This is a genomic window from Azonexus hydrophilus DSM 23864, assembly GCF_000429605.1.
Taxonomy (GTDB): domain Bacteria; phylum Pseudomonadota; class Gammaproteobacteria; order Burkholderiales; family Rhodocyclaceae; genus Azonexus; species Azonexus hydrophilus.
In genome coordinates this window covers 280,366-334,125 of sequence record NZ_KE386925.1, presented here as the reverse complement: position 1 = coordinate 334,125, position 53,760 = coordinate 280,366, and the positions used below count along the sequence as shown (strand labels likewise).

The window sequence follows — 53,760 nt, the reverse complement described above, 5'->3', positions numbered from 1 at the left end:
GGTTCCCCCGCGTTCGCGGGGATAGGCCCTGCGCCGCGTGCATCACGAAATGGCGCAACTGGGTTCCCCCGCGTTCGCGGGGATAGGCCCTCACCAAAGCCGACCTTTACCAGGCCGTGCTCGGTTCCCCCGCGTTCGCGGGGATACGTTTGTCTTGCAGAATATTGATCTCCCCAAGAAAACTGCGCTACCGTTTCCCGCTGGAGCTTGGCACAGGAATCCCTGTATGCACACATTTAAAATCCGCAATCTACGCAAGCATGTTGGCAAGTTGATTCGCCGAGCCGAGAGCGGGAGATTTTCCTTGGTTACCAAGCGGGGTGTGCCGCTGTTTGTTGCTGTGCCTTGTGATGAGATGCTGATCAGCGATGGCTTGGGGACGGGGCTGGCGATCAAACTGTTTGTTGATGAGCGTATTTCTCTTGGGCGGGCAGCTAGATTGGTGGGGGTGTCGATCAGCGAAATGATCGACATTTTGGGAGTACTCGGTGTGGCGGTGATTCGCCCATCGGAAGAGGAGCTTGATCGCGAATTGGCTGATTTTGGCTAACTCGGCGGCATGTCCTCATTGGCTTTGCGCCATGCCGCGAGTTTGGCTCTCAGGCTTGCTAAAACTTCGTCGGCATCAACGGCTTCCATTTCACCGCGCTCGAATGCCTCACCTCGACGTTCAGCTTCTTCCAGCCAGGTATTGGCAACCTCGTCCGGATTATCAACGCTCACCCAGAGTAGCTCGGCTAAGTCGAGGCGTTCGCTTGGGCTGAGCGTCATTGCAACTTCTAGAATTTCCTCGTAGCTCATTGACATCGGAGAATCCTCACTGGTTGTGATTGCTGATGTTAGTTGAATTGCCCATGTCCAGTCTTCCTCCGATCCTGATCTTTGACAACGGCGATGGCGATGAGCCTGTGTCCAATCACAGCGGCAACCGGCATTTCAGCGATGTGCTGGCGGTCAATCTTGGGCGGCGGCAGGTGCTCAAGGGGGGCTTGGCAGCGTCGGTGGCTTCGCTGTTTGCGGGGGCGGGGCTGACGGCGTGTGCGACGAATTCGGCGGGTGTTGCGGGTGGCCGGCTGCTCGGGTTTTCGGCGGTGGCGATCAGCGATGCCGATACCGTGCGGGTGCCGCCGGGGTGTCGCGCGCAGCCGTTGTTGCCGTGGGGGACGCCGATCACCGGCAGGATGCCGGCTTTCGATCCGCTGAAGAACAGCGGCGCGGATCAGGCGAGCCAGATGGGTAGCCATCATGACGGCATGCATTTCTTCCCCATCGAGGGGCGCGATCCGTTCAACGGCAGTTCGGACGATGGCTTGCTGGTGATGAATCACGAGTATGTCGAGCCGCGTTTCATGCACGCCAGCGCGGTGGGCCAGAAGCTGGATCGCGACGCGGTGCCGGCGCTGGTCAATGGTAAGCGGGTGGCGGATGAATGCCTGAAGGAACTGAATGGCCACGGGGTTTCGGTGGTGCGTATTCGCCGGGGCGAGAATGGTCGCTGGGAGATGATGGCGGATGCGCGCAACCGTCGCATCACCGGGCTGACGCCGATGGAGATTGCCGGGCCGGTGCGCGGTAGCGATTATGTCCGGACGCGTTTCAGCCCGGATGGCCTGTGGTTCGACCGCAACGGCCGTTTGTGGATACAGACGGACATCAGCGAAAGCGCGATGAACAAGGGCGATTACGCGCAGTTCGGCAACAACCAGATGTTGTGCGCCGACCTGAGCCCGGTTTGCCCAATGCCGCTGATCAGAAGTAGCGGTATTGGGCGTTTCCTCAGCGCAGGTTGAGTTCCTGCAGGATGGTCGCCGAGATTTCCTCGATCGACTTGGTCGACGAATCCAGCCAGCGGATACCTTCGCGGCGCATCATTTTTTCGGCTTCGGCGATTTCGTAGCGGCAGTTCGGCAGCGAGGCGTACTTGCTGCCGGCGCGGCGTTCTTCGCGGATCTGGTGCAGGCGTTCGGGCTGGATGGTCAGGCCGAACAGCTTGCTGCGGTGCTTTTCCAGCGTGCCGGGCAGGCGACCCCGGTCGAAGTCTTCCGGGATCAGCGGGAAATTCGCCGCCTTCAGACCGAACTGCATGGCCAGGTAGAGCGAGGTCGGCGTCTTGCCGCAGCGCGAAACGGCAACCAGGATGACGTCGGATTCTTCGAGGTCGCGGTCGGTGATGCCGTCGTCGTGGGCCAGCGTGTAGTTGATGGCTTCGATCCGCTTCTTGTATTCCGAACTTTCAGCGGTGCCGTGCGAGCGGCCGACGGTGTGGCTGGACTTGCGGCCGAGTTCGGCCTCGAGCGGGGCGAGGAAGGTTTCGAAGTAGGACAGGCAGAAGGCGTCGGCCTGGTGCACCAGATCACCGAGTTCCTGGTTGACCAGGGTGGTGAACACGATGGGGCGCATGCCGTCGGCCTCGCCCTGGGCGTTGATCCGGGCGATGGCGTCCTGGGCCTTTTCCAGGCTGTCGAGGAAGGGGATGCGGACCTGCTTGAATTCGACGTCCTCGAACTGGGTCAGCAGGCTGTGGCCGAGGGCTTCGGCGGTCAGGCCGGTGCCGTCGGAGATGAAGAACACGGTGCGTTTGATCGGATTGGGCATGGTCTGGCGATTTTAACCGCTGTTGCGCAGTCCGGCAGCGATGCCGTTGATGGTGATGTGGATGCCGCGGGCGACGCGCTCGTCGGTGTCGCCGCCGCGATGGCGCTTGAGCAGCTCGACCTGGAGGTGGTTGAGCGGGTCCATGTAGGGCGCGCGCAGTTGCAGCGAGCGCTTGAGCATGGGGTTGTCCGCGAGGAAGTCGTCGCGTTCGAGGATGGCCAGCAGGTGGCGGCGGGTCAGCTGCCATTCGCCGACGATGCGGCTGAAGATGCGCTCGCGCAGTTCGCTGTCGGCGACCAGTTCGGCGTAGCGCGAGGCGATTGCCAGGTCGGTCTTGGCCAGCACCATGTCCATGTTCGACAACAGGCTCTGGAAGAAGGGCCAGGATTTGAGCATGCGGCGCAAGGTGGCGAGGCCGTCCGGGTTGGTGGCGAGGTAGCCGTCGACGGCGGAGCCGAAGCCGTACCAGCCGGGCAGCATCAGCCGGCATTGCGCCCACGAGAAGACCCAGGGAATCGCCCGCAGGTCCTCGATGCGCTCGGAGGCCTTGCGCGATGCAGGGCGGCTGCCGATGTTCAGCGAAGCGATTTCGGAAACCACCGTCGATTGGCGGAAGTAGGTGGTGAAGCCGGGCGTTTCATAGACCAGGCCGCGATAGGCATTGAAGGCGCGCAGCGAGAGGTCGTCCATCACGCCGTGGAATTGGCCGGCCGGCTCGACCTTGTTCTCGTGGTCGGTCAGGCTGGCTTCCAGCGTCGCCGCGAGCAGCACTTCGAGGTTGCGACGACCGGTATCGGGCGTGCCGTACTTGGTCGAGATGACTTCGCCCTGTTCGGTCAGGCGGATCTGGCCGGAAACGGCGCCGGCCGGCTGGGCCAGGATGGCGTGGTAGGACGGGCCACCGCCGCGCCCGACCGAGCCGCCGCGCCCGTGGAACAGGCGCAGGCGCACGCCGTGGCGGGCGAAGGTGTCGGCGAGCAGGATTTCCGCCTTGTACAGCTCCCAGCCCGAGGTCAGGAAACCGCCGTCCTTGTTGCTGTCCGAGTAGCCGAGCATGACTTCGTGCTCGTCGCCACGGCCGGCGACCAGCTGGCGGTAGCCGGGAATGGCGAAGAGCTGATCCATGATCGCGGCGCTCTTCTGCAAGTCCTCGATGGTCTCGAACAGCGGGATGATGTTGACGTCGAGGCGCGGCTCGGCGCCCGGGCGCAGCAGCCCGGCTTCCTTGAGCAGCAGCGCCAGTTCGAGCAGGTCGGAGACGCCGTCGGTTTTCGAGATGATGCAGTTGGGCAAGGCGGCCTCGCCGTACTTGGCGCGCAGTTCGCGGGCGGCGAAGAAGATCGCCAGTTCGCCACGGGTTTCTTCGTCGTAATCGAGCCACGGCGAGTAGAGCGGGCGCGGCGAGGCGATTTCGGCGGTCAGCAGCGCGATCCGCTCGTTTTCCGGCAGCGCTTCGTAATCCGGGCAACGGCCGGCGGCGGCGAGCAAGGCGGCGACGCTGCGGGCGTGCACTTCGGAGTTCTGGCGCAGGTCGATCGGCGCCAGGTGGAAGCCGAACACCTGCACCGCGCGCAGCAGCCGGCGCAGACGGCCACCAGCCAGGCGGGCGCTGCCGTTGAGCTTGAGCGAATTGGTCAGCACCTTGAGTTCGCCGCGCAGTTCGGCCGGCGTGGCGTAGGGTTCGGCGTGGCCGATCTCGTGACGCACCGGGTCGACGTGGTCGAGCGCCCGGGCGGTCGCCGCCAGTCGGGCGTAGATGCCCGACAGGGCGCGCCGGTAGGGTTCGTCGATGCGCTGCGGCGACTGGTCGGGCGACAGATCGGCGAGCAGCTTGAGTTCCGGCGTCACCTTGACCAGCAGGTCGGACAGCGGCAGTTCGGCGCCGAGCTCGTGGATTTCGTCGAGGTAGTGATTGAGCGTGGCTGCCGATTGCAGGCGCAGCGCTTCGTTGAGGATGTCGGCGGTGACGAAGGGATTGCCGTCACGGTCGCCGCCGATCCACGAACCGACACGGAAGAAGGGCGGCAGCGCCCAGACTTTCTCCGGGTAGCGCTTCTGCAATTGCTCGGTCGCCTGGATGTAGAGGCGCGGCAGTTCGCTGAAGAAGGTTTCCTTGAAGTAGCTGATGCCGTTCTTGACCTCGTCGATGACCTTGAGCCGGACCGGGCGCAGCATGCGCGACTGCCACAGCGTCAGGATCGCGTTGGCCAGCGCCAGTTCGTTGTCGGCGGCTTCCTCGGGCGTCAACTGCTGGCGTTCGCGGCGGTCGAGCAGGCGGGCGATCTCGCGGTGGTTGCGGATCAGGCTCTGACGCTGGACTTCGGTCGGGTGGGCGGTGAGCACCGGGGCGACCAGGGCGTGGGCGAAGAAATCGGCCAGCGCTTCGGGCGAAACCTTGGCGGCAGCCAGTGCGTCCAGCGCGAAAACCAGGCTGCCTTCACGCGGCGGCGAGCCGGCCAGGTCGTGGGCGCGGCGCCGGCGGATGTGGTGCTCGTCCTCGGCGATGTTGGCCAGTTGCAGGAAGTAGCTGAAGGCGCGGACGACGGCCTGGGTGGTGTCGCGCGGCAACGGGTCGAGCAGGGCAGCGAGTTCGTCACGGCTGGCCGGGTCGCCGTCGCGGGCAAAGCGCACGGCGGTCTGGCGGACCTGTTCGACGATGTCGAAAATCGCTGCGCCCTCCTGGTCGCGGACGGTGTCGCCGAGCAGCCGGCCGAGCAGGCGGATGTCGTTGCGCAGGGGTTCGTCCTTGTTGCTGTCGAGGGCGGAATCGGTCATGGCAGGTCCAGGCGGGTGAATATGCAGCGATTGTAACGAGTGGCGGGCCACGCGGTCAGCAAGGGATTTCCAGCGGTCGGCTGCATTTCTCGAGCAAATACGCGATCGAGCGGTAGTCGATGCCGGATTCGGCGGTGAGGCCGATTTCGCAGGTCCGGTTGGTCGATACGCCGCAGGCGCAGCCGGCCGGCAGCGCCGGCTTGAGGTGGCGCAGGGCGTGCTGATTGAGCTCGGGAACGGCGAAGCCGCGGTCGCCGGCAAAGCCGCAGCAGGTCACGGCAGCCGGCTCGATCACGGTTTCGGCGCAGGCCTTGAGCAGGGCGCGCAGCTTGGCGTCGCTGCCGGTCTTGCGAACGCTGCAGTTGATGTGCAGGGCGACCGGCTCGGCCTGGCGGACGATCATCAGCCGTGGCAGCAGCGCGTCGTGGGCAAATTCGTGGAAATCGAAGAGCTGCAGGCGGCCGGCCAGATGTTGCTGCATGCGGGCGGTGCAGGTGCTGGCGTCCATGATCACCGGGTGGCGACCATTGTCGGAGGCTTTCAGCAGCGCGGCTTCGAGTTGCGCCGACATCGCGTCGGCTTCGCTGGCCAGGCCCTTGCTGGCCAGCATCTGGCCGCAGCACAGTTGGTCGAAACCTTCCGGCAGGATCGGTGCGTAGCCGGCGCGGCGCAGCAGTTCGAGGACGATGTCGCCAAGTTGCGGTTCGCCGGCAGCGGTCGGCCCGAAAATGCGCCCGCCGCAGGTCGGGAAATAGACAACCGGGTCACCGCCGGTGTGGATGGCCGCCGGGGCGCGGCCGGCGCGCGGCATTGGCAGCTTCCAGGCGCCATTGCTGAGTTTTGCCAGCGTCTTCTGGCCGACCACCGCAGCCGCAGCGTGGCCGAGCGTCAGGCCGGCGCGGGCGGCACCGGCGAGGACGCCGAAATTGCGCCCGGTCCAGGCGTTGACCGCGCGCGCGCCGTCGTTCAGGCGGCGCCCGCGCAGGCGCCGGGTGAGGTCGCCGGTGTCGATGCCGACCGGGCAGGCGGTCGAGCACAGGCCGCAGCCGGCGCAGGTGTCGAGGCCCATGTAGGCGTAGTCTTCGGCGATCTTGCCGGCGGCTTCGCCGGCCGCCTCGCGGCGGGCCAGCTCGCGGACGCTGGTGATGCGCTGGCGCGGGCTCAGCGTCAGCCGGTGCGACGGGCACAGCGGCTCGCAGAAGCCGCATTCGATGCAGCGGTCGATGATGTCTTCGGCTGCCGGCATCGGCTTGAGGTGGGCAAGGTGGGCCTGCGGGTCGGCGTTGAGGATGACGCCCGGGTTGAGTAGGCCGGCCGGGTCGAACAGCGCCTTGATCCGGTGCATCAGCTCGGTCGCCTCGCGCCCCCATTCGAGTTCGACGAAAGGCGCCATGTTGCGGCCGGTGCCGTGCTCGGCCTTGAGCGAACCGTCGTACTTGTTGACCACCATGTCGCACAGTTCGTCCATGAAGCGCGCGTAGCGGTCGATTTCGCTCGGCGTGGCGAAGTCCTGGGTGATGACGAAGTGCAGGTTGCCCTCGAGCGCATGGCCGAAAATGATCGCCTCGTCGTAGGCGTGCTTCTTGAGCAGCGCCTGCAGGTCGAGGGTGGCGTCGGCGAGTGCGGCAATCGGGAAGGCGACGTCCTCGATCAGCACCGTGGTGCCGGTGCGGCGCATCGCGCCGACCGCCGGGAAAGTGCCTTTACGCACCTTCCAGTACATTTCGCAGGTCGCCGGGTCGGTCGAGAACTGGACCGGCTCGACCGTGGCGACGCCGGCCAGCGCGCCGTGCACGGCGGCGATCCTGTCGGCGACCGCGGCGGCATCGCCGGCCCGCACCTCGATCAGCAGCGCTGCCGCGTCGTCGCCCAGGCTGCGCATCACCGCCGGCAGGCCGGGCTTGTCCTGGACCGAGCGCAGCGCCGGCCGGTCGAGCAGTTCGACCGCCGCGACCGGTTGCGTCTTCAGCCGGATGACCGCTTCGCAGGCGCTGCGGATGTCGGGGAAGAAGACCAGCGCCGAGGCCTTGCACGGGTCCTCGACGACGGTCTGGTAGGTGATTCGCGAAATGAAGCCGAGTGTGCCTTCGGAACCGATCATCAGGTGCGCGAGGATGTCGAAGGGGTCTTCGAAATCGACCAGCGCGTTGAGGCTGTAGCCGGTGGTGTTCTTGATCTTGAACTTCTGGCGGATGCGTTCGGCCAGCCGCGGGTTGGCCCGCGTCGCCTGGCCCAGGCGTTCGAGTTCGCCGAGCAGGACGGCGTGCGACTTGGCGAAGGCGTCGCGACTGAGCGGATCTTCGGTATCGAGCAGGGTGCCGTCGGCGAGCATGACGCGCAGGCCGGCCAGTGTCCGGTAGCTGTTCTGGGCCGTGCCGCAGCACATCCCGGAAGCGTTGTTGGCGGCGATGCCGCCGATCTTGGCGGCACCGATCGAGGCCGGGTCGGGACCGATCTTGCGCCCGAGCGGCGCCAGCCGGCGATTGACCTCGCCGCCGACGATGCCCGGTCCGAGACGGACGCTGCCGCCGTCCGGCGCGATCTCGCAGGTGGCAAAACCCTCGCCGATCAGCGCCAGGATGCCGTCGGAAATCGCCTGTCCGGACAGACTGGTGCCGGCGGCACGGAAGGTGACCGGCACCTGCTGCGCGTGGGCGGTGGCCAGTACGTGGCGGGCCTGGGTTTCGTTCTCGATGATTGCGATGACCTGCGGGATCAGGCGGTAGAAGCTGGCGTCGGTCCCGTAGGCGAGGCGGCGCAGTTCGTCGGTGATGACCTGCGAGGTCGGCAGTTTTTCGCGCAGGGCGGCGGTCAGAAGCTGGCTCATGCTTTGTTGCGTTCCTTGAGTTGGTCGCGCAGGCGCTTCGGCGCCGGCCGCAGGGGTTCGCGGACGGTGGTCCAGGCGCCTTGGCGCGACGGCATCAGCCAGCCGAAACGGCTGCCCAGCCACGAAACGGCGCGGTACAGCGCGGGCGAACGGTAAACCAAGGCCCAGCCGCGCCAGATCGCCGAGATCAGCGACGAATGGCCGGCGCCCTGGCCGCGCATCGCCGGGTTGGCGTGCGGGGCGGAGAAGGCTTCGCTGCGCAGGCGGATGAGCAGGTCGGGAATCGGGATTTTCACCGGGCAGACTTCGCCGCAGGCGCCGCACAAGGACGACGCCGTGGTCAGGCCGGCGGTGGCGTCGAGGCCGAGCATGTGCGGCGAGACGATCTTGCCGATCGGGCCGGGGTAGGTGGTGCCGTAGGCGTGGCCGCCGATGCGCGTATACACCGGGCAGTGGTTCATGCAGGCGCCGCAACGGATGCACTGCAGCGTCTTCCTCAACTGCTCGTCGGCGTAGGCCTGGCTGCGACCGTTGTCGAGCAGCACCAGATGCACTTCCTCGGGGCCGTCCTTCTCGCCGGGTTTGCGCGGCGAGGAAATCATGTTGAAGTAGGTCGAGATGTTCTGACCGGTCGCCGAACGGGTCAGCAGCGAGAGCAGCGGCGGCACGTGTTCGAGCTTCTCGACGATCTTCTCGATGCCGGTGATGGCGATGTGCACGGCCGGTGCGGTGGTGCACATGCGGCCGTTGCCTTCGTTCTCGACCAGGCACAGGGTGCCGGTTTCGGCGACGGCGAAATTGACGCCGGAGAGGCCGATTTCGGCTTCCTGGAATTTCCGGCGCAGGACGTTGCGGCCGATCTGGATCAGCGCATCGACGTTGTCGGTGTAATCAACCCCCGGCACCTTTTCATGGAACAGGCGGGCGATTTCCTCCTTGGTCTTGTGGATCGCCGGCATGATGATGTGCGAGGGCTTTTCGTTGGCGAGCTGGACGATGTACTCGCCCATGTCCGATTCCAGCGCTTCGATGCCGGCCGCTTCGGCGGCGTGGTTGAGTTCGATTTCCTCGCTGACCATGGACTTGCCCTTGACCATCCTGGTCGCGCCGTGGCCCTGGATGATGCCGAGGATGATCGCGTTGGCTTCATCCGGCGTTTCCGCCCAGTGCACCTTGATGCCGTTGCGGGTCAGGTTGGCTTCGAGCCGTTCGAGCAGGTCGGGCAGCTTGGCCAGGTTGTACTGGCGAATCGCTTCGCCGAGGTTGCGCAGGCTTTCCAGTTCCTCGGGGTCGGGGAACTGGGCGGCGCGCTTGCTCATCAGGAAGTCCATCGCGCCACGGAAGCTCTGGCGCAGGAAGGGATTGTCGACGACCGCCTTGGAACGGGCGCGGAAGCCTTCGGCCGGTTTGAAGTGCAGGGTGTGCTCGCTCATGCTTTTTCTCCCAGCAGCAGGACGATCAATTCCTTCGGGCCGTGCGCGCCGTAGGCCAGGGTCTGCTGGATGTCGGCGGTTTTCGACGGGCCGGAAACGAGCAGTGCGTTGGTCGGCAGGCCGTTGTTCCAGGCTTCGGCAGTCATCGCCTCGAAGAAGGTGTTGTAGATGTTGGATGCGTCGAGCAGCACGATGTGTACCGGCGGCACCAGCGACATCAGCCGGGGTTCCTTCTCGTTCGGCCACAGAATCAGCGTGCCGGTTTCGGCGATGGCGGCGCGGGCGGCGGTCAGGCTGGCCGGCGTGGCGGTGAACATTTCCGATTTCCAGGCTTCGATGGCCATGTCGTAGACGCTGCACTCGATGCCGCGCGGCGGCAGTGCGTCGAGTGCGGTGTCGCCGTGCGGCGTACCTTCGGCGACCAGCAGCCGGTCGATGCCACGCGCCTTGAGCACCTGGTGCAGGGTGTCGGCCCAGTTGTTGCGGCTGACAGCATGCACTTCGGCATGGGCAAGTTCGATGTAGTGGCGGAAACGACGGGCCTTGTCGGCCGGGGTTTCGCTGCTGCGATGCGTGGCGTACCAGCTGCCGACGTCGGGCAGGGCGGGCGGCTGTTGGGGCGCGCTACGGTTCAGGCGGGCCAGGATGCGGTCGCGAGCGCTCATTTGGCACCTCCGGTACGGCGCAGCAGGAAAGTGGCGATGTGTTCGCCGGGCAGGGTGGGCGGACGGCCTTCCTGGGCGTCCTTCCAGGCGGCGTGGCCGAGGATGTTCATCAGGCAGCCGCAGTCGGCGCTGACCACGCGCTCGGCGCCGGTGGCCTTGAGCGACTTGACCTTGTCCTCGACCATGGCGCCGGAAATTTCCGGCTGCTTGACCGAGAAGGTGCCGCCGAAACCGCAGCACTCGGATTCGTGGTCCTGCTGGGCGACGGTGACCTGTGCCAGACCGCCGAGCAACTGGCGACCGCTGACATGGACGCCCATCTCGCGGCGCGCCGAGCAGGAAGTGTGGAGAACGACGGTGCAGTCGCTCCCGCAGTCCTGGGGTTTGAAATCGAGGACGTCGACCAGAAAGCGGGTGAATTCCCAGACCCGGGCCGACAGCTTTTCGGCCTGCGCCTTGCGCACCGGGTCGGCGGCAAACAGCGTCGGGTAGTGGTGCTTCATCATCCCGGCGCAGGAGCCGGAGGGAACGACAATCGGCCAGTCTTCCGGGAACAGCGTCAACTGGTGTGCCGCGACCTGGCGTGCCTCGTCATGAAAACCACTGGTGTAGGCCGGCTGGCCGCAGCAGGTCTGGTCTTCCGGGAAGTGCACACGGATGCCTTCGCGTTCGAGCAGGGTGATCGCATCCATGCCGGCGTCCGGGTAGAACTGGTCGACGACGCAGGTGGCGAAGAAATACACATCGGCCGGCTTGCCCGGCGGGGTTTGGGCGATTGTCATCCTCTCTCCGTTTTGTTTGATTGGTTCAATGGTAAGACCAATAATTCCTGAGGCAGAAATTTAAGATAAATCCGTGACTTGGTCAATGCCACTAGGGAAATCCCCATGCTTGCACTTTTGCAGATCGCTGGCTAGAATGTGGCGGTCTTACCAATCAAGGTGGTCTTACCAATGCCGAACAAGGTGCAGGTTCCGCGGATTTCCGATGCCGTCGCTTCGACGCTGGAGCGGCGCATCCTCGAAGGTTCGTTGAAGCCGGGCGACCGCCTGCCGGCCGAGCGCGAACTGGCGCTTGAACTCGGCGTGTCGCGGCCGAGCCTGCGTGAGGCAATCCAGAAGCTGGCGTCCAAGGGCATGCTGCAGAGCCGTCAGGGCGGCGGCACCTATGTGACGGCCGCACTGGAAAAGAGCTTCTTCGACCCCTGGCAGGAGATGATGGGTTCCTACCCGAACCTGCGCGAGGACATGCTCGAATTCCGCCGCATGATCGAAGGCCAGGCCGCCGAATGGGCTGCCGAGCGCGCCACCGACGCCGACCTGCTGCGTCTCGACCAGGCTTACGCAGCGCTGCAGGCCTCGTTCAACAACGACGACACCGAAAAGCGCTCGGCCGCCGACATCGCCTTTCACCAGGCCATCGGCGACGCCTCGCACAATGTCCTGATCGGCCACCTGTCGGCGGCGCTGCTGCGTCTGATGCATGACAACATCCGCCTCAACCTCGGCGAACTGAAGAGCGTGCCGGCCGCCGGCAAGCTCCTGATGAGCCAGCACACCGCGATCCACACCGCCATCGTCGACAAGAAGCCGCAGGCCGCGCGCGCCGCCGCCGAGACGCACATCGACTTCGTCCGCGAGACGCTGGCGCAGACGCTGCGCTCGGTCGCCCGCCGCGAAACCGCCGAGCGCCGCCTGAACACCGATTTCCTGAACTCCTGATTTTCCAATCTTCAATTCCCACCGAAAGGACCCACTGATGGAAGCCCTTGTCATCCCCTTCGAAAAACTGCGCATGACCGACGTCGACCAGGTCGGCGGCAAGAACTCGTCGCTTGGCGAAATGATCTCGCAGCTCGCCGACACCGGCGTCCGCGTCCCCGGCGGCTTCGCCACGACGGCGCACGCCTACCGCGAGTTCCTGGCCCAGTCCGGCCTCGACAAGAAGATCAACGACACGCTCGATACGCTCGATGTCGATGACGTCAACGCCCTGGTCAAGACCGGCGCCGAAATTCGCCAGTGGATCCTCGACACGCCGTTCCCGATGGACCTGACCATCGCCATCACCGAGCAGTACCAGCGCCTGGTCGCTGAATCCAACGCCGACATGTCCTTCGCCGTGCGCTCCTCGGCCACCGCCGAGGACCTGCCGGATGCGTCCTTCGCCGGCCAGCAGGAAACCTTCCTGAACATCGTCGGCCTGGAAAACATCATGCACGCGATCAAGGAAGTGTTCGCCTCGCTGTACAACGACCGCGCCATCTCCTATCGCGTGCACAAGGGCTTCGTGCACGCCGACGTCGCGCTGTCGGCCGGCATCCAGCGCATGGTCCGCTCGGACAAGGGCGCGGCCGGCGTGATGTTCACGCTCGACACCGAATCCGGTTTCCGCGATGCCGTTTTCGTCACCTCCAGCTACGGCCTGGGCGAAACGGTGGTGCAGGGCGCCGTCAATCCGGACGAGTTCTACGTGCATAAGCCGATGCTCGAACTGGGCAAGAAGGCCGTGATCCGCCGCAACCTCGGCTCGAAGATGATCAAGATGACCTTCGCCGCCGAGAAGGTCGCCGGCAAGTCGACGATCACCGAAGAAGTGGAAGAAAGCCTGCGCCACCAGTTCTCGATCAATGACGAAGAAGTCATGGAACTGGCCCGCTACGCCCAGATCATCGAAAAGCACTACGGTCGTCCGATGGATATCGAGTGGGGCAAGGACGGCGTCGATGGCAAGCTTTACATCCTGCAGGCCCGCCCGGAAACCGTGCAGTCGCAGGCGGCCGCCGGCAAGCAGGAAAAGTTCAAGCTGAAGTCCTTCTCCAAGGTGCTCGCCTCCGGCCGTGCCATCGGCCAGAAGATCGGCGTCGGCCCGGTGCGTATCGTCAAGGACCCGAAGGAGATGGACCAGGTCAAGCCGGGTGACGTGCTCGTCGCCGACATGACCGACCCGAACTGGGAACCGGTGATGAAGCGCGCTTCCGCGATCGTCACCAACCGTGGCGGCCGGACCTGCCACGCCGCGATCATCGCCCGCGAACTGGGCATCCCGGCCATCGTCGGTTGCGGTGACGCGACCGAGACGCTGACCGAAGGCGATACCGTGACGGTGAGCTGTACCGAAGGCGATACCGGCCATGTCTATCGCGGTCGCCTCGACTTCGAAATCACCACCCGCGACATCTCGGCCATGCCGGACGTCCCGGTCAAGGTCATGATGAACGTCGGCAACCCGGAACTGGCCTTCGAATTCGCCCAGCTGCCGAACGCCGGCGTCGGTCTGGCCCGCGTCGAGTTCATCATCAACAACGTGATCGGCATCCACCCCAAGGCCATCCTCGACGTCGAGCGCCTGCCGGCTTCGAAGCGCGAGGAAATCAAGCGCCGCGCCCGTGGCTACGCCAGCCCGAAGGACTTCTTCGTCGAGAAGCTGGTTGAAGGCGTGTCCACCATCGCCGCCGCCTTCTGGCCGAACCCGGTGATCGTCCGCCTGTCCGACTTCAAGTCCAACGAATACCGCAAGCTGCTCGGCGGCGAGCTGTACGAGCCGGAAGAAGAAAACCCGATGCTCGGCTTCCGTGGCGCCTCGCGTTACGTCGCCCAGTCCTTCCGCGACTGTTTCGAAATGGAATGCCGCGCCATGAAGCGCGTGCGTGAAGAAATGGGCCTGACCAACGTGCAGTTGATGGTCCCGTTCGTCCGCACCGTCGGCGAAGGCCAGGCGGTCGTCGACCTGCTGGCCGAACACGGTCTGAAGCAGGGCGAGCACGACCTGAAGCTGATCATGATGTGCGAAATCCCGTCGAACGCGCTGCTGGCCGACGACTTCCTCAAGATCTTCGACGGCTTCTCGATCGGCTCCAACGACCTTACCCAGCTCACCCTCGGCCTCGACCGCGACTCCGGCCTGGTGGCCAACCTGTTCGACGAACGTGACCCGGCCGTCAAGATGCTGCTGGCCATGGCCATCTCCGCCGCCAACAAGGCCGGTAAGTACATCGGCATCTGCGGCCAGGGCCCGTCGGACCACCCGGACCTCGCCGAGTGGCTGATGGATCAGGGCATCAGCTCGATCTCGCTGAACCCGGACACCGTCGTCGATACCTGGACGCGCCTGGCGACGCACAAGAAGGGCTGATTTTTGCGATCAATCGTGGTGTAAAAACCAGAAAGGCCGGGAGCGATCCCGGCCTTTTTTCATTAAATTAACTCAACTCAACTGGGCAACAGGTTCTTGACCAGGCGCTCTGAGAGCTGTTCGTGGGTGAATTGCGGTTCGTTCGGCGGGTAGAGCGAGTCTTCGTCGAATTCAAAACCATGCTCGCGGGCGAGGCTGCGCAGTTCCTTGAGTTTCTGGCAGGCCTTGAGTGCTTCGCCAAGGGCGGCATCGGCCCGGGCTTTTTCGGAAAATGCCTTGATGTTGGCAACGGACATCGGGATTTCTCCTGAGAATTTGCGTTGGTGGATGAACTGGTGCACATCCGAGGATGTGTCGGGTTCTCGACAAAAATGCGGGATTGAGCAACCAGGAGAACCCGGTAAGCAAATTCAGTGCCGCTTTAGCATAGGGAAAGCGGTGTGGCTGGCGTCAGGCTAATGCGCCGCCTGCCTGAGCGTCGCCAGCAGCGCGGCGGCAGCAGCGAACAGACCGCCGAAGATGCGGTTGAGCAGGCGTTGTTGTCCGGGTTCGCGCAACAGTCGCAGAACACGGGCGGCGAGGCCGGTGTAGCCGGCCATGACGATCAGGTCGACGCCGACCATGGTGATCGTCATGGTCAGGTATTGCGCCAGCAGCGGCCGGGTCGCATCAAGGAATTGCGGCAGGACGGCGAGGATGAAGACGATGGCCTTGGGGTTGCTGGCATTGACGATGAAGCCGCGCAGCACCAGCGCGCCGGGATGGCCGCGACGCTTGTCGACCGCCTCGGCATGCAGGTCGCCGGGCGGTGAGGTCCATTGTTTCCAGCCGAGATAGAGCAGGTATAACACGCCGAACCACTTGATCAGCGCAAAGGCCAGTTCGGAGCGGGCAAGGATGGCGCCGACACCGGCGGCAACGATGGCGATCTGCAGGATCAGCGCCAGTTGCAGGCCGATGGCGTTCCAGAAACCGCGCCGAAAACCGAAACTGAGCCCGGAGGACATCGAAGCAACGGCGCCGGCACCAGGCGACAGGCTGATGACCCAGCAGGCGATGAAGAAGGCGAACCAAGTATCAAGGGACATGAGTGAGGCTTTTGGAATTCCGGCGCGAGCTTATTGGTGGGCAAACTTGTTTACGGCGTATTTCAGGGTGGGTTCAGCGCTTGAGGTTACGGTAGAAATTTTCGTGCGTACCGACCAGCAACAGTAGGCGGGTTTCCGGGTCGTATTCGTAGGCGAGCAGAAACAACTGGCCGACACATGAGAACTTGTAAACAAAGATGCCGGCCAGATCACCTTTCTTGGCTTCGCCTAGTGAGGGATTGGCCACAATTGCACTGATCGCATCGTCAACATCGGCTTGTTGATTCCTGTGCAGTCGTTTGTAGGCGCGGCTGAAGGTATTGGCCTGAAGAATCTGGACGCCGCTCATGCGTCACGTTGGCCTTGCGGAACGAAAGGCGTTGCATTCTCCCGACCTTCGGCGCGCGCAATCAGCAAGTCGCGCACAAAATCGACGGGCAGATCGGGGTTGTCAAGAGCAGTCTTACCGACTTTGGCCCAAAACTCGATCTGCCCTGAGATAGTCCGGCATTCGGCCTTGGCGTGAGTTTTCGCGTTTTCGTAAAGTTCGTCCTCGATACGGACTGGCATTCCCATGATTGGCTCCTGCTACGTAATGCTACATTTGTAGTTTATGAGCCTCGGCGCTTATCTGCAAGGTTTGCCGAGATTCCTCTACTATCGAGAAATGTAGCGAAGAACCGGAATTTGTCGACTGAGAGGCGCTTCTGGGCGCAATAAAATCATGGACTGCCGTAGACGAAAAAAAAGCCAGAACCCTTGTGTTTGCTAGGTTTTCTGGCCTGCTTTGGTACTGTCTATGATACTTGGTCGGGTATCGAATCAATCCCGAAGATCGTTGTGTGCCGGTTATATTGTGAGTACGAAAAAAGCTGCGCTCCCATTTGTCCCACCGTTGGTCACCTGCGTGGGGTTTGGTCGAAACAAGGGGAGACTGCAGTCAGAAAGATGCGGATACGTGAATCACATCAATTAAAGCCATTCGCCGCGCTTGTTGATAAAGCCCCATTTTCCGTTGAGTTTGGCCGCTGCTCTACCATTCTGGAATTCTTTTGCGTCGTCAAATCTTGGGTGTATCACAATGTACTGCTTTTCGTTGATATAACCCCATTTGCCATTAGTTGTTTGTACAGGGGCTAAACCTTCACTGAACGAGCGAACATTTTGGTACTTCGGACCATTTGGGCCACAACCGCTCAGAGTGACTAGGGAGATGGCTAGCGCTGCGACAATAGATTTGCGAAACATATTAGTCCTTGGAAAAACGTGGTGCATGGCTCAGAAAGTGGTGCAAGAACGACTGTTATTCTACTTGCAAGTTGCTCAGTTGGCATACGATAGACATAATTTTTGAACTATTCACGCCGTTTGCCAAGCGTCTGCCGACAGCGCGGATAGTTCTGACAGCCCCAGAAATCGGCTTTTCCGTTTGTTCCTTGCCTGGCAACCATCTTGATGCCGCAACTCGGGCAGGTCGGGATTGCATAATCGCCATCCACTGCGAAGGCCAGCAGGCTTTCGCGCTCCGGCGCCGGGAGGCGCTGAATCATCATCAACAGCATGTTGCCGTCGATCAATGTGATGCGATTGGCTTGGGCAACGGCTTTGGCTTCGTCTGAGTAGGAACCGCTGGTCATGAAAAAGGCTTTGCCGATCTTCTCGTGAGTCATCACGCCCAGCAATTCACGAATGGGTTTCACGCCGACGTAACGCTCACCCCAGGCCTTGCATTGCACGATGGAAGTCGGACGACCGGAATCATCTTGATACAGGCGGATGTCGATGCCGCCATCCGGGCCAAGGTCGGTTGTGTCGCTACGAATGCCTTTCTTCTCGTAGAACTGCTGGCAAACGTCTTCGAAGCGTTTCCATTCCAGATCGCGGATGACGTCCAGGGTCCATTCGGCGGGTTTGGGCTTTGTCGTGCTGGGTGTTGTCTGGCTCTCGCTCAGGAGCTTGTCGAGAATGTCTGGGCGGATATTGTGATTGGCTATTTTTTCGCTGGCAGGCGCCGAATATGCCGGTTCCTGTCGAAGTTTTTGCCTGGGTGCGCTGGTTCTGGTCGCCGGCTCGGTCGCTGGTGATTTTCCCTTCGAGACTTTTCCCTTGATGAAGACAATCGCTGCGATCAGGAAAAAAGCGCCGGAGAACAGCCAAGCAAGACCGGAAGCGGCTGCAGCCATGGGCTGCATGAACATGTTGCCACCTGCAATCGCCGGAAAAACGCCCTTGAGGAACACTAGAACAGCAAAGCCAAGTCCGACGCTAAATTGCCAGGGGAGATCGAGCAAGTCCTCGATCACTGACGTTCTCCGATTTCCTCGTCTTCTACGCGCCATCCCCACCCCCTGTGTGTTTTGGAACTGATTGTACAAGACAGAGGAGGGGAAATGACTTGGTGATATGCTTCCGGGCTGATCTGTTTCGTTCGCTCTCGATATGACTACCCATCTTGATCGTCTACTGTTCGCCCAAGGCGGACAGTGCTTTTTTTGTCGCAAGCAGCTTCCCAAAGCGGAGGCGTCAGTAGAACACCTGGTGGCCAGCGCCAACGGTGGCACTAACGACGACGGCAACTGTGTTGCTTGTTGCAAGGCACTAAACCACCTGTTGGGTTCCAAGTCGATCAAGGAGAAGATGCAGATCGTCCTCAATCAGCGGGGTAACTTTCAGTGCCCAGGCAGTGGTGGCATTGAACCCGCCGTACCACCCAGTTTGCCCCCTGTCGCAACTTCAGTGGCAGCCAAGGCCATACCTGCGACGAGCAGCGGTAGTGCGGCGTCTCTTGATCTCGTAATTGCTGATCTGAAGAAGCGGGGGGCTGCGCGGCCTCGCAAAGTGTCGACGCTGACAAGCACCATCAAGGCGCTGCTGAAACAGCAGCACAAACCCAATTCTGACGTTGAAGTCGCAAACCTGATTGCAGAACTGCAAAAGCGGGGGAAGGTGGTTGTTACTGATGGCAAGGTTGGATACAAGCTGGGGTAGTGTGGGCGTATGGTTATCGGCCAAAGCAGTCCTTTGGATTTCCTTGGTCGCCGGAAGCAATAAGCCACTAAGCGGTCAATTTCTCCACTACTAACCAAATGTTCCTTGCCGATAATTTTGAATTGCAACGGGCAATGTCGTATGCTTTTAATAAGTTAAATAACATCACCAAATCTCTTGGTAAGAAAGGAATTCGATGAGACTGTTGCCTTGGGATCCTGATATCCAGACAGTAATTTCAAGGGTTGAAGCAGGTGTCCTCGATCTTCAGCCTGATTTTCAGCGTGGTGAGGTTTGGTCTAGAGCGAAGAAGCAACGGCTAGTCGATAGCATATTGCGCGACTGGCATGTTCCACCTATTCATGTAATCGAAAACACAAACACGAAGCGACAAGAGGTTCTTGACGGGCAGCAACGTCTTGTAGCAATACGTGACTTCGTTCGTGGCGAGTTTGCTGTAGATGGTTCCATTGAGCCACTAGATTCTGCAATCGAAGGTATCCATGGGCGCAAGTACCGTGAATTACCCAATGAAATGAAGTTGCTATTCGACAACTTCACACTTCGTATTTACCGAATTGTTGATTTCAAGAGTTCGGAGCCTGCCGAACTATTTTTCCGTCTAAATCAGCCTACAAATCTTACAGGCGCCGAGCAGCGCAATGCTTTCTTTGGTCCGGTGCGTGAGCAAATCAAAAGACTTGTTGAGGCTATGCCGTCATATGGACTTGGAAAGGAATTACTCGGTTTTTCGAACTCCCGAATGGCATACGACGATATTATTTGTCGTGTTGCTCTCACAATGGAGCGTGGTTCAATTTCGACCAAGATCGGAGCAAATGACCTAATTGAGCTTTATCGTAGCGAACAGCCAATTAAGCTCGAGATAGAAGAACGATTAGGGAAGGCTCTTCAACTATTTGGCGAAGCGGGAAAACTTACAACTTCTCGACCCAGGTTTAACAAGGCTACGGTATACAGTTGGCTAATTTTTCTAGTTCGTGGCCTTATCTCAACTCCTCCGGAATTCATGCAACCAAAGATTATTGCAGAGTTCATGGGTTACTTCGAGAGTGAACGCATTTTATCCAGCATTGGCTCTTCTAAAGGTACAACACAATCTATCGCACATCAAATGAACGCTGATTGGTTGTTTTCGACATATGAAGATCGGTCAACTTCTCGCGTAGCCGATGTTTCCTCGATTATTTTGCGTGACCTTGTCATATGGCTTGTGTTTATTCAATCGACAGCAATCCGATCGCCCGAAATAGTACGTCAGTTAGCAATTTATCAAATTGCAAATGAACTACAAAAAAATGCTTCGCTTGAGAATGATGTAATAACAAAGATTGCTATCGATTTTGGCTGGGGCTCTCTTATATGAGCATTCGTGCAGCGAAATTTGGAGATTATTGGCGGATTGCATTTGCAAGAAACTACACTTGCCGTTACTTGACTCTGGAATATTCCGGCCTTAAACCTCTTCTGGATGATAACATTACATTTTCGCCTGGAATAACAGCAATTGTTGGCGGCAACGGGGTTGGAAAATCGACTCTGGCGCATGCAATTGCGGATGTTTTAGCAGGAGCGTCTGGCGTATCGGCGCTACGTGACATCAACCATAGGCTTATTGGCTGCACGTTACGAGCAACCCTCCAAAATGGAAACAATGATCCATTACATCCGACTCTTTCAATTATTGAAAATGCTCGTAAAGGGAATACACAAAACCACCAAGCATCGTTTATTTGGCTCGACCCATCTTCGATGTCAACGCTCTGCCAGAAGCAAATTCTTCATGACCCAACATTCAGTGAAATATTGGATGGAGTAGCTCCTAGAGCGTTAACTACAGACGAATTGGCCTTTGCTTCGTATTTGGTTGGCAAGGAATATTCCGAGTGTATCATTTGGGAGGTCGAGGACTATGGGCCTTTTGAAGCTTGGCCTTACTTTCAAGCGACCTGCAATGGAATAACATACCGTTCCGAAAGTATGGGGCAAGGAGAGATATCTTTGCTCACTGCTCTATGGGCGATTGTTCAGGCACCCAAAGATAGCATTGTCGTGTTTGAGGAGCCTGAAACTCACGTATCAGCGCGTTCGCAAAGTGCTTTCATGGACACTCTTGCCTGGGCATGTGCAACGAAAGGTCTATGGGCTATTCTTACAACACATTCCCCCGTTATTCTTAAAAGACTACCTGCTAATCATATACGCCTTCTTGTCAATAACGGTGGTCGCTCGAGCCTTGTTGAAAATCCAAAACTACATAACGTGGCAGCGATTGTCGGTGGTGGTGCTGCTTTTAAGTGTTTATTGCTAGTTGAGGATGAATGCGCCAAATATTTTGCCCAATTCGTTCTCGAGGAACTTGACCCTGATCTGGGTCGCCAATGTTCCTTTACGGTTATGGATGGCGAGGCGAAAATTAGTCAAATACTAAATAACCTACCTTCGACCAGTGATTGGATTAGCCTGATTGGTTGCTTTGATGGGGATTTGCGGGGTAGTTTAAATTCAGACGGATTCTATTGGCCATTCGTATACCTACCAGGTAGTGTTGCGCCAGAATTGCTTCTTAAACAATGCATTCAAGCTAATTCGCCAAACGACCTAGCTGCCGAATTACGCATGGATGCATCAACTGTATCGGTTGCACTTGCAACAGTGACAGGGATTGATCACCACGACTGGTTAAATAACTTGGTTGGCGAGTTAGGTCGTACAGCAGGAGAAGTCGTACGTGCTATGGTGAGAATTTGGTTGCGTGCAGAACATGGGGCGGCCATACAATTCGTCGAAGACCTTAAGCGCTCCTTTGGCTAGCCTATTGGTGTTGAACGATCCTGGTTCTCCGTTCCCGAATTGACTGCTTTGCACTCGCAAGCAGCCAATTTGCGCTTAGTTCAATATGACCGCTTTGGCCGAGAAATCTTCGTTCGAGACGATTTCCGCCTCACGCTACTCAGGTGTACAAGCATGCTTTGGGCCGCTACAGACGAAAAAAAGGCCAGAACCCTTGTTTCGCTGGGTTTTCTGGCCTGATTCGTACTGCTTTAGAACTGTCTATGGTGCTCTGGGCGAGACTCGAACTCGCACACCTTGCGGCACTACCCCCTCAAGATAGCGTGTCTACCAATTTCACCACCAGAGCATTGGTCCGTTTGCGCGGACGCGGAGAAACGAGGCGATTCTCCGGTTTTTTCGTTGGTGCCCAGAAAGGGACTCGAACCCCCACGGTGTTACCCGCTAGTACCTGAAACTAGTGCGTCTACCAATTCCGCCACCTGGGCAGGCGTCGAAAGAAGGCGCGGATTCTAATGCCTGGCTCGTGACTTGCCAAGCCCTTTTTACGATTTCAACGCAGTGGCAGTGCCCGGGTTTCGCCCTGGCGGGGGAGCCAGAAACGGCTTTCCGGCAATTGTCGCCTTTCAAGCGCAGCGGCGACGTCGCGTGGGGGCTGGTCGAAGCTTTCCTGCGACAGCGCGAAACTGCCCCAATGGACGCCGATGGCGTGGCGTGCGTCGGTGTCTTCCATGATCTGGACGGCTTCGTCCGGATTGTTGTGCTGGGGGCGCATGAAGTCGCGCGGCTCGTAAGCGCCGATGGGTACGGCGAGCAGGTCGACCGGGCCGAGGCGTCGGCGGATTTCCTTGAAGTCGGCCGAATAGCCGGTGTCGCCGGTGTAGAGGAAGGCGCTGCGGCGGCCGTCGTGGTTGATGTCGAGGAAGAAGCCGCCCCACAGGGTGGCGTTGGTGTCGAACGGCGTGCGTTTGCTCCAGTGCTGGGCGGGCGTGAAATGGATGCGCAGGTCGCTCAGATCGATTTGCTGCCACCAGTCGAGTTCGCGGACGCGGGCCATGCCGAGCTTGTCGAACCAGGCCTTGACGCCGAGCGGGACGATGAATTCCGGCGTGTCGCCACGGGCCAGCAGGGCGGTCAGCGTGGCTTCGTCGAGGTGGTCGTAGTGGTTGTGCGAGATCAGCACCAGGTCGATGCGCGGCAGTTCCTTGACGGTCAGTGGCGGCGGCACCTGGCGCCGGGCCGACAGCCAGGAAAACGGGCCGGCATGGTCGGACAGGTTGGGATCGATCAGGATGTTGCGCCCACCCGCCTGCAGCAGCAGGCTGGCGTGACCGAGCCAGGTGATGCGCGGCGGGCCGGCGGGGTCGTCGAGCTGGGCGCGATCCGGGCTTGCCAGCCAGCGTTCGGCAAAGGCGGCGTAACCGCCTTCGGGTTCGGCCAGCGGGCGGAAGTCGCCGCGCCAGCGGCGCTGGATGACTTCATACCAAGGGGCGCCGCCGCGCACGCTCGGGTCGTTGTTCACGAAACCGTCGGGGCGGTGGTGAGCCTTGCCGGGGTCGTACCAGCTGTTGACCGTGGTGCAGCCACCCAGTGCAATGGTCAGCAATAGTGCCGGAAAAACCCCGCGCATCGGGCTCAGACGCCGCCGCCCCGGACCAGGTTCATGATCTGGGTGGCGTCCAGGCTTTGCGCGCGTTGCTGGATCTGCGGCAGATACTGGGTCTGCATCTGCTTGGCCGGGCCGAGCAGGCCCTGGAAGCTTTCCTGCAGCAGCTGCGTGCTCATCTGGCGGCCACCGGCGTAATAACGCTTGGCAACCTGGCCGAGGGCATAGGTGCTGGCAAACGAGAAGGCCATGCCGGTCGCGGCGCGGCCGATCTTGCCGGCGGTTTTGCCGGCCATCTTGCCGAGCAGGCCGCCGAGCAGCTTGCGGCCGAATTGTTCGAGGTACTGCGAGGTCAGGCCGACGCCGACGGTGGCCAGGAATTCGCGGATGTGGCCCTGGTCGAGTTCGACGCCGTAGGCCTTGCCGATGCGGTAGACCATCTTCACCTGCAGCGGAATGATCGCCACCGAGGCCCAGGATTGCGGCAGCAGTTCGAGGGCGCCGTTGAGGATGGAATAGTTGAGGATGGATTTGTCGAGTTCGGCTTCGTTGACCACCGGCTGCGCGCTGGCGGCGGCCGCGACGGCAACCGGTGCGGCGGCAGCGGCGGTGGCGGCGAGCGTGTCGGCCTGGCTGGCAAAGGCGGTGACTTCGGCGTCGCCTTCGAGGCCGAGACGGGTTTTCAGATTGGCCAGGAAGGCCTGCTCGGCCGCCGTCTGGACACCGTCGGCATCGCAGACGCAGACGGCCATTTCGTAGGCGAACTGGCGCTGGCCGAGTTCGCCCAGTGCCTGCACGGCGGCGTCCAGCGTGACCCGCTTGAACAGCACGTCCTGGTAGAGCTTCGGCAGTTCCGGCGCGTCGGCGCCCATCGATTCGGCGAAGCGACGGATGTGCTCGCGTTCGCGGTCGTCATTGCTGCCATCGGCGAAGGCGGCGAACAGGCTGATGGTCAGGACGGCGTTTTCCGGGGTCATGGCTTTTTTCTACGAGGTTGGGATGGCTGCATTGTGCCGATACCCCCCGTCTTTTTACAGGGGGTATCTGTAACGATGTGTTGCCGAGGTTCAGGCGGCGAAGCTGGGCGGCATCTGGGCGGCGACGATTTCACCGCGGGCGGTGGCGACGCCTTCGGCGTAGACCGTGGCTTCGACGATGACCTTGCGCCCGCGAATCTCCTTGATCCGGCCGCGGATTTCCAGTTCCGGGCCGAGCGGGGTCGGCTTCAGGTAATCGACGTGCAGCGAGGCGGTGACGAAACGGAAGGGCGGTTCGCTGTCCATCGGCCGGTTCTCAGCACGATACATCGCGGCGGCGGCCGAGCCGGTGCCGTGGCAGTCGATCAGCGAAGCCAGCAGGCCGCCATAGACGTAGCCGGGAATGGCCGTGTGTTCGGGGCGTGGAGTGAAGCGGGTCACGGTTTCGTCGCCGTCCCAATAGGTCTTGATCTGGTGGCCGTGCTCGTTCAGCCGGCCGCAGCCGTAGCAGTGCGCGACGTTCTCCGGGTAGAAATCCTGAAATGCTGACATCTGCTGTCTCCTTGTTGAATGAATATTGTCGAATGATGATAGAGCCTTGTCGGCGGCATGGCGATTGCAAGCGCGGACAGATTCCATGAAAAAGCCGCCAGGTGCCGAGGCTGACTCAGTCTGGCTTCTCGGGCAAAATGCCGGGGGAGGAGAGAAGCCGATGACGAACGATGGCCTGGTTGGAAAATTGCGTTCCCTGATTGCCCCGGATGCCCGGCCGGCGCCGCTGAATGCGCGTGGCATCGAACGCCTGCGGGCGCAGTTGCGCGAATGCGCGGCCGGGCAGGGCGGCGAGGTGTCGGCGCGGGCGCGGGCGGCGCGGCTGGCGGAAACCTATCTGGGGCTGGACGATGCCGGCCGGCAGCAGTTTTTGAAGCTGATCGCACTCGAATTCGGGCCGGATCCGGCCAAGGTGGCGGCGGCGCATGCGGCCTACCAGGCGGCGGTCGGCAGCGACGGCCAGTGGCGGGCCGAAGCCGCCTTGCGCATCGCCATGCGCTCCTCGCGCATCCGCATCATGACCCAGTTCAACGCCATTCCGCAGGGCGTCAAGTTCCTCGTCGATCTGCGCGCCGACCTCTTGCGTTATCTGGAAAACGACCGCGAGCTGGCGGTCCTTGACCGCGAACTGGAGTCGCGGCTGAACGCCTGGTTCGACGTCGGTTTTCTTGAGCTGCAGCGGCTGACCTGGAATACGCCGGCGTCGCTGCTGGAAAAGCTGATCGAATACGAGGCCGTGCACGAAATCCAGTCCTGGGCCGACCTGAAGAACCGTCTCGATTCCGACCGCCGCCTGTATGCCTTCTTCCATCCGCGCATGCCGGCCGAGCCGCTGATCTTCGTCGAGGTGGCGCTGACCGACCATCTGGCCGGCAATGTCCAGGAACTGCTCGACGAGCACGCACCGGTGTTCGACAACCGCAAGGCCGACACCGCCATTTTCTATTCCATTTCCAACACCCAGGTCGGCCTGCGCGGCGTGTCCTTCGGCAGTTTCCTGCTCAAGCGCGTGATCGACGACCTCAAGCGCGATTTCCCCAAGCTCGACAAGTTCGCCACGCTGTCGCCGATTCCGGCGCTGGCCAGCTGGCTGCGCCGGAACCCCGAGGCGCTGGCCGAGGCCGGCATTCCCTTGTCGCTGGACGCCTTGAGCGACGGCGCCTGGGCGGCGGACCGGGAGATGGTCCGCCGGCTGCGCGACCCGCTGACCCGCCTGACCGCGCGTTACCTGGCCAGTGCCAAACGCGGCGGGCAGGCCGAGGGGCCGCCCTACGATCCGGTGTCGCGCTTCCATCTGGGCAACGGTGCCCGGGTCGAGCGTCTGAATTTCCTCGCCGACAATTCGGCCAAGGGTTTTGCCCAGTCGTTCGGGATGATGGTCAATTACTGCTATGACCCCGAGGAAATCGAGAGCAATCTCGAAGCCTTTGCCAGCAGCGGACGGATCGCCATGTCGGCGGCCGTGCGTCGGCTGGCCCGCAACGTCGTCAGCGCATGAAGCCCGAGCAGGTTACCCGCCACAGTTTGTTCGAGGACGCCCAGGCCCTGCTGGTGGCGCCGATGTTCGTCGCCTTCGCCGTGATGCTGTTCCAGCATGCCGGTCTGCTCACCGGCGGTACCGTCGGCCTGGCCTTCCTGGTGCATTACCTCTACGACTGGCCGATGGCCTGGGTCGTGTTCCTGATCAACCTGCCGTTCTACGTCTTTGCCTGGCGGGCGATGGGAATGGTATTCACGCTGAAGACCTTTTTCTGTGTCGGCCTGCTGTCGATCTACACGGCGGTGTTGCCGCAGGTGATCGCGCTGGAGAGTGTCGACCGCCTGTTCGCCGCCGTCATGGGCGGTTTTCTGATCGGTGTCGGTCTGTTGATGATCATCCGCCACAAGGCCAGTCTTGGTGGCCTCGGCGTGCTCGCGCTCTACCTGCAGAACACGCGCGGCTGGCCGGCGGGCAAGGTGCAGATGGCGGCCGACGTGCTGATCCTGGTCGCCGGCCTGTACATCCGCGACCCGTTTACCGTGGCCCTGTCGATTGTCGGGGCGCTGGCGCTGAATCTGGTGCTGGCGGCCAACCACAAGGCTGGCCGCTATCTCGGGACCTGATTCGCTCAGGTCGTCAGGCGGCCGACCGCCATGGCTGCGGCGTGCCGCATTTTGTCGCCGATCTGGGTAATGGCGCGGACCAGGCGGACGCTGGCGCTGTGTTCGAAGCGGACCGCCGCGTCACCGCCGATGCTTTCGATGACGATGCGGCCGGCACCGCGCACGCGATAGCTTTCGCCGCTGGCCAGCACGATGTCGCCGGCGTCGCCGGTAATCGTCATCCACAGGACGCCACGCGTGCAGCGGACGATGATGCCCGATGCGTCCGAGAGGCGGAGCGGGCAGTGTTCCCGCAGCTGGAGTTCCCTTTCACCAAGATCGATCTTCATGTGCATCTCCTTTCTGTATGCACGCACAGTTTAGGGGCGAAAGAAATACTGATACAGTCACACAAAAACAAAATTGTGACCATTACAGTTTTCTTTGTTGCCAACTGTGCTGGTCTGTTTGAATGACAACTGTATTGGTGACCCATGGCCGTTGAACCCCTTCGTTACGAGAAACTGGCCGGCGAACTGGCCGGCATGATCAGCGGCGGCATCCTGTCGCACGGCGAACGCCTGCCATCGGTGCGCCGTCTGGCACAGGAGCGGCGGTTGTCGGTGTCCACCGTGGTGCAGGCGCTGCGCCAGCTCGAGGAGCGCGGGCTGGTCGAGGCCCGGCCGCAATCCGGTTATTTCGTCCGTCCGGCACCGGTCGTGCGCAGCGAACCGCAAACGCGGTCGACGCCGGATGCGCCGATGCCGGTCGATATCTCGCAACGCCTGGTGCATGTGCTGCAGGCCGGCGCCCGTCCGGACGTGGCGCCGCTGTCGGCGGCCTTGCCGGCCAATTCCCTGCTGCCGATTGCGGCGCTGCATCGCCTCTACGCCGGGGTCGCCCGGCGTCATCCGCATCTGCTGGAGGTGGACAGTCACGTCAATATGGATCAGCCGGCGCTGGTGCGCCAGCTGGTGCGCCGCTCGCTGGCCTGGGGCGGGCCGTTGGCGCCGGAGGAATTCATCATCACCAATTCCTGCACCGAGGCGCTCAATCTCTGTTTGCGGGCGGTGACCAAGCCAGGCGATACGGTCGCCGTCGAGTCGCCCGGCTATTACCTGATGCTGCAGTTGCTCGAGACCCTGGGTTTGAAGGCGCTGGAAATTCCCTGCGATCCGCGCACTGGCATGTCGGTCGAGGCGCTGGAACTGGCCTCGCGCAACGGCGGCATCGCCGCCTGTCTGCTGGTCGCCAACGGCAGCAACCCGCTGGGCAGCCTGATGCCCGACGACAAGAAGCGCCGCCTGGCGGTATTGACGGCGGCACGCGGCATCGCGGTGATCGAGGACGACATTTACGGCGACCTTCATTTTTCCGACGAGCGACCGTGGCCGTTGAAGGCCTTCGATACGGCTGGCAACGTGATGCTCTGCGCCTCGTTCTCAAAATGTTTGTCGCCGTCCTTGCGCATCGGTTTCGTCGCCAGCGGCCGTTACCGCCAGGCGGTGGCGCTGCAGAAGACGATCACCAGCGGCGGCACCAACCCGCTGACCCAGATGGTGCTGGCGGAGTATCTGGAATCCGGTGCCATGGAGCGCCACCTGCGCGGTTTGCGGCGCAGTTACCGGCACCAGGTGGAGGCCATGCAGGCGGCGGTGTCCCGCTATTTTCCGGCGAGCACGCGCATTGCCCAGCCGCAGGGCGGTTATGTGCTGTGGGTCGAATTGCCCGAGCACATCGACACCACGCAACTGCATGGGCGGGCGCTGCGCGAGAAGCTTTCCTATGTGCCGGGAGCGCTGTTCTCGGCCAGCGGCATGTACCGCAATTGCCTGCGCCTGAATTGCGGCAATCCGCACACCCCGGAAATCGACGATGCCGTTCGCCGTCTGGGGCTGCTGTTCGGGGGCGCCAAATGAGCAACTACGGTATCATTGCCCCTTTTTGGGCAAGCTTCGCCTTGCCGTTCTGAACGAATTCGAAGGATTTTCTGCTCATGTTCGACGCAGTCCGCAACAACAAGAAGATCGTCCAGGTGTTCCTGGTGCTGATCGCCCTCCCGTTTGCCTTCTTCGGTCTCGAATCCTACGTCAGTGATGGCGCTGGTGGTGCCGATGTTGCCACCGTTGGCGGTGTCGGGATTTCGCAACAGGAATTCCAGCAGGTCATGCGCGAGCAGCAGGAGCGCCTGCGCAACCAGCTCGGCCAGGTCGATCCGAAGATGCTCGACAACCCCGAGTTCCGCAAGGCCATCCTCGACGACGTCATCGATCGTCGCCTGCTGGCCCTGGAAGCGGCCCAGCGTCGCCTGTTCGTGACCGACGACGCGGTGCGTAACAGCATTGCCGGGATCGAGGCCTTCCAGCAGGACGGTCAGTTCTCCAATGAGCGCTACGAAGCCCTGTTGCGCGCCCAGGGCCTGAGCCCGGCCGGCTTCGAAGCCCAGGTCCGCCAGGATCTGACCCTGCAGCAACTGGCCGGCACCATCGGTCAGACCGGCATGCTGTCGACCACCGTCGGCGAACGCATCCTGGCCCTGCAGACCGAACAGCGCCAGATTCAGGAACTGATCCTGCCGGCCGGCAGCTACCTGGCCAAGGTCAAGCTGGCCGACGATGCCGCCCGCAAGTTCTACGACGAAAACAGCCAGCAGTTCCAGACGCCGGACCAGGCCCGCGCCGAATTCGTCGTCCTCAGCCAGGAAGGCATGGCGGTCGAAGTCAGTGATGCCGAGGTCCAGTCCTGGTACGACGGCCACAAGGCGCGCTACCAGCAGCCCGAGGAACGCCGTGCCAGCCACATCCTGATCGCTTCGGAAACCCTAGGCAAGGACAAGGCCCGGGCCAAGGCGGAAGAGGTCCTCAGGGAAGTGCAGAAGAAGCCGGCGGCCTTTGCCGAACTGGCCCGCCAGCATTCCGACGATCCGGGTTCGGCCGGCCAGGGCGGTGACCTGGGCTTCTTCGGTCGCGGCATGATGGTCAAGCCGTTCGAGGACGCCACCTTCGGCATGAAGGAAGGCGAAGTTTCCGGCATCGTTGAATCCGATTTCGGTTTCCACATCATCAAGCTGGCCGCCATCCGCGCCGCCAAGGAAAAGCCGCTGGCCGAAGTGCGCGGCGAGATCGTGGCCGAACTCAAGGCGGCCGCAGCCGGCCGCAAGTTTGCCGAAGCTGCCGAAGCCTTCAGCAATATCGTCTACGAGCAAGCCGACAGCCTGCAACCGGCCGCCGAACAGTTCAAGCTGAAAATCCAGCAGAGCGACTGGCTGGGTCGCCAGCCCAATCCGGCCAACGGCCCGCTGGCCAACGCCAAGCTGCTGGAAGCCCTGTTTTCCGACGACGCCGTCAAGAACAAGCGCAATACCGAAGCCGTCGAGGTTGCGCCGAACACGCTGGTCGCTGCCCGCATCGTCGAGTACAAGGCCGCTGCGCTGCAGCCCTTCGAGGAAATGAAGCCGGTGATCGAGCGCATGCTGACCGAGCGCGAAGCGATGAAGCTGGTCAAGGCCGACGGCGAAGCCCGCCTGGCTGCGCTGCAGTCCGGTGACGACAAGCAGGTCTGGGGCGCGTCGCGTCGCGTTTCGCGCATGGATGCCCGGCAGTTGCCGCCGCAGGCCGTGCAGCCGGTGTTCCGCATGCGCACCGACGCCTTGCCGTCCTACGTCGGTGTCGAACTGCCCGGCGCCGGTTACGCGCTGTATCGCCTGAACAAGGTCGAAGCCGGCGAGAAGCTCGACGACGTGCGTCGCCAGGGTCTGATCGGCCAGTTGCGTACGCTGGCTGCCCAGGACGACATCCAGATGTACCTGGATGCCCTGCGCAAGCGTTACAAGGTGGAAATCAACGAGAAGGCGCTGAGCACCAGCGAGCGCTGAGTTCAGTCCGCCCGGGGCGGGGTTCCGCTGGTCAGCGCCGTATAGGCGTCATTGACCGACAGGAAGACTCGTCCCGACAATTCCTGCCATAGCGGTGTGCCGATCAGCCGGTCCTGGACCGGCCCCTTGATTTCGGCGAAGTGCAGGGCGATGCCGCGACCGCAAAGGTCGCGGTTGAGGTCGCTGAGAACCTCCATCGCAGTCGTGTCGACGCGATTGACCGCATTCATGATCAGGACCACGTGCCGGGTGTCGCCGGCTTTTTCCAGTTCGCTCGCCAGGCGGCTTTCCAGCGCATGCAGATTGCCGAAGAACAGGCTTTCGTCGATGCGCAGGAAGAGCGTGCCGGGCAGGGTTTCGACTGCGTAGCGTTCGACATTGCGGAAATGCTCGCTGTCCGGAATCCGGCCGATGACCGCGATATGCGGCGTGCTGGCGCGATAGAGCAGGGTCGCCAGCGAGAACAGGATGCCCAGCCCGATGCCGGCTTCCAGGCCAAGCACGAAGACGCCGACTGCCGTGCCCAGGGCAGCGAGTCCGTCGGCCCGGTCGTAACGCCAGGCCTGGCGCAGGCTGCGCAGGTCGATCATGCTGACCGCAGCGACGATGATGCTGGCGGCCAGGACAGCCAGCGGCAGACGGGCGAGCAAGGGCGCCGCACCGGCAACGACCAGGAGCATGGCCAAGGCCGAGATGATGCTGGCCAGCGGTGTTTGTGCGCCGGCAGCGACATTGACGGCAGTCCGCGATACGCCGCCGCCGACCGGCATGCCGCCGGAAAAGGCGGCCACGATGTTGGCGCAGCCCAGGCCGCGCAACTCGGCATTGGCGTCGAGGCGTTCGCGGCGGCGGATGGCCAGTGCCTGGCCCATGGAAATGTTCTGGACCATGCCGATCAGCGCCACCAGCAGGATCGGCAGGGCCAGTTGCTGAAGTTCACCGGCCGCCGGCAGGAAGGGTGTGAGGCCAGGCAGGCCTTCGGCGATGCGGCCGACCACCGCGACACCATGCAGCCGGTCGAGATCGCCGGCGATCACCGCCGCCGTGGCGCCGAGCACGACCAGCAGCGGAAACAGGCGGACGACGAAGCCGCCGGCGGCAGGCGAAAGGCCGCAGCGTTCCAGCAGGCCGGCCAGCCAGAGGCGGGCAAAACCGAGGATGGCGACGGCCGTCAGGCCGATGGCGCTGGCCATGTCCAGCCGTCCGTCGGCGAGCAGCGCCCGGATGACCGTGGCCGCATCGCTGCCCTGAGGGGCCACGCCAAAGAAATGTTTCAACTGGCTGAAGACGATGAGCACGGCCGAACCGGAAATGAAACCGGCGATCACCGGCCGGCTCAGCAGATTGGCCAGGAAACCCAGGCGCAGGCTGCCGCAGAGCACCAGCAGGACACCCGAGCCGAGTGCGACGACTGCCGCCAGCCCGATGTAGGCCGGCGAACCCGGTGCTGCAATCGGCGCCAGCACCGAGTAGGTCATGATCGCGGTGATCGCCACCGGGCCGACCGCCTGCACCATGCTGCTGCCGAACAACGCGTAGGCGATCACCGGCAGGATGGAAACGTAGAGTCCGGCCTGCGGCGGCAGCCCGGCGAGCAGCGCGTAGGCGAGGCTCTGCGGAATGACCAGGATGGTGACGATGATGCCGGCCAGGACGTCGCTGCCCAGGTGCTGGCGGGGATAGGGTGAGGCCCAGTGGGGCAGCAGGCGCATCAGGAAATCCTTGGTCCAAAGAAAAACGCCGACCGGGACATGCCGGGTCGGCGTTTCATGGCGTGCTTGCGGCTCGACCGCAATCCGGTCAGGCCGGCAGCGGCTCGGCGTTGCCCAGGGCGACGGTGTTCATGCCGCCATCGACGTAGGTGATTTCACCGGTGATGCCGCTGGCCAGGTCGGACAGCATGAAGGCGGCGGCATTGCCGACTTCCTCGATGGTCACGTTGCGGCGCAGCGGGGCGTTGTGCGAGTTGTAGGCGAGCAGCTTGCCGAAGTTGCCGATGCCGGAAGCGGCCAGGGTCTTGATCGGACCGGCCGAGATGGCGTTGGCGCGGATGCCTTCAGGGCCGAGGCAGAATGCCAGGTAGCGCGTGGCGGCTTCCAGGCTGGCCTTGGCCAGGCCCATGGTGTTGTAGTTCGGCATGGTCCGTTCGGCGCCCAGGTAGGACAGCGCCAGCGCCGAGCTCTTGCGGCCACGCATCATCGGCCGGGCGGCCTTGACCAGCGCCGGGTAGCTGTACGAGGAAATTTCGTGAGCAATGCGGAAGGCGTCGCGGGTGATGCCGTCGAGGAAATCGCCCTCGATGGCTTCGGTCGGCGCGTAGGCGATCGAATGCACCAGCCCGTCGAGGCCGTCCCAGCGCTTGCCGAGTTCGACGAAGAGGTTGGTGATCTGCTCGTCGCTGCTGACGTCGACCGGAATGGTGATGTCGCTGTCGAATTCGGCAGCGAACTTCTTGATGCGATCTTCGAAGCGTTCGTTCTGGTAGGTGAACGCCAGCTGGGCGCCTTCGCGGTGGCAGGCCTTGGCAATGCCGTAAGCAATGGAATGCTTGGACAGCAGCCCGGTGATCAGAATCTTCTTGTCGGCGAGAAAGCCCATGTGTTTATTCTCCCAAAGGGGTTTAGCCGCGAGATTATAAACCGAGAAAAGCCCGGCTATAACGCCTACATGTTCGGATAGGTCGGTCCTTCGCCGCCTTGCGGAACGACCCAGGTGATGTTCTGCGTCGGATCCTTGATGTCGCAGGTCTTGCAATGCACGCAGTTCTGGGCGTTGATCTGCAGGCGCGGGGCACCGTTTTCGTCGTTCAGGATCTCGTAGACGCCGGCCGGGCAGTAGCGCTGTTCGGGCGCGTCGTAGGTGGCGAGATTGACCGCGACCGGCACGCTGGCGTCTTTCAGGCGCAAATGGCAGGGCTGGTCTTCCTCGTGGTTGGTGCTCGACAGGAAGACCGACGACAGGCGGTCGAAGGTGATCACGCCGTCCGGTTTCGGGTAGGCGATTTTCGGACAGTCGGCGGCCGGTTTCAGCTTGGCGTGGTCGGGCTGGCTGTGGCGCAGCGTCCACGGGGCCTTGCCGCGCAGCACCAACTGGTCGATGCCGAACATCAGCGAACCCAGCCACAGGCCTTTACTCATCCACGGTTTGAAGTTGCGGGCGCGGTGCAGTTCTTCGTACAGCCAGCTCTGGCGGAAGGCTTCCGGATAGGCGACCAGTTCATCGCGCTGACGATTGCCGGCCAGCGCCTCGAAACAGGCTTCGGCGGCCAGCGCCCCGGTCTTGATCGCGCAGTGCGAACCCTTGATGCGGGCGGCGTTGAGAAAACCCGCGTCGTCGCCGATCAGCACGCCGCCGGGGAAGGTGGTTTTCGGTAGCGACTGCAGGCCACCGGCGGTCAGCGCCCGGGCCCCGTAGGCGATGCGCTTGCCGCCTTCAAGGAACTTGCGGATTTCCGGGTGCGTCTTGAAGCGCTGGAACTCCTCATAGGGCGACAGGTGCGGATTTTCGTAGCCGAGGCCGACGACGAAACCGATGGCGATCTGGTTATTCTCCAGGTGGTAGAGGAAACCGCCGCCGTAGGTGTCGGGCTGCATCGGCCAGCCGCCGCTGTGGATGACCAGGCCGCTCTGGTGTTTGGCCGGGTCGATTTCCCAGAGTTCCTTGAGGCCGATGCCGTAGGTTTGCGGGTCGGCGTCGCGGTCGAGCGCGAAATGCGCGATCAACTGCTTGCCGAGGTGGCCGCGGCAGCCTTCGGCGAAGAAGGTGTATTTGCCGTGCAGTTCCATGCCCTGCTGGAAGTTCGGGCCTTCCGAACCGTCGTGCAGGCGGCCCATGTCGCCGGTGGCCACGCCCTTGACCGCGCCGTTCTCGTCGAACAGCACTTCGCTGCCGGCAAAGCCGGGGTAAATCTCGACGCCGAGCGCTTCGGCCTGTTCGCCCAGCCAGCGGCAGACGTTGCCGAGCGAGATGACGTAGTTGCCTTCGTTGTGGAAACAGCCGGGGAGCAGGGCGTTCGGCACCTGCGTGGCGCCGGTTTCCGAGAGGATCAGGAAGCGATCCTCGCTGACCGGGGCGTTGAGCGGCGCGCCGGTCGTTTTCCAGTCAGGCAGCAGTTCGTCGAGGGCGCGCGGGTCCATGACCGCGCCGGAGAGGATGTGGGCGCCGATCTCGGCGCCTTTCTCGATCAGGCAGACCGAGATTTCCTGATTGTTTGCCGCCGCCAGTTGCTTCAGGCGGATGGCAGCGGCCAGGCCGGCGGGACCACCGCCGACGACGACCGCGTCGAATTCCATGGCTTCGCGTTCCATTATTGTCTCCTCCGTTTGTTGTCGGTGTTTTTTCAATACGGTACAGTATGGAAAACCTTTCTTCAACCCTTTTCAAACGATCGTTTCATGGACCATCGCAAAAAGCTCATCCACACCACCCGCATGCCCATCCGCTGGGGCGACATGGACGCCTACGGGCACGTCAACAACACCGTCTATTTCCGCTACATGGAGCAGGCCCGGGTCGAATGGATCGAGGACATGAAGGTCATGGTCCGCCCCGGCGGCGATGGTCCGGTGATCGTCAATGCGGCCTGTACCTTCCTCAAGCCGATGAACTATCCGGGTACTGTCGAGGTGCACACCTATGTCGGCGCGGTCGGCCGTTCCAGTTGCCAGACCTATGTCGACATGCTGATCGATGGTGAGTTGTACGCCGAGGGCGCGGCCAAGGTGGTGTGGATGAATACGCAGAGCGGAAAATCCGTGCCTTTGCCGGATCATGTGCGGGCCTTGCTCGAAGCGGAGTAAACTCGGCGCCCATGGTCAATGACGACGGACGCCACATGGGCAAGAAGAAAATCTGGGAAAAACTGCTCTCCAGCGAGCGCCTGGGCGCCGGCAAGGCGCCGGGCACGGCGGAGCGCACCGCCTTCCAGCAGGATTACGACCGCATCGTGTTCACCTCGGCCTTTCGCCGGCTGAAGGACAAGACCCAGGTTTTTCCGCTGTCGAAGAGCGATTACGTGCGCACCCGCCTGACGCACAGCCTGGAGGCCAGTTGTGTCGGCCGCTCGCTGGGTGCTGTGGTCGGCCGCGAGATCATCGCCCGGCATGGGTTGAAGGATGTCGAATCGGGCGATTTCGGCGCCATCGTCGCCGCCGCCTGTCTGGCGCACGACATCGGCAACCCGCCGTTCGGCCACGCCGGCGAGGATGCGATCCGCGAGTGGTTCCGCATTTCCGGCCTGCTCGAACGCCATGATTTCACCGCTGCGCAGCGCGCCGATTTCGAGCGCTACGAGGGCAACGCGCAGGGCTTCCGCATCGTTTCCCGCCTGCAGAGTCCGGCCAATCCCGGCGGCCTGCAACTGACCAGCGCGGTGCTGGCCACCTTCACCAAATATCCGCGGCCTTCGCATGTGGCCGGCGAACTGGACGGTAAAAGCGGCAAGAAATTCGGTTTCTTCCAGCAGGATGCCGACAACTTCGCCCGCGTCGCCGCTTCCACCGGCCTGGTCGAGCGCATTCCCGGTACCGCCTGGCGTCGCCATCCGCTGGCCTTTCTGGTCGAGGTCGCTGACGATACCTGCTACCTGATCGTCGATCTCGAAGATGCCGCCCGGCTCGGCTTCGTGCCGTACAAGGACGCCGAATGCCTGCTTGCCGACCTGGCCGGCAACACGATCAACGGCGGCCGGCTCGACCGCCTGCACGACCCCAAGGAAAGGCTGGAATACCTGCGCGCCAAGGCCATCGGTCGGCTGCTGGAAAGCGCGGCGGCGGTCTTCCTGGAAAATGAGGCGGCCATCCTCGACGGCAGTTTCGATGAGGAGCTGCTCGACCAGTCGCCGGTCGGTGTGCCGCTGCAGGCGGTGTTGCGCGTGGCCAAGGAAACCATCTATACGGCGCGGCCGGCGCTGGAGATCGAAACCGCCGGTTTCGAGGTGCTCGGCGCCTTGCTGGCGCTCTATACCAACGCCGTCGAGGCGGCTGCGGAAGTGCCGGGAACCCGGGTGACGACGCGCGAACGCATGCTGCTCAGGCTATTGCCGACGCAATTCCTCGGCCACGATGGCAAGCCGGATGCCGATCCCTATGTGCGTCTACTGCAGGTGGCCGATTTCGTCGCCGGCATGACTGACTCCTACGCGGTCGACATGTATCGCAAGCTCAAGGGTGTCGACCTGCCGACCTGATTACTCGAAGATCTTCAGGAATTCGCTCCGCGCCTTTGCCAGCTCGGCTTGCGCGGCAGCGTCGCAGAGCCGTTCGCTGGTCCGGTAGAAGCGGTCGAAAGCGGCGAGCACCGCCGCCTTGTTTACCCGGTCACGGCCGGCTGTCTTGTTTCCCGACGCCGGCTGATCGAGCGGCGTGAGTACGGCATAGCGGGGAATGATCTGCTGTCCGCCCTGGTCCGAGGAAGCGGTCAGCGGGCCGGTCTTGACGAAGATTCTGCCGTCGTATTCGAAGCGGTCGCCGATGGCGAGGTGCTGGAGTTTCATGCGCGGTCCTGTGGCGGGGCAAGTCGGGGCGAGCGCGGATATTAGCCGAGTTTTCGGCAGGTGTTGGACTTTGACTACCAGGCAGGTGGTGGCGGGGGCGTGGCGCCGCTATTTTGGCGCCAGTCATCAAAATAGCGGCGCAGTTCGTCGGGGAGTTCTGCGGCGAATGTGTCGTCGAGCGCATAGTGCGGCATATGGCGCGCAATTGAATCCAGCAAGCGCAGCCCTTGTTTGCGGTCTTTGGGGCGTTTGAGTGCAGTGCGTTTTTCCTGATCGCTCATCCATAGCTTGTGCAGTGCAAACCAGCGCGGATCAGGGGCGACGATTCTTGCCGCCGAGCCATCGCGTGCGCAGATGACATGATCGACGAAGCGACCGTTCAACAGCCACTCTTGTTCCGGTAAAGGCATGGGCACTGGCTTGTCGGTTTTGCCCATGGAGGCGACGCGGCTCGGGGCGACGAGTAATTCCACTTCGTAGGCTTTTGCGTTGCGTGCCTGGAAGTTTCTCTCGGTATTCACCGTATAGGTCGAGTCAACGGCTTTGAGCATGCGCCAGAATGGATCGCCGCTATGTGGGGAAGGGGCGGTGCCGGCGAAAGTCAGGTGACCGATCCACGCCATGTCGAAGACCTGGGTTTCGTCGAGTCCGGTGCCGATCCGGTGTTGTGCCTCGACCTCATAAGCCGGCATGGCATTGGTGCCGACAACGATCAGGGAATTGCCGAGTAGCTCTCGACGATCGGCTTCGCGCAATATGGCCGCTGCTTCACCGGAAATCGAGCCCAGGCGCATGGCGCGATACATGCGCCCGATTTCGACAAGAAGCGTTCTGGCATTGTCGCCGCGCAACTTGGCGTCATGCCATGCTTGGTGAAGGGCTTCCGTCTTGCTCGACCGAGGTCCTTTACTCTTGGCGTTGCCGCGACTATCGATGATTTCGTACAGATAGTCTCTGCCGCTGACAGTTTTCCAGTGCAGGGGAAAATCCGATGTCCTGTGTCGTTCGCGCTCAGCGTCAATGTAGGCAGCGTAATACTGCGACAAGTTCAGCAGCAAACGTCGTTGTTCGTCTGTAAACTCTTGATACATTGAAATTTATCCTGAAATAAATTATTTTCAATTTTCAGGATAATTCATTTTTTATCATATGGATAGATGATTTTTCTGTTTCGCTCTCAATGGTTTTGTTTTGATCTCGGCCTTGCCAAATCCTTGTAACTGTACAAAAATACAGTCATCGGAAATTGCCGGAGCCCCGTCATGAAACTCACCCCGCGTCAGCAGGAAATCCTCGATTTCATCAAGAACACCGTCGAGGTGCTCGGGGCGCCGCCGACCCGCGCCGAAATCGCCACCGCCTTCGGCTTTGCCTCGGCCAACGCTGCCGAGGATCACCTCAAGGCGCTGGCCAAGAAAGGGGCGATCAACCTCGAGCCTGGTTCGGCGCGCGGCATTCGTCTGGTCGAGCAACTCGGTCTGCCGCTGATCGGCAGCGTCGCCGCCGGTTCGCCCATCCTCGCCGTCGAGAACGTGCAGGGGCGCTACAACTTCGACGCCGGCCTGTTCAATCCGCGTGCCGATTTCCTGTTGAAGGTGCGCGGTCTGTCGATGATCGACGCCGGCATCTTCGACGGCGACCTGATCGCCGTGCATAAGACGAATCAGGCGCGCGACGGCGAGATCGTCGTCGCCCGCATCGACGAGGAAGTCACCGTCAAACGCCTGGAACGCGGCAAGAACCAGATTCGCCTGATCGCCGAAAACCCGGATTTCGAGCCCATCGTGATCAACCCCGGCGAGGTCGAATTCGCCATCGAGGGTGTCGCTGTCGGCCTGATCCGCGGAGCCATTTCGAAACTCTCATGAGCGCGCAGCCGTCGCCGGTGAGTTTGGCGGCGGTCCTGGCGCGCGGCGACATCTGGCGTGGCGATGCCTTGCCCGGCCTGCCGGCTGGCACCATCGCCAGCGGTTACACCGAACTCGACGCCGAACTGCCGGGCGGCGGCTGGCCGCGCGGCAATCTCACCGAAATTCTCGTGGATCGCAGCGGTATTGGCGAAATCAGCCTGCTGCTGCCGGCGCTGGCCCGCTTGTCGGGCGAGGGCGGTCGCCTGGCGCTGGTCGCACCGCCCTGGCTGCCGCATGCGCCGGCCTGGGCGGCGGCCGGCGTGGCGCCGGAGCGCCTGCTGGTGATCCGGCCGGGCAGACAGGGTGCCTGGTGCATTGAGCAGTTGCTCAGATGCGGCGGCTTTGCCGGGCTGCTCGCCTGGCCGGACGCCGGCATCGATGCCCGGGCCTTGCGCCGCCTGCAGGTGGCGGCCGAAGGGCAGTCGGTTTTTGCCGTTTTGTGGCGGTCGACCGTAAACGCTGCAACCCCGTCGCCGGCGCCTTTACGTCTGACGCTGGCCGCCGGTGCCGACCGGTTGGCGTTGCGCATCCTCAAGCGGCGCGGTCGGCCGGCGTCGCGTCTGTTGCAGATCGAGATCCCCCGACCGGGAAGGAAAACACGTGTTGTGGCTGGCCCTGCATTTTCCGCAGCTGACGCTGGAAGCCCTGCCGCTGCGGCAGTCGCCTAGCGTCGTCACGGCGCGCGGCCGGGTTCTGGCCGCCGATCCGGTTGCCACTGCAGCCGGTATTTTGCCCGGCCACAAGTTGTCGACCGCACTCGGCCTGCTGCCCGGGCTGCGCGCCTGCGAGCGCGATCCGGCACGCGAAGCGCGGGCGCTCGCCGGTCTTGCCTGCTGGTCCGGGCGTTTCACGCCGACCGTCAGCCTGGCGCCGCCGGCCGGGTTGCTGCTCGAGATCGGCGGTTGTCGGCGCTTGTTCGGCGGTATCGAAGCGATTGTTGAAGCGGTGCGCGACGGTTGCCGGGTACAGGGTTGGCGTGTGGACTGGGCGGTCGCACCAACGCCGCTCGGCGCCCGCTGGTTGGCGCGTGCCGACGCGGCCGCCAGCTACGAGAGCCTGGCCGCGCTGCAGGCGGCGCTGGCCGATTTGCCGTGTGTCGTACCCGACTGGCCGGCCGAGGTCGTCGCCCGGCTCGACGCCTTCGGCCTGCGTCGGCTCGGCGAACTGAGCGCGCAGCCGGCCGCCGGCTTGCGTCGGCGCATCGGCAACGGCCCGGTCGACGACCTGCTGCGCGCCCGCGGCGAGTTGCCCGATCCGCAGCGCGCCTTCGTCTTTCCCGAGCGTTTCGCCGCCGGGCTGGAACTGCCGTCGCGCGTCGAATTCGCCGAAGGCCTGGCCTTCGCCACGCAGCGTCTGTTTGCCGCGCTGGCTGGCTGGCTGCAGGTGCGCCAGTCGCTGCTGCGCGCCGGCACGCTGCAGCTGACTCACGACGATGGCTCGACCAGCGCGCTGCCGCTGCGTTTCGGCGAACCCTGTGCCGACGAAGGCCGGTTCATGCGCCTGTTGCGCGAGCATCTCGGTCGCCTGCAACTGGTGGCGCCGGTCGAGACGCTCAGCCTGGTGGCCGACGAAGTCGTCGCCCGGCCCGACGCCAGCGCCGGCCTGTTCGACCAGGCGCTGCAGGGCGAGGGCGCCGCTGCCTGCATCGAACGCCTGCGCGCCCGACTCGGCGACGACGCTGTGCGCAGCCTGGCGCTGCATGCCGACCATCGCCCGGAATGCGCCAGCCGCAGCGACGACCCGGCCGGCATTCTTGCCGCAAAAACCACGTCGACCGCAACATTCGGCAAGCCGCGCCCGCTCTGGCTGCTGCCGGCGCCGCAGCCGCTGGCCGAACGTGTCGACGGCCCGCACTGGCACGGCCCGCTGCAACTCGTCACCCGTGGTGAGCGGCTGGAAAGCGGCTGGTGGGACAGCGGCGAGGCATTCGCTGTCGGCGACCTGCGCCGCGACTACTTTGTTGCCCGCAACGGCGAAGGGCAGTGGGCGTGGATCTTCCGCGACGCCAGTGGTTGGTACTTACACGGCGTATTCGCATGAATGGTGTGCATCGCGGCTGGCTTGTCAGCGACCGGGGAGCGCCTTCATGAGGGCTATCTGCTTGCTCAGTATCTTGTAGATATCGCGGTCGAAGGGCGGGCGCTTCAATGCCAGCAGCGCATGCAGTTCGTCGTCGCTGCGGGCGCTGCCAAGGTAGCGCCAGCCGTCGATCAGGTGTGCTTCGTCGCCTTCGCGGATGACCGCCGGGCCGGGGAAGGGCCAGCTGGCGAGTTTCAGCGTCACCATTGCGCCCATCAGTCGCATGCTGTGCTTGGCCAGCGGCTCCTTGCCGACACAACCGCCTTTGCAGCGGCGCGTCTGGTGGCCGAAGCAGGGTTTGTTGCCGACCTGGCGGTCGAGCCCGCTGAGGATGTCGCACAGTTGATGGGCGTCGACCAGTTTGCGCAGCGTCTGCGTGGCTTCGCGAGGGCTCTTGAACAGCCCGTAGCAGGCATTGCCGATGCCGAAGTCCAGGTCGGCGGCGAGGCGCAGTTCGGGTTTCAGCCAGCCGTCGCCGGCATCGACCAGGGTCCAGGTGCACACCTCTTCGTTGCGCCGTAACTGGCGGTTCTGCGTCGGTTGGCGGGTTTTCACCAGCTCGGCTTCGCGCAGCAGGGCGCCGATTTCGCCCGCGGTTTCGATCCAGTCGATGCGCCGGGTCTGTTGCGCCAGCGTCATTTCGCGAGCCGAACGGTGGTCGGCGGAAAAATGCGACAGCACCCGGTTGCGGATGTTCTTGCCTTTGCCGATGTACAGCGGCAGCTCGCCGTGTTCGCTGGCTTCGCCGTAGAACAGGTAAACGCCGGGTGTTTCCGGCAGTTCGTCGATGATGGCCGGATCGAGATGCGGCGGCAGGCTGGGGTAGGTGTTGAGTTTCCTGAGCGCCGCGTCGATTTCCTCGCCGCTGCGTTCGGCGTGGATTCTTTGCCAGAACTGATGGATCAGCTGGGCATCGGCCAGCGCCCGGTGGCGACCGTTGGCGATCAGGCCGTGGCGCTCGATCAGGCTGTCCAGGCTGTGGCGCTTGAATTCCGGGTAGAGCGCGCGCGACAGCTTGACCGTGCACAGCACCGGTGCGCGGAATTCGATGCCGCTGCGCTTGAATTCGTTTTTCAGGAAGCCATAGTCGAAGCGCGCGTTGTGGGCGATGAACAGTCGTCCCTTGAGTCGGCGCAGGACATCTTCGGCGACCTCGGCAAAGGGCGGGGCAGTGGCGACCATGGCATTGCTGATGCCGGTCAGGTTCTCGATGAACGGCGAGATATGGGTGCCCGGATTGACCAGTTGCTGCCACTCGCGCACGGTGCCGTCGGCATCGACCTCGACGATGCCGATTTCGGTGATGCGGTCGGAGGTGGCGGTGGCGCCGGTGGTTTCCAGGTCGACGAAGGCGAGGGCAGTCATGGGGGCGGATTTTCGCATGAGACGGCGCGCGATTCATCTGCTTTGTTTCTACTACCCCTAGTGTTGTTCTTGTATTTTTGCGCCTTATTTAGTGTTCCCTGCTTGCGATTCGTCCTGCCTTGTCATAAAGTGTGCGCCGTTGATGGTTCCCCGCAAGGGGATTAAAACGGGAATCCGGTGCCGGATCTGACGATCCGAATCCCGGGGCTGCCCCCGCAACTGTAACCGGCGAGCGTTTCGCCACCCCATGCCACTGGATGCGTCCGGGAAGGCGGGTGAAACGCGTTGAGCCGGGAGCCAGGAGACCTGCCGCAACGTGTCCTTTTCATTTTCCTTTGGGGCGGGGTGTCCCTGGTGAGAGGTTTTGCGTGAGCGTTTCGTCTCTTGTCGTCCGTGCTTGTCCGTTGTCGCCGTCCGTCGGCACAGCGTTGCGCGGCCGCGTCACGCGCCAGCCATGTTCCGCCCCCCGAACCGGAGCATTGCCGTGTCCTCGAACGTCCTCGCGCACATTTCCGACCTGTCCGCCCACAGTGCCGCCGCGCTGCAGGTGATCCGCCGTAATGGCGCGGTCGTCGAATTCCATCCCGAGAAGATTTCCGTTGCCCTGACCAAGGCTTTCCTGGCCGTCGAGGGGAGCCAGAGCGCGACCTCGTCGCGGGTGCGCGAACTGGTCGCGCGGCTGACCGAAACGGTCGTGCGCTCGCTGACCCGCCGCCTGCCGGACGGTGGCCGGGTGCATATCGAGGACATCCAGGACCAGGTCGAACTGGCGCTGATGCGCTCCGGTGAACACGATGTTGCCCGCGCCTACGTGCTCTACCGCGAACGGCGTTCTGCCGAGCGCGCCGCGCTGGCCGAAGTCCAGGGCGTGCCCGAGTTGCATGTGACGGTCGATGGCGAGCGCCGACCGCTTGATGTCGCCGGCTTGCTGAAAGCCTGCGAGACGGCGTGTGCCGGGCTGGGCGAGGGCGTTTCGGCGCGGACCATCCTCGACCACGCGCTGAAGAATCTTTACGACGGTGTTGCGCTGGCCGACGTCAAGCAGGCGCTGGTGCTCGCTGCGCGCACGCTGATCGAGCGCGAACCCGGCTACGACTACGCCACCGCCCGCCTGCTGCTGGCCAGCCTGGTCGAGGAAGCGGCCGGGCCGGAAGCGGCGCAGAATGAGGCCGTCGAAGCGGCTTACTTCCCGGTCTTCGTCGAACGCGGCGTGATTGCCGAACTGCTCGACCCGCGCCTCAAGGATTACGACCTCGACCGCCTGGCCGCCGCACTCAAGCCCGAGCGCAACCAGCTGTTCGGCTACCTCGGCCTGCAGACGCTGTACGACCGCTATTTCCTGCATATAGAGGGCCGGCGCATCGAAACGCCGCAGCTTTTCTTCATGCGCGTGGCGATGGGCCTGGCATTGAACGAAATCGACCGCGAAGCGCGTGCCATCGAGTTTTACGACCTGATTTCCCGCTTCGACTTCATGTGCTCGACGCCGACCCTGTTCAACAGCGGCACCCTGCATTCGCAACTGTCGTCCTGCTACCTGACGACGGTGGCCGACGACCTCGACGGCATCTATCAGTCGATCAAGGAAAACGCGCTGTTGCAGAAGTACGCCGGTGGGCTGGGCAACGACTGGACGCCGGTGCGCGCGCTGGGCAGCCGGATCAAGGGCACCAACGGCCAGAGCCAGGGCGTGATTCCCTTTTTGAAGGTGGTCAACGACACGGCGGTTGCGGTGAACCAGGGCGGCAAGCGCAAGGGCGCCGTCTGCGCCTATCTGGAAACCTGGCACCTCGACATCGAGGAATTCCTCGAACTGCGCAAGAACACCGGCGACGAGCGCCGCCGCACGCACGACATGAACACCGCCAACTGGATTCCCGACCTGTTCATGCAGCGCGTAATTGCCGGTGGCGAGTGGACGCTGTTCTCGCCGGTCGATACGCCCGACCTGCACGAAAAATCCGGCCGCGCCTTCGTCGAAGCGTATGAAGCCTACGAAGCCAAGGCCGCCGCCGGCCAGTTGAAGCTGCACAAGAAGATTCCTGCCGTGCAGTTGTGGCGCAAGATGCTGACCATGCTGTTCGAGACCGGGCACCCGTGGATCACCTTCAAGGACGCCTGCAACCTGCGCTCGCCGCAGCAGCACGTCGGCGTCGTCCATTCGTCGAATCTCTGTACCGAAATCACGCTGAACACCTCGGATTCGGAAACGGCGGTGTGCAACCTCGGCTCGGTCAATCTGCTGGCGCACCTGAAGGACGGCCAGCTCGACCAGGAAAAGCTCGCGCGCACCGTGCAGACGGCCATGCGCATGCTCGACAACGTCGTCGACATCAACTTCTACGCGACGCCCAAGGCGCGCAACGCCAACTTGCGCCACCGCCCGGTCGGCATGGGCATCATGGGTTTTGCCGATTGCCTGTATCAACTCGGAATCGCCTACGCCTCGCCGCAAGCCATCGAATTCGCCGACCGCAGCATGGAAGCCGTCTGCTACCAGGCCTACTGGGCATCGACCGAACTGGCGAAGGAACGCGGCCGCTATTCCAGCTTCACCGGCAGCCTGTGGGATCGCGGCATCCTGCCGCACGAGAGCATCGCGCTGCTCGAAGCCGGGCGCGGCGAAGCGGTCGAACTCAACCGCGACAGCCGCCTCGACTGGGACGCGCTCAAGCAACGCATCGCCCGCCACGGCATGCGCAATTCCAACTGCGTCGCCATCGCGCCGACCGCGACCATCTCCAACATCGTCGGCGTCTCGGCCAGCATCGAGCCGGCCTACCAGAACCTCTACGTCAAATCCAACCTGTCCGGCGAATTCACCGTGGTCAACGAGGCGCTGGTGCGCGACCTCAAGGCGCTCGACCTGTGGGACGAAGTGATGGTCGCCGACCTCAAGTACTTCGACGGTTCGCTCGCCCGCATCGACCGCGTGCCCGACGAGCTGAAAGCCCGCTACGCCACCGCCTTCGAGATCGACCCGGTGTGGCTGATCGAAGCCGCCGCCCGCCGCCAGAAATGGATCGACCAGGCGCAATCGCTGAATCTCTACCTGGCGCTGCCTTCCGGCAAGAAGCTCGACGAGATCTACAAACTGGCCTGGAAGCGCGGCCTCAAGACCACCTACTACCTGCGCACGCTCGGCGCCAGCCAGGCGGAAAAGGCCGGCGGTCGCGACGATGCCGTGGTGCAGGAGGAGGCGCCGAAGTTTTGTGCCATCGATGATCCGACTTGCGAGTCTTGCCAGTGACGGCGACCCCGGCGCGCCGGGTTAAGCTTCTGCCTTTTTTCGCTACCGGAACCCGCTGATGAAACCGAGTCCATTCCGCCATTTCGTCCAACTGGCCTGCCTGCTGCTGGCGCTGCCGGCGTTTGCCGGCGCCCCGGTCCTGCCGCCCGAGGTCGCGGCCAGCGCCGAACTGGTGCAGGGCGAGCGCGACGGCTACTGGGAGAAGACGCTGGTCGTCCACTTCCCGGAAGTCCGCCGGGCGCTGTCGACCAGCGACGGCATGGTCAATGCGCGGGCGGCGATCAACCACGCCGCGCACCCGCTGCTCTGGCGCCAGCTGGGCGCTGACGCCAAGCCCTACACCGAACGGCAACGCCTGGCTGCGGCGGCGCGTCTGGGGGTTGCCGATGCCGCAGTGGCGCACATGGCGACTGCCGCCGACATGGACAACCTGGCGGTCGTCACGCGCAGGCACGGGCCGCTGACGGTGACCGTGCTGGCCACCGCCGGCGCACGCAGCAACGCGATCCGCACCGGCGTCGATAGCGGCAGCCACATCGAGGGCCTGGACAAGGACGGCAAGCCGACCGGCACGATCAACATCCTGGTGCTGAGCAACATCGAACTCAGCGACGCGGCGCTGGCCCGGGCGCTGATCACCGTCACCGAAGGCAAGACGGCGGCGCTCGAAGACCTCAAGGTGGCCAGCACCTACACCCCGACCGTGCAGGCCACCGGCACCGGTACCGACAGCATCATCGTCGTTTCCGGCAGCGCCGCGCCGCGCGCCACCTACACCGGCGGTCACAGCCGCATCGGCGAGCTGATCGGCAAGGCGAGCTACGCGGCGGTGGTCGAGGCGCTGGGCAAGCAGAACGGCTATTTCCTTCCCGGCACCAAACGTTTCCCCGATGCTGCCGGCGGCCCGGCCAAGGCTGACGGTGACCTGCGCATCGCCTTGCTTCACCTCGACCCGGTGCCCGGCGACATTGCCGGCAACCGCGCCCGCATCGAAGCCGCCATCGGCGAAGCGGCGCGCCATGGTGCCGACTGGGTGGTGACGCCGGAACTGGCCGAAACCGGCTACAACTTTGTGAAGCGCATCGGCACCGACTGGATTCATCCCTTCCCCGACGCCTGGGTGCATACCCTGGCAGCAATTGCCCGCGACAACGGTATCGCCCTGTTCGTCGGCCTGGCCGAGCGCGAGCCGGGCAGCGGCAAGTTGTACAACAGCGTCGCGGCGATCGATCGCGCCGGCAGTATCCTCGGCACCTGGCGCAAGCAGCGCCCGGTCGGCCGGGCCGAAGCCTGGTCGCTGGCCGGCGGCGCCAGCCGGCCGCTGACGGTCGATGGCATCGCCGTCGGCAGCCTGGTCTGCGCCGACGCCTGGCGCCCCGACACCGCCGCGCAACTGGCCGGGCAGGGCGCGCAGATCCTGCTGTCGCCGGCCAACTGGCCGCCGGTCGACGGCATGGGGCCGGGCGATGTCTGGGAAAAACGCACGGCTGAAACCGGCCTGCCGATGCTGATCGTCAATCGCGGCGGCAAGGAACCCGAACTCGATTTCTCCACCGGCGAGAGCGCCGTGTCGATGAACGGCGAACGCCTGTTCAGCTTCACCGCGCCGACCGGCGGCATCTTCTACGTGGACTGGGATCGCGGCCAGCGTTTCCGCCAGGTCCGTCCCTGATTCAGGAAGCCTCACCATGAAACTATCCCACGCCTTCATCCTGCCGCTGCTCCTGTGCGCCGGCCTGGCCCAGGCGGCCGACTGCCCGCGCATCGTCAGCCAGTCGCCCTACATCACCCGCGCGCTTGAATGGCTGGGGCGCGGCCCCTGCGTCGTCGGCGTCAGCCGCTACGATCCGCTGCCGGTCGAGCATACCGGCGGGGTCATCGACCCTGACGCGGCCGCCATCGCCGATCTCGAACCCGATGTCCTCATCTTTTCCGAATGGACGCCGGCAGAAACGGCAGCGCTGGTCACGCCACCGGGGGCGGTATCGCTGCGCGTCGGCGGTTTCAAGGGCATGGCCGGGGTCGAACAGATGCTGCGCGAGGTCGGGCGGGCGACCGGGGTGGTCGACATCGAGCAACGGGTCGACCGTTTCGCCGCCGACTGGCGCGCCGCCGCTCAGGTCGATGCGCGCCAGCGCCGCGTGCTGATTCTCTCCGCCTGCAGCAATGCGCCGTATTCCTTCGGGCGCGGTACGACGCTGTTCGAGCTGTTCACCGCCGCCGGTTTCGAGGTCGTCGCCGACCACGACAACATCCGCAATTTCCGCCCCGGCCAGCCTGGTGGCGATGTTGGCGCCTGGATCAGCGAGCGTCGTCCGGACCTGCTGTTCGCCCTGCAGGACCGCCGCTCGGAAAGCTGCAACCCGGCCATCGCCGAGCCCGGCGTGCCCATCCTGCCGCTCAGCGGCGATGACTTCACCCACCCGGGGCCCGGATTTCTCAAGGGACTCGAAGAACTGCGCGAGAGCATGCGCGCGCTGAACCAATAAGCTCAGGGAGATTGCCATGAATGCCGCCTACCGTTTCGATGACTGGGAAAGCCACGCGCCGGCTGCCGCTGCACCCGTCGCGCCGACTTCCGCACCAGCCCCGTCGCCAGCCGCCACGCCCTCGCTGGCGCCGATCAATGCCGCTGACAAGCGCATCGTCAACGGTAAGGCCGACATCAACCAGTTGGCGCCGTTCAAGTACCCCTGGGCCTGGGAGTTCTTCCTCAAGGCCAACCGCAACCACTGGACCCCGCTGGAAATCAGCATGGCCCAGGACGTGCACGACTACCACCACAAGCTCAGCCCGGCCGAGCGCCACGTTTTCGAGAATGTGCTCGCCTACCTGACCACCTCCGACATCCTGGCCATGCGCAACATCGGCCTGGCGGTGATGGAGAAGATGAGCGCGCCCGAACTGCAGATCTACCAGGCCCGCCAGGTCTATGAAGAAGCGCTGCACACCTGGACCTACCAGCACTGCATCGAAAGCATCGGCCTCGACCAGCAGGAAATCTATAACCGCTACCGCGTCGTGCCTGAAATCCACGGCAAGATCGCACTCGCCAACCGCCGGCTGGAGCGCGTCATGCGCGCCGACTTCGATCTCACCGACCGCGCCAACCTGCACGAATTCGCGCTCTCCTACTTCTTCTTCGCGGTGATTTTCGAAGGCTGCTGGTTCTACAACGGTTTCACGCCGGTGTTCGCACTGCAGCGGCGCGGCCTGATGAAGGGCGCCGCCGAGCAACTGCAATACATCATGCGCGACGAAGTCCTGCACTGCGCCTTCGGCATCCGCGTCGTGCGCGAACTGCTCAAGGAAGAGGGTCTGGAACTCGACCCGCAGGCGCTGCGCGAACTGTGGAACGAAGCCGAAGCCGCGGAACGCGCCTACGCCGGCTACATCCTGCGCGACCCCATCCTCGGCTACAACGCCGACCTGCACGTCCAGCAATTCCGTTTCATCGCCAACCGCCGCGCCCGCCAGGTCGGCGTCGAGGAACCTTTCCCGGGTGCCGAGAACGTCCTGCCCTGGCTCGACGAACAGGCCAACCTGCGCAAGGAAAAGAACTTCTTCGAGACGCGGGTCACCGAATATCAGACGGGCGGGGCGCTGGCCTGGGATTGATCCTGTGCTGCCAGCGCGCTTTCCACCCTGGAAGCGCGCTGATCGTAATTTCTCAGTAAAGGACTCCTCTTGGCCAGGAAAACCGTGGCGATTCCGGCTGGCACAGAAGTTGTATGAATAAATAAAAATTCATCATACACCGTGTGTGTTTTCTGCTAATCTTTCATTTGTTAACGCTATGCAATCGCATTTGCGATGTTATAACATTGCGTTTTTTTTGGTATTCAGAGACATTCATGCAAGCTCAGTTTGTTTTCAAGCCCGCTGTTGCAGCACTGTTGCTGATCGGGTTTGGCCCCGGCCTCTGGGCCCAGGAAGCCGAGCGTCAGCTCTCGGAAATCAGCGTCGTTGGCCGTAGCGAAGGCCAGGCTTACTATCTCGAGGAAAGCGGCGTGGCTCGCTCGGAAACGCCGCTGCGCGAACTGCCGCAGTCGGTGCGGGTGATTCCCCGGCAGCTGATCGACGACATCGGCGCCGTCCGCCTCGAGGAAGCCTACGACTACGTTAGCGGCGTCACGCGCCAGAACAGCTTCGGCGGTCTCTGGGACAACTTCGCGATCCGCGGCTTCGCCGGCAACGAGAACACCGGGCCGAACTTCCTGCGCAATGGCTTCGCCGGCAATCGCGGCTTCAACGCCCCGCGCGACATGGCCAACGTCGAGCGCATCGAAGTGCTCAAGGGACCGTCGGCGGCGCTCTACGGCGCCAGCGAACCGGGCGGTATCCTCAACGTGGTGACCAAGAAGCCGCAGTTCAAGGCGGGCAACTCGCTGGAGGTCTATGTTGGCAGCTACGACAGCTATCGTACCTCGTTCGATACGACCGGTCCGCTTGCCGACAACCTGGCCTACCGCCTGAACGTCGCGGTCGAGGACAAGGGCAGCTTCCGCGACCATATCGACAGCGAACGCTACCTGGTCGCGCCGTCCTTCACCTGGGTGCTGTCGCCGAACACGCTGGTCAATTACGACCTTGAGCTGCTGCGTCACAAGGCGCCGCTGGATCGCGGCGTGGTTGCGGTTGGCGGCCGCACCGGCAGCATCTCGCGCGAAACCTTTCTCGGTGAGCCGGGCGACGGCGACATCACCATCGACAACAAGACCCACCAACTGACGCTGGAACACGAGTTCTCCAGCGACTGGAAGGCCAAGGCCGGGTTGGCCTACCGGACGACCAGCTTCGACGGTTACTCAACCGAAGCCAGTCCGCGTACGGCCGGCGTCGTCCGCTGGACAACCGCGGGGACGCCGATCATCGAACGCGAGCGCCGTTTCCGCGACTACGATTCCAACGATCTTTCCTTCCAGGGCGAAGTGCACGGCAAGTTCGCCACCGGTACTCTCAAGCACGAGGTCATGGCCGGTCTCGATAGCTATCGTTTCGAACTCGATCAATTGATGACTCGTGGGCGCTCGACCACCACCTACGGCATCGATATAAATAATCCGGTTTACGGGCAGACGCCGCTGGCGCTTGACACGACACCTGTAAACACCCTGGAAAAGCAGTACGGGACAGGTGTGTTCCTGCAGGATCAAATACATCTGGCAGAGGACTGGCGTTTGCTGCTTGGCCTGCGCCATGATCGCTTCCGTCAGGATCTGAAAAATCGTAGCACCAGTACCGTGGCCAAACAGGAACACAAGGCGACGACGCCGCGCGTCGGCCTGACCTGGCTGCTCAGCCCGAGCGTTTCGATCTATGCGCTGGCCAGCGAATCGTTCCGCCCGAATACCGGCGGTGACGTCAATGGCGGTGCTTTCGCTCCGGAAGAAGGGCGGGCCAAGGAAGTCGGTATCAAGTACGAATCGACCGACAAACGCTATGGCGGCACCTTGTCGTTCTTCGATATCGACAAGAAGAACGTTCTGACCAACGATCTGAACAATTCGGGCTTTTCGATCGCCGCCGGTGAGGCGCGTAGTCGCGGTATGGAGATCGATGTCTCCGGTCAGCTGACCACGAAAGTTCGGGTCACCGCCAACTACGCCTACACCGACGCCGAAATCACCAAGGACAATAACGCGGCGCTGGTCGGCGCCCGCCTGCTCAACGTGCCCAAGCACAGCGGCAGTATCCTGGCGATGTATGAGGCAGGTTTCAAAGATGGTCGTTACGGGTTTGGCGGCGGCGCCACCTATGTCGGTAAACGTTCCGGCAATGCGCTCGATACCTTCGAACTGCCGGCCTACACGACGGCACGCCTGATGACTTACTGGAAGCCGAGCCAGAACCTGCGCTTCTCGCTTGACGTCGAAAACCTGTTCGACAAGACCTATTACGCCAGCTCCTACGACGTGTACTGGGTAACGCCGGGTACGCCGCGCACGCTCACGCTCGGCATGCAGATGCGGTTCTGAGTCAATGGTTGATGTCTTTCTGCCACGCCGCCGGGCGCTGCTGCTCGGCCTCGGCGCCTTGCCGCTGGCCGCTTGTCGGCCTGGGAGCGAAACGCTGACTCAGGGCGAAATCGACGGGCAGACGCTGCGCCTGGTCGGACCCTGGGAAATCACCGGCCTCGACCCTTCGCGGGCCGGCTACCTGTTCTCGCGCACCGAGATCAGCGAGACGTTGGTCGATCTCGACGATCACGGCCACTACGTCGCCGGGTTGTCCAGCGAATGGTCGGTCTCGGCCGACCGCCGGCGCTGGCGTTTCCGCTTGCGACCGGGCGCCCGGTTCCACGACGGCAGCCCGGTCAGCGGCACGGCGGTGCGGCAGGCGCTGGAGTATGCCCGGGTCAAGCCGGGCGGCCTGGGCATGGTGCCGATCGAGCGCATTGAAGCCGGCGAGTTCACGGTCGACCTGCATTTGCGGCAGATTTTCGAACCGCTGCCGGCGGTGCTTGCCCACAGTAGCACGCAGATACTGGCACCCGATTGCTACGGCGCCAGCGGCTCGGTCCGCCGCATCATCGGCAGCGGGCCGTACAAGCTGAGCCTGCTCGAAGCGCCGCAGCGCTTCGCCGCTGAAGTCGCCGAGACCTGGGATGGCCCGGCGCCGGCGATCCGTCGCCTGCATTACCTTGCCGTCGGGCGCGGCGAAAGCCGCGCGCTGATGGCCGAAAGCGGCCAGGCCGATGTCGTGTACGGCCTTGACCCGGCCAGTTGGCAACGCCTGCGCGGCAACCCGCGGCTGCAGGTGCAGGCGGTACATCTGCCGCGCACCATCTACCTCAAGCTCAACGCCGGCCATCCGCTGTTGGCCCGCCGTGAAGTCCGCGAGGCGATCAGCCTGGCCATCGACCGCGCCGGCATCGCCCGCGCCGTGCTGCGCGACGAAAGCGCCGCCGCCAGCCAGTTGCTGCCGCCAGTGCTGCCCGACTGGCACGATCCGGCGCTGGCGCCGCTGGCGACCGACCTGGCCCGCGCCGGCCAGCTGCTCGACGGCCTCGGCTGGGCCAGGGGCGCCGACGGCATCCGCCGCGACGGGCAAGGCGAGCGTCTGGCGCTGAAATTGCAGACCTTTCCCGACCGCCCGGAACTGCCGGTGGTCGCCGCCGCTATCCAGGAACAGATGCGCCAGCTCGGCATTGCCGTCGAAGTGGCGATCGGCAACTCCAGCGATATCCCGGCTGGACATCGCAACGGCACGCTGCAGATGGCGCTGGGTGCCCGCAACTACGCCAACATTCCCGATCCGTCGCTCACCCTGAGCCAGGACTTTGCCGGCCAGGACAGCGATTGGGGGGCCATGGGCTGGTCCGATCCGGACCTTGCTACGGGCCTGCTGTCATTGCAGGGTGCAGCCGGGGAGCGCGCACGCGTGGCCGTCCGCCGCCAGGTGACGGCCACCCTGCAGGCCGAACTGCCCGTCATCCCGGTCGCCTGGAACCGCTTGGTTGCGGCCGTCCAGCCCCGACTGGCCGGCTTCAGTCTGGACCCCTTCGAACGTTCCTACCGGATCAGCCGGATGCGCTGGCAATCATGAATGCACAAACCCTGATTTCCTTGGGCCGCAGCCTGCTGCCGGTGCTGCTCCGGCGCGGTGGCCAGGCGCTGGCGGTCGGCGTGCTGGTCGGCATGCTCAGCTTCCTGATGATGCGCTGGTTGCCCGGCGATTTCGCCTACCGCATCGCGGCTGGCCGCTATGGCTACGACCTGGTCAGTGCCGAAGCCGCCGAGGCGGTGCGCCGCGAACTGGCACTCGATGCGCCGTGGTACGTGGCACTGGCCGGCTGGTGGCAGCAACTGCTGGCCTTCGACCTTGGCAACTCGCTGGTCATCGGTACGCCGGTGGTCGACGAAATCCGCCACCAGCTCGGCCATACACTGATGCTGGCCGGCGCCGCGCTCGGCTTGTCGCTGCTGATCGGCTTGCCGCTCGGCGTCGCCGCCGGCCTGCGCCCGGGCGGCTGGGCCGACCGTCTTGGTCTCTTGGTGTCGGTCGGGCTGCGTGCCTTTCCGCCTTTCCTGCTCGGGCTGCTGATGGTCATCGTCTTCGCCGGCGCCGACCTGCCGGCGGCCGGACACGGCGAAGCCGCCAACCTGTTCCTGCCGGCGCTGACACTGGCGCTCGGCCTCGCCGCCGGCTCGTCGCGCATCGTCCGCGAGGCGATCCGCAACGTGCTCGCCAGCGAGCATTACGCCTTCGCGCAGACCAAGGGCCTGCCACTGTCGCTGGCGGTATGGCGCC

Annotated in this window: 46 protein-coding genes, 2 tRNA genes and 1 riboswitch (1 of these 49 only partly in view); of the genes, 23 read left to right on the top strand and 25 right to left on the bottom strand. The window is 63.1% G+C overall.

Features of this window, described 5'->3' with window-relative positions; all coding sequences use genetic code 11:
* The first annotated feature begins 226 nt into the window (after window positions 1-226).
* Window positions 227-550 (top strand): UPF0175 family protein, encoded by a 324-nt coding sequence (locus tag G471_RS0112905; protein ID WP_028995710.1) that lies wholly within the window; start codon window positions 227-229, stop codon window positions 548-550.
* Here the strand turns inward: G471_RS0112905 and G471_RS17635 are convergent.
* On the bottom strand, window positions 547-801 hold the full coding sequence (locus G471_RS17635) for an addiction module protein (protein WP_211226430.1): 255 nt from the start codon (window positions 799-801) through the stop codon (window positions 547-549). The two genes, G471_RS0112905 and G471_RS17635, sit on opposite strands and share 4 nt — an antisense overlap.
* A gap of 53 nt (window positions 802-854) precedes the next feature.
* Here G471_RS17635 and G471_RS0112895 point away from each other — a divergent pair, with 53 nt between their 5' ends.
* Window positions 855-1,790 (top strand): PhoX family protein, encoded by a 936-nt coding sequence (locus tag G471_RS0112895; RefSeq protein WP_028995709.1) that lies wholly within the window; start codon window positions 855-857, stop codon window positions 1,788-1,790.
* Here the strand turns inward: G471_RS0112895 and ppsR are convergent.
* Genes ppsR through G471_RS0112865 form a run of 6 tightly spaced genes read right to left on the bottom strand, consistent with a single transcriptional unit; the run spans window position 1,777 to window position 11,077 of the window.
* The gene (gene ppsR, locus G471_RS0112890; RefSeq protein WP_028995708.1) at window positions 1,777-2,595 is read right to left on the bottom strand and encodes a posphoenolpyruvate synthetase regulatory kinase/phosphorylase PpsR; all 819 of its coding nucleotides are present in this window, start codon (window positions 2,593-2,595) and stop codon (window positions 1,777-1,779) included. The genes G471_RS0112895 and ppsR overlap by 14 nt on opposite strands.
* Before the next feature lie 12 nt (window positions 2,596-2,607).
* Complete coding sequence (gene ppc, locus G471_RS0112885) at window positions 2,608-5,370, bottom strand: phosphoenolpyruvate carboxylase (protein ID WP_028995707.1); 2,763 nt, start codon at window positions 5,368-5,370, stop codon at window positions 2,608-2,610.
* A gap of 55 nt (window positions 5,371-5,425) precedes the next feature.
* Window positions 5,426-8,197 (bottom strand): FAD-binding and (Fe-S)-binding domain-containing protein, encoded by a 2,772-nt coding sequence (locus G471_RS0112880; RefSeq protein ID WP_028995706.1) that lies wholly within the window; start codon window positions 8,195-8,197, stop codon window positions 5,426-5,428.
* The gene (locus tag G471_RS0112875; RefSeq protein WP_028995705.1) at window positions 8,194-9,630 is read right to left on the bottom strand and encodes a LutB/LldF family L-lactate oxidation iron-sulfur protein; all 1,437 of its coding nucleotides are present in this window, start codon (window positions 9,628-9,630) and stop codon (window positions 8,194-8,196) included. Before G471_RS0112875 ends, G471_RS0112880 begins: the two co-directional genes overlap by 4 nt.
* The gene (locus tag G471_RS0112870) at window positions 9,627-10,295 is read right to left on the bottom strand and encodes a LutC/YkgG family protein (protein ID WP_028995704.1); all 669 of its coding nucleotides are present in this window, start codon (window positions 10,293-10,295) and stop codon (window positions 9,627-9,629) included. Before G471_RS0112870 ends, G471_RS0112875 begins: the two co-directional genes overlap by 4 nt.
* Window positions 10,292-11,077, bottom strand: a complete 786-nt coding sequence (locus G471_RS0112865; protein ID WP_028995703.1) for a (Fe-S)-binding protein — start codon at window positions 11,075-11,077, stop codon at window positions 10,292-10,294. The genes G471_RS0112870 and G471_RS0112865 overlap by 4 nt, the downstream gene beginning before the upstream one ends.
* A gap of 171 nt (window positions 11,078-11,248) precedes the next feature.
* Between G471_RS0112865 and G471_RS0112860 the strand changes: the two genes are divergently transcribed.
* Window positions 11,249-12,016 carry an FCD domain-containing protein gene (locus G471_RS0112860; RefSeq protein WP_028995702.1) on the top strand — a complete coding sequence of 256 codons (768 nt, stop codon included), beginning with the start codon at window positions 11,249-11,251 and terminating at the stop codon, window positions 12,014-12,016.
* Window positions 12,017-12,053: 37 nt separating this feature from the next.
* Window positions 12,054-14,429 (top strand): phosphoenolpyruvate synthase, encoded by a 2,376-nt coding sequence (gene ppsA, locus G471_RS0112855; protein ID WP_028995701.1) that lies wholly within the window; start codon window positions 12,054-12,056, stop codon window positions 14,427-14,429.
* Window positions 14,430-14,506: 77 nt separating this feature from the next.
* Here ppsA and G471_RS0112850 read toward each other — a convergent pair whose 3' ends face one another.
* The 6 genes from G471_RS0112850 to G471_RS0112830 form a co-directional block, all read right to left on the bottom strand.
* A complete protein-coding gene (locus G471_RS0112850; protein ID WP_028995700.1) occupies window positions 14,507-14,725 on the bottom strand; it encodes a Nif11-like leader peptide family natural product precursor in 219 nt (72 codons plus the stop codon).
* Window positions 14,726-14,884: 159 nt separating this feature from the next.
* The gene (locus tag G471_RS0112845; protein ID WP_028995699.1) at window positions 14,885-15,517 is read right to left on the bottom strand and encodes a LysE family transporter; all 633 of its coding nucleotides are present in this window, start codon (window positions 15,515-15,517) and stop codon (window positions 14,885-14,887) included.
* Window positions 15,518-15,590: 73 nt separating this feature from the next.
* Complete coding sequence (locus G471_RS0112840; protein WP_028995698.1) at window positions 15,591-15,866, bottom strand: type II toxin-antitoxin system RelE/ParE family toxin; 276 nt, start codon at window positions 15,864-15,866, stop codon at window positions 15,591-15,593.
* Window positions 15,863-16,093, bottom strand: a complete 231-nt coding sequence (locus tag G471_RS0112835; protein WP_028995697.1) for a ParD-like family protein — start codon at window positions 16,091-16,093, stop codon at window positions 15,863-15,865. The genes G471_RS0112840 and G471_RS0112835 overlap by 4 nt, the downstream gene beginning before the upstream one ends.
* 396 nt (window positions 16,094-16,489) lie before the next feature.
* The gene (locus tag G471_RS18870) at window positions 16,490-16,765 is read right to left on the bottom strand and encodes a WG repeat-containing protein (protein WP_157272520.1); all 276 of its coding nucleotides are present in this window, start codon (window positions 16,763-16,765) and stop codon (window positions 16,490-16,492) included.
* A 107-nt stretch (window positions 16,766-16,872) separates the two neighbouring features.
* On the bottom strand, window positions 16,873-17,820 hold the full coding sequence (locus G471_RS0112830) for a restriction endonuclease (RefSeq protein ID WP_157272519.1): 948 nt from the start codon (window positions 17,818-17,820) through the stop codon (window positions 16,873-16,875).
* A 136-nt stretch (window positions 17,821-17,956) separates the two neighbouring features.
* On the opposite strand from G471_RS0112830, the gene G471_RS0112825 reads away from it, so the two are divergent.
* The 3 genes from G471_RS0112825 (at window position 17,957) to G471_RS18860 (ending at window position 21,340) form a co-directional block, all read left to right on the top strand.
* Window positions 17,957-18,505, top strand: a complete 549-nt coding sequence (locus G471_RS0112825; RefSeq protein ID WP_028995695.1) for an HNH endonuclease — start codon at window positions 17,957-17,959, stop codon at window positions 18,503-18,505.
* 196 nt (window positions 18,506-18,701) lie between these two features.
* The gene (locus G471_RS18865; protein ID WP_081700260.1) at window positions 18,702-19,892 is read left to right on the top strand and encodes a DUF262 domain-containing protein; all 1,191 of its coding nucleotides are present in this window, start codon (window positions 18,702-18,704) and stop codon (window positions 19,890-19,892) included.
* Window positions 19,889-21,340 (top strand): ATP-dependent nuclease, encoded by a 1,452-nt coding sequence (locus tag G471_RS18860; protein WP_081700259.1) that lies wholly within the window; start codon window positions 19,889-19,891, stop codon window positions 21,338-21,340. Before G471_RS18865 ends, G471_RS18860 begins: the two co-directional genes overlap by 4 nt.
* 243 nt (window positions 21,341-21,583) lie before the next feature.
* Here the strand turns inward: G471_RS18860 and G471_RS0112815 are convergent.
* From G471_RS0112815 to G471_RS0112795, 5 genes are all read right to left on the bottom strand, one after another.
* Window positions 21,584-21,668, bottom strand: a tRNA-Leu gene (locus G471_RS0112815).
* Between the two features lie 54 nt (window positions 21,669-21,722).
* Window positions 21,723-21,807: transfer RNA gene (locus G471_RS0112810), tRNA-Leu, on the bottom strand.
* 65 nt (window positions 21,808-21,872) lie between these two features.
* Entirely contained in the window at window positions 21,873-22,949 is a 1,077-nt protein-coding gene (locus tag G471_RS0112805) for an MBL fold metallo-hydrolase (protein ID WP_211226429.1), read from the bottom strand.
* Window positions 22,950-22,954: 5 nt separating this feature from the next.
* Entirely contained in the window at window positions 22,955-23,902 is a 948-nt protein-coding gene (locus tag G471_RS0112800; RefSeq protein ID WP_028995693.1) for a YcjF family protein, read from the bottom strand.
* A 90-nt stretch (window positions 23,903-23,992) separates the two neighbouring features.
* Entirely contained in the window at window positions 23,993-24,454 is a 462-nt protein-coding gene (locus G471_RS0112795) for a PaaI family thioesterase (protein ID WP_028995692.1), read from the bottom strand.
* A gap of 160 nt (window positions 24,455-24,614) precedes the next feature.
* Between G471_RS0112795 and G471_RS0112790 the strand changes: the two genes are divergently transcribed.
* Both G471_RS0112790 and G471_RS0112785 read left to right on the top strand, forming a co-directional pair.
* A complete protein-coding gene (locus G471_RS0112790) occupies window positions 24,615-25,952 on the top strand; it encodes a malonyl-CoA decarboxylase (protein WP_028995691.1) in 1,338 nt (445 codons plus the stop codon).
* The gene (locus G471_RS0112785; RefSeq protein WP_028995690.1) at window positions 25,949-26,557 is read left to right on the top strand and encodes a YitT family protein; all 609 of its coding nucleotides are present in this window, start codon (window positions 25,949-25,951) and stop codon (window positions 26,555-26,557) included. The genes G471_RS0112790 and G471_RS0112785 overlap by 4 nt, the downstream gene beginning before the upstream one ends.
* Before the next feature lie 5 nt (window positions 26,558-26,562).
* Here G471_RS0112785 and G471_RS18415 read toward each other — a convergent pair whose 3' ends face one another.
* Window positions 26,563-26,886: a DUF2917 domain-containing protein gene (locus tag G471_RS18415; RefSeq protein WP_157272518.1), complete on the bottom strand. Its 324-nt coding sequence runs from the start codon at window positions 26,884-26,886 to the stop codon at window positions 26,563-26,565.
* 144 nt (window positions 26,887-27,030) lie between these two features.
* Here G471_RS18415 and G471_RS0112775 point away from each other — a divergent pair, with 144 nt between their 5' ends.
* Window positions 27,031-28,455, top strand: coding sequence for an aminotransferase-like domain-containing protein (locus G471_RS0112775; RefSeq protein WP_028995689.1), 1,425 nt, complete (start codon window positions 27,031-27,033; stop codon window positions 28,453-28,455).
* Window positions 28,456-28,532: 77 nt separating this feature from the next.
* A complete protein-coding gene (locus G471_RS0112770; protein ID WP_028995688.1) occupies window positions 28,533-30,410 on the top strand; it encodes a SurA N-terminal domain-containing protein in 1,878 nt (625 codons plus the stop codon).
* Between the two features lie 2 nt (window positions 30,411-30,412).
* Here G471_RS0112770 and G471_RS17625 read toward each other — a convergent pair whose 3' ends face one another.
* The 3 genes from G471_RS17625 to G471_RS0112755 all read right to left on the bottom strand — a co-directional run bounded on the left by G471_RS17625 (window position 30,413) and on the right by G471_RS0112755 (window position 34,717).
* On the bottom strand, window positions 30,413-32,122 hold the full coding sequence (locus G471_RS17625; RefSeq protein ID WP_051295475.1) for a SulP family inorganic anion transporter: 1,710 nt from the start codon (window positions 32,120-32,122) through the stop codon (window positions 30,413-30,415).
* An 88-nt stretch (window positions 32,123-32,210) separates the two neighbouring features.
* Entirely contained in the window at window positions 32,211-33,008 is a 798-nt protein-coding gene (fabI, locus tag G471_RS0112760) for an enoyl-ACP reductase FabI (protein ID WP_028995687.1), read from the bottom strand.
* A gap of 65 nt (window positions 33,009-33,073) precedes the next feature.
* Window positions 33,074-34,717, bottom strand: a complete 1,644-nt coding sequence (locus G471_RS0112755; RefSeq protein ID WP_028995686.1) for an electron transfer flavoprotein-ubiquinone oxidoreductase — start codon at window positions 34,715-34,717, stop codon at window positions 33,074-33,076.
* Between the two features lie 87 nt (window positions 34,718-34,804).
* Between G471_RS0112755 and G471_RS0112750 the strand changes: the two genes are divergently transcribed.
* Window positions 34,805-35,209 (top strand): acyl-CoA thioesterase, encoded by a 405-nt coding sequence (locus G471_RS0112750; protein WP_028995685.1) that lies wholly within the window; start codon window positions 34,805-34,807, stop codon window positions 35,207-35,209.
* A gap of 11 nt (window positions 35,210-35,220) precedes the next feature.
* Complete coding sequence (dgt, locus tag G471_RS0112745; protein ID WP_211226428.1) at window positions 35,221-36,597, top strand: dGTP triphosphohydrolase; 1,377 nt, start codon at window positions 35,221-35,223, stop codon at window positions 36,595-36,597.
* Here dgt and G471_RS0112740 read toward each other — a convergent pair whose 3' ends face one another.
* Both G471_RS0112740 and G471_RS0112735 read right to left on the bottom strand, forming a co-directional pair.
* The gene (locus G471_RS0112740) at window positions 36,598-36,903 is read right to left on the bottom strand and encodes a hypothetical protein (RefSeq protein ID WP_028995683.1); all 306 of its coding nucleotides are present in this window, start codon (window positions 36,901-36,903) and stop codon (window positions 36,598-36,600) included.
* Between the two features lie 74 nt (window positions 36,904-36,977).
* The gene (locus tag G471_RS0112735) at window positions 36,978-37,994 is read right to left on the bottom strand and encodes a GSU2403 family nucleotidyltransferase fold protein (protein WP_081700258.1); all 1,017 of its coding nucleotides are present in this window, start codon (window positions 37,992-37,994) and stop codon (window positions 36,978-36,980) included.
* Window positions 37,995-38,165: 171 nt separating this feature from the next.
* Between G471_RS0112735 and lexA the strand changes: the two genes are divergently transcribed.
* From lexA to G471_RS0112720, 3 genes are read left to right on the top strand one after another with little or no spacing between them, the layout of a single operon-like run.
* On the top strand, window positions 38,166-38,771 hold the full coding sequence (gene lexA / locus G471_RS0112730; RefSeq protein ID WP_028995681.1) for a transcriptional repressor LexA: 606 nt from the start codon (window positions 38,166-38,168) through the stop codon (window positions 38,769-38,771).
* Window positions 38,768-39,481 (top strand): translesion DNA synthesis-associated protein ImuA, encoded by a 714-nt coding sequence (gene imuA / locus G471_RS17620; protein WP_051295474.1) that lies wholly within the window; start codon window positions 38,768-38,770, stop codon window positions 39,479-39,481. The genes lexA and imuA overlap by 4 nt, the downstream gene beginning before the upstream one ends.
* On the top strand, window positions 39,414-40,853 hold the full coding sequence (locus G471_RS0112720) for a Y-family DNA polymerase (protein WP_028995680.1): 1,440 nt from the start codon (window positions 39,414-39,416) through the stop codon (window positions 40,851-40,853). The genes imuA and G471_RS0112720 overlap by 68 nt, the downstream gene beginning before the upstream one ends.
* A 24-nt stretch (window positions 40,854-40,877) precedes the next feature.
* Here the strand turns inward: G471_RS0112720 and G471_RS0112715 are convergent, their stop codons facing one another.
* Complete coding sequence (locus G471_RS0112715) at window positions 40,878-42,257, bottom strand: 3'-5' exonuclease family protein (protein WP_081700257.1); 1,380 nt, start codon at window positions 42,255-42,257, stop codon at window positions 40,878-40,880.
* A 126-nt stretch (window positions 42,258-42,383) separates the two neighbouring features.
* Window positions 42,384-42,585, top strand: a riboswitch (cobalamin riboswitch).
* Between the two features lie 156 nt (window positions 42,586-42,741).
* On the opposite strand from G471_RS0112715, the gene G471_RS0112710 reads away from it, so the two are divergent.
* The 7 genes from G471_RS0112710 to G471_RS0112675 form a co-directional block, all read left to right on the top strand.
* On the top strand, window positions 42,742-45,507 hold the full coding sequence (locus G471_RS0112710; protein WP_051295532.1) for a ribonucleoside-diphosphate reductase subunit alpha: 2,766 nt from the start codon (window positions 42,742-42,744) through the stop codon (window positions 45,505-45,507).
* Between the two features lie 58 nt (window positions 45,508-45,565).
* Window positions 45,566-47,179, top strand: coding sequence for an adenosylcobinamide amidohydrolase (locus G471_RS18855; RefSeq protein ID WP_081700255.1), 1,614 nt, complete (start codon window positions 45,566-45,568; stop codon window positions 47,177-47,179).
* 16 nt (window positions 47,180-47,195) lie between these two features.
* Complete coding sequence (locus G471_RS0112695) at window positions 47,196-47,996, top strand: ABC transporter substrate-binding protein (protein WP_043421602.1); 801 nt, start codon at window positions 47,196-47,198, stop codon at window positions 47,994-47,996.
* 16 nt (window positions 47,997-48,012) lie between these two features.
* Window positions 48,013-49,125: a ribonucleotide-diphosphate reductase subunit beta gene (locus G471_RS0112690; RefSeq protein WP_028995676.1), complete on the top strand. Its 1,113-nt coding sequence runs from the start codon at window positions 48,013-48,015 to the stop codon at window positions 49,123-49,125.
* 236 nt (window positions 49,126-49,361) lie between these two features.
* Window positions 49,362-51,485, top strand: coding sequence for a TonB-dependent siderophore receptor (locus tag G471_RS0112685; protein WP_028995675.1), 2,124 nt, complete (start codon window positions 49,362-49,364; stop codon window positions 51,483-51,485).
* Between the two features lie 4 nt (window positions 51,486-51,489).
* On the top strand, window positions 51,490-53,055 hold the full coding sequence (locus G471_RS0112680) for an ABC transporter substrate-binding protein (RefSeq protein ID WP_051295473.1): 1,566 nt from the start codon (window positions 51,490-51,492) through the stop codon (window positions 53,053-53,055).
* Window positions 53,052-53,760 carry the 5' portion of an ABC transporter permease gene (locus tag G471_RS0112675; RefSeq protein WP_028995673.1) on the top strand. Its footprint extends 251 nt past the window's final position, so the window shows 709 of its 960 coding nt (coding positions 1-709); its start codon is at window positions 53,052-53,054; its stop codon lies beyond the right edge, outside the window. The genes G471_RS0112680 and G471_RS0112675 overlap by 4 nt, the downstream gene beginning before the upstream one ends.

What these genes read in the sequence shown, in the direction of transcription:
- lexA (WP_028995681.1), top strand. Translation starts at nt 38,166, where the DNA reads ATGAAACTCACCCCGCGTCAGCAGGAAATCCTCGATTTCATCAAGAAC.
- G471_RS0112775 (WP_028995689.1), top strand. Translation starts at nt 27,031, where the DNA reads ATGGCCGTTGAACCCCTTCGTTACGAGAAACTGGCCGGCGAACTGGCC.
- G471_RS0112750 (WP_028995685.1), top strand. Translation starts at nt 34,805, where the DNA reads ATGGACCATCGCAAAAAGCTCATCCACACCACCCGCATGCCCATCCGC.
- G471_RS0112685 (WP_028995675.1), top strand. Translation starts at nt 49,362, where the DNA reads ATGCAAGCTCAGTTTGTTTTCAAGCCCGCTGTTGCAGCACTGTTGCTG.
- G471_RS18860 (WP_081700259.1), top strand. Translation starts at nt 19,889, where the DNA reads ATGAGCATTCGTGCAGCGAAATTTGGAGATTATTGGCGGATTGCATTT.
- G471_RS0112845 (WP_028995699.1), bottom strand. Translation starts at nt 15,517, where the DNA reads ATGTCCCTTGATACTTGGTTCGCCTTCTTCATCGCCTGCTGGGTCATC.
- imuA (WP_051295474.1), top strand. Translation starts at nt 38,768, where the DNA reads ATGAGCGCGCAGCCGTCGCCGGTGAGTTTGGCGGCGGTCCTGGCGCGC.
- G471_RS0112850 (WP_028995700.1), bottom strand. Translation starts at nt 14,725, where the DNA reads ATGTCCGTTGCCAACATCAAGGCATTTTCCGAAAAAGCCCGGGCCGAT.
- ppsR (WP_028995708.1), bottom strand. Translation starts at nt 2,595, where the DNA reads ATGCCCAATCCGATCAAACGCACCGTGTTCTTCATCTCCGACGGCACC.
- G471_RS0112905 (WP_028995710.1), top strand. Translation starts at nt 227, where the DNA reads ATGCACACATTTAAAATCCGCAATCTACGCAAGCATGTTGGCAAGTTG.
- G471_RS0112680 (WP_051295473.1), top strand. Translation starts at nt 51,490, where the DNA reads ATGGTTGATGTCTTTCTGCCACGCCGCCGGGCGCTGCTGCTCGGCCTC.
- G471_RS0112805 (WP_211226429.1), bottom strand. Translation starts at nt 22,949, where the DNA reads ATGCGCGGGGTTTTTCCGGCACTATTGCTGACCATTGCACTGGGTGGC.
- G471_RS18865 (WP_081700260.1), top strand. Translation starts at nt 18,702, where the DNA reads ATGAGACTGTTGCCTTGGGATCCTGATATCCAGACAGTAATTTCAAGG.
- G471_RS0112790 (WP_028995691.1), top strand. Translation starts at nt 24,615, where the DNA reads ATGACGAACGATGGCCTGGTTGGAAAATTGCGTTCCCTGATTGCCCCG.
- dgt (WP_211226428.1), top strand. Translation starts at nt 35,221, where the DNA reads ATGGTCAATGACGACGGACGCCACATGGGCAAGAAGAAAATCTGGGAA.
- G471_RS0112695 (WP_043421602.1), top strand. Translation starts at nt 47,196, where the DNA reads ATGAAACTATCCCACGCCTTCATCCTGCCGCTGCTCCTGTGCGCCGGC.
- G471_RS17625 (WP_051295475.1), bottom strand. Translation starts at nt 32,122, where the DNA reads ATGCGCCTGCTGCCCCACTGGGCCTCACCCTATCCCCGCCAGCACCTG.
- G471_RS0112835 (WP_028995697.1), bottom strand. Translation starts at nt 16,093, where the DNA reads ATGGGAATGCCAGTCCGTATCGAGGACGAACTTTACGAAAACGCGAAA.
- ppsA (WP_028995701.1), top strand. Translation starts at nt 12,054, where the DNA reads ATGGAAGCCCTTGTCATCCCCTTCGAAAAACTGCGCATGACCGACGTC.
- G471_RS0112795 (WP_028995692.1), bottom strand. Translation starts at nt 24,454, where the DNA reads ATGTCAGCATTTCAGGATTTCTACCCGGAGAACGTCGCGCACTGCTAC.
- G471_RS0112735 (WP_081700258.1), bottom strand. Translation starts at nt 37,994, where the DNA reads ATGTATCAAGAGTTTACAGACGAACAACGACGTTTGCTGCTGAACTTG.
- G471_RS0112785 (WP_028995690.1), top strand. Translation starts at nt 25,949, where the DNA reads ATGAAGCCCGAGCAGGTTACCCGCCACAGTTTGTTCGAGGACGCCCAG.
- G471_RS0112895 (WP_028995709.1), top strand. Translation starts at nt 855, where the DNA reads ATGTCCAGTCTTCCTCCGATCCTGATCTTTGACAACGGCGATGGCGAT.
- ppc (WP_028995707.1), bottom strand. Translation starts at nt 5,370, where the DNA reads ATGACCGATTCCGCCCTCGACAGCAACAAGGACGAACCCCTGCGCAAC.
- G471_RS0112715 (WP_081700257.1), bottom strand. Translation starts at nt 42,257, where the DNA reads ATGACTGCCCTCGCCTTCGTCGACCTGGAAACCACCGGCGCCACCGCC.
- G471_RS0112800 (WP_028995693.1), bottom strand. Translation starts at nt 23,902, where the DNA reads ATGACCCCGGAAAACGCCGTCCTGACCATCAGCCTGTTCGCCGCCTTC.
- G471_RS0112825 (WP_028995695.1), top strand. Translation starts at nt 17,957, where the DNA reads ATGACTACCCATCTTGATCGTCTACTGTTCGCCCAAGGCGGACAGTGC.
- G471_RS0112840 (WP_028995698.1), bottom strand. Translation starts at nt 15,866, where the DNA reads ATGAGCGGCGTCCAGATTCTTCAGGCCAATACCTTCAGCCGCGCCTAC.
- G471_RS0112865 (WP_028995703.1), bottom strand. Translation starts at nt 11,077, where the DNA reads ATGACAATCGCCCAAACCCCGCCGGGCAAGCCGGCCGATGTGTATTTC.
- G471_RS18870 (WP_157272520.1), bottom strand. Translation starts at nt 16,765, where the DNA reads ATGTTTCGCAAATCTATTGTCGCAGCGCTAGCCATCTCCCTAGTCACT.
- G471_RS0112870 (WP_028995704.1), bottom strand. Translation starts at nt 10,295, where the DNA reads ATGAGCGCTCGCGACCGCATCCTGGCCCGCCTGAACCGTAGCGCGCCC.
- G471_RS0112875 (WP_028995705.1), bottom strand. Translation starts at nt 9,630, where the DNA reads ATGAGCGAGCACACCCTGCACTTCAAACCGGCCGAAGGCTTCCGCGCC.
- G471_RS0112740 (WP_028995683.1), bottom strand. Translation starts at nt 36,903, where the DNA reads ATGAAACTCCAGCACCTCGCCATCGGCGACCGCTTCGAATACGACGGC.
- G471_RS0112690 (WP_028995676.1), top strand. Translation starts at nt 48,013, where the DNA reads ATGAATGCCGCCTACCGTTTCGATGACTGGGAAAGCCACGCGCCGGCT.
- G471_RS0112755 (WP_028995686.1), bottom strand. Translation starts at nt 34,717, where the DNA reads ATGGAACGCGAAGCCATGGAATTCGACGCGGTCGTCGTCGGCGGTGGT.
- G471_RS18415 (WP_157272518.1), bottom strand. Translation starts at nt 26,886, where the DNA reads ATGAAGATCGATCTTGGTGAAAGGGAACTCCAGCTGCGGGAACACTGC.
- G471_RS18855 (WP_081700255.1), top strand. Translation starts at nt 45,566, where the DNA reads ATGAAACCGAGTCCATTCCGCCATTTCGTCCAACTGGCCTGCCTGCTG.
- G471_RS0112880 (WP_028995706.1), bottom strand. Translation starts at nt 8,197, where the DNA reads ATGAGCCAGCTTCTGACCGCCGCCCTGCGCGAAAAACTGCCGACCTCG.
- fabI (WP_028995687.1), bottom strand. Translation starts at nt 33,008, where the DNA reads ATGGGCTTTCTCGCCGACAAGAAGATTCTGATCACCGGGCTGCTGTCC.
- G471_RS0112770 (WP_028995688.1), top strand. Translation starts at nt 28,533, where the DNA reads ATGTTCGACGCAGTCCGCAACAACAAGAAGATCGTCCAGGTGTTCCTG.
- G471_RS17635 (WP_211226430.1), bottom strand. Translation starts at nt 801, where the DNA reads ATGAGCTACGAGGAAATTCTAGAAGTTGCAATGACGCTCAGCCCAAGC.
- G471_RS0112860 (WP_028995702.1), top strand. Translation starts at nt 11,249, where the DNA reads ATGCCGAACAAGGTGCAGGTTCCGCGGATTTCCGATGCCGTCGCTTCG.